A 56388-nucleotide genomic window follows, 5' to 3' on the forward strand; every position below is an offset into this window, starting at 1 on the left:
CGTGAGCCGCCGCCTCGGCTACAAGCTTGGTGGCGACACGATCGTGCGGTGCAAGCAAGGACATCTCTTCTCCACCATCTGGGTGCCAGGTGTGTCCATCAAGTCTCTGCGGCTCGGGTGGTACCGGGTGCAGCGCTGCCCGATCGGCCCCCACTGGAGCCTGGTGAAGCCGGTGAGGGAAGCCGACCTCACCGAGGAGGAGCGCCGGGAAGCCCACGCCCACCGAGACGTCCGGGTCCCGTGAGGCGCTGAGCTCACACACTTCCCTCATCAATCGCTGGCATGCTGCGCCGGTGGCAACCGACGCGGGGACCATCGTGGTCATCGAGGACGATCCCAACATCGCCGACCTGGTCGACGTCTACCTGCGCCGCGACGGGTTCCGGGTGGTGCAAGCCGCCGACGGCGAGCGGGGGTTGAAGGCCATCGACCGGGAGCGTCCCCGTCTGGTGGTGCTCGACATCGGCCTTCCGGGCGGCTTCGACGGCTTCGAGGTGTGCCGCCGGATCCGGGCCGCCGGCACCGTCCCGGTGGTCATGTTGACAGCGCGAGACACCGAGCTGGACCGGGTGCTCGGGCTGGAGCTCGGAGCCGACGACTACGTCATCAAGCCGTTCTCGCCGAGGGAGCTGGCGGCGCGGGTCAAAGCCATCCTCCGGCGCGCCGCGGGGCCGCCGCCCGACCCTCTGGCGGTGATCACGGTGGGGGATGTGGAGGTCGACGTCGCCCGGCGCGAGGTGCGCGTGAGGGGTGAGGTCGTCGCCCTGGCGACTAGGGAGTTCGATCTGCTGCGGTACCTGGCCGACAACGTCGGGCTGGCGCTGTCTCGCCGGCAGCTTCTCGACGGCGTGTGGGGTCCCGGTTGGTACGGCGACGAGCGCACCGTCGACGTGCACGTCCGCCAGCTGCGCAAAAAGCTCGGTGACACCCTCCCCCTGACCACGGTCTGGGGCATCGGTTACCGGCTCGGGTAGGCGATGCGCCGCCGCCTGAGCATCGCGGTGGTCGCGACGGTGACCGCCGCCCTGGCCCTGTCGGGGGTGATCACCCTGGCCGTCACCGTCCGCAGCGCGCAGAACACCACGAGGGTGGAGTTACTGCGCCAGGCCAAGGGTTTCGTGTCCGCGGTGCACGCCGAAGCGGTGCTGGTCAACCGCCGCAACCCGGCCCAGTCGCTTCGCACCGTCCTCGTCGCGCTCCGCTTGTCGCTGCGCCTGGACGGCGAGGCGGTCGTCGCGGTGGACGCCAACGGCGCCCTCTACGACCCGACCACCGCATTGGCGCACGCGGTGACCCTCCCCAACGGCCTGGCGCCGCGAGACATCCACCCGGCGGATCTTCTCGCCGGGCGGGCCGTGTCGGGCCGCAAGGGTCAGCTCGTGTACGCCGCGGTCCCCTACCGCGCCACGGTCCAGGTGGCCGGGACCCGCCGCAACGAGCTGCAGGCGGTGGTGTTGGTCCGGCGGCCTCCGACCGGCCTGGCCAGCGCCGGGCCGGCGTTCCTGATCGCGGCGGTGGCCCTGATCGTGCTCGCCGCGCTGGTAGCGAACCGTCTCGGGCACCGCTTCGTTCGGCCGCTGCACGCCGCGGAGGCCGTCACCGCCCGCATCGCCGCCGGTGACCTCGAGGCGCGCGTACCCGAACCGCCCGGCACCGACCCGGAGCTGGCGTCGCTGGCCGCGTCGATCAACACGATGGCCGAGCGCCTGGCTCACGCCCGGGGCGCGGAGCGCCAGTTCCTGCTGTCGGTGTCCCATGAGCTGCGCACCCCGCTGACGTCGATCCGGGGTTTCGCGGAGGCGATCGAAGACGGCGCGGTCGCCGACACCGGCCGGGCCGCCACCGTTATCGCGGCCGAGGCCCGCCGGCTGGAGCGGCTGGTACGGGACCTGCTCGTCCTGGCCGGGATCGAGGCCCGCCGGTTCTCGCTCGACTTGATGCCGCTGGACGCCGCCGAGGTGGCGGCCGCTGGCGCCGCCGGCTTCGAGCCGATGGCCGACGAGCTGGGGTTGCGGGTCAGCACCGAGGCCTCCCACGAGCCGGTCCGGGCCGTCGCCGACCCCGACCGGCTCGCCCAGGTCGTCGCCAACCTGGTCGAGAACGCCCTCAAGTACGCGTCGGGCCAGGTCCGAGTGGGCGCCGCCTCGCCCGGCGGCGTGCCGGTCGTCTGGGTCGACGACGACGGGCCGGGGATCGCCCCGGAGGACCTGCCGCGGGTGTTCGACCGGTTGTTCGTGTCGCAGCGGAGCGGAGGCCGCCCGGTGGGGACCGGTCTGGGGTTGGCCATCGTCGCCGAGCTGGTCGGGGCGATGGGCGGCTCGGTGAGAGCCGAGTCCCCCCTCGGCCCTTACGGAGGGACCCGTATGGTCGTCACGCTCCGCCCCGCCTGACTCGGCGCCGGTCGCTCAGGTGCTCGGAGGCGCGGCGGCGATGGTGGTAGACGTCGTCGGGGCGACGCCGCCGGACCCGCCGTCAGGCGGGGTGGCGGCGGGGGGCGTGGTGACCGGCGGCGCCGGGTTGACGCACGTGGAGGTCGGCAGCGTGGCCGGGGCGGCTCCGGCCACCGACGCGATCACCGCCGGCGCCGGCGCCGAGGTGCAGGTCAGCACGAATCTGGCGTTACCGTCGGGGCCGGTCACCGCCGGGTTGGCTCCGAGCGTGCTCCAGCCTCCCCCGTCGTCGAGGGTGACGTTCTGGGCTGGCATCGGCACGGGTCGCACCACGCCGTCGGGTCCGACGGTTTGCTGGGTGACCGACACGACGAGGTTGGCGTCGTCGCCCACTTCGACGGTGCCAGGGGCCATCGAGCTGGTGACTTGGACACCCCCGAAGGACTGGAGGGTGAAGGTGACCGACTGGGTGTCGGTCGCGCCGAGGAAGAACACGTCGGGGGTGATCAGCGACAGCATCGGCGGCTGCCAGGCCCGCAGCCGGTAGACCCCCCCGAGCACCTTGGAAATGGTGAAGCTGCCGTCGGCGGCGGTCGTCGCCTGGGTCGCGGCCGACACGCCGTCGACGATCCGTTCGGCTTCGACGGTGGCGCCGGCCACCGGTCCCGACGGTCCGACGATCGTGCCGTCGATGGTCGCCGCCCCCGGGCCGATGGTCGGCAGGGTGGTGGTGGTCACGCCGGGCACGGGGGACTGGCGGACCTGGGAGTAGTCGGCTGGCGGCGCCACCGCGGTCGTCGGCGGCTGGGGGGAGGTGGAAGGCGGGGCGGGGAACGACAGGGACTCCACCCCGCCGCCGCAGCCGCTGAGCGCCACGCCGCTCACCAGCGCGGCGGCGACCGCGACGCGGGACCTCCCCGGCCTGCGTCGGTTCACGCCGACGGCGTCCCGCTCCCGACGAGGGGCAGGGCGTCGACCCGGCCTTCCACGCCGCCGTCCGCGCTCACCGTCATGCCGGGCTCGACGCCTCTGCGGGCGTAGGCCAGCGCCACCCACCCTGACACGGGGCTGCGCGCGACGCTGGTCACCACCGCTGCGTCCGATCCGTCCGGGCGGCGCAACGCGGCGCCCGGCTCGACCCGACCGTCGAGGCGAACTCCCCGCAGCAGGCGGGGCACGTTGGATCCTCGGCTGTCGATGCGGGCCACCAGCTCCTGGCCGGTGTAGCACCCCTTGGTGAAGCTGACGGTCCGATCCACCAGCCCGGTCTCGGCCGGGATCGTCCGTTCGTTCAGCTCGGCGCCCATCACCGGGATCCCGGTCTCGATGCGGGCGGCTTCCCACCCGTCGGCGTCGAGCGCGGCGATCCCGGCCGGGGCGGCGGGGCCAGGACCGATCAGGTCCACGCCCGGAAGCCCCGGCCACGACGCGTCGACCGCCGCGACCACCCCGGGCGTCGCGGACGCCGACTTCAGCCACTCCGGAACACCGTCACCGCGCTGCAGGTCAGGGCCGCGCAGGCCCACCACCGTCCAGTCGTCCATCAGCTCGAGGTCGACCTTGGTCCGCAGCTTGAAACGGTTCAGGCGGGCCAGTACCCGCTCCCCCCAACCCCGGTCGGTGTCGAGCAGCCACGCGTCGCCGTCCAGCCTGGTGGCGCGCACCAGCGCCTCGACCTTGCCGGCCGGCTGCAGCAGCCACGACCACGCCGAAGCGCCGGAGCGCAGCGCGGCCACGTCCTGGCTGAGCTGCCCCTGGAGGAACGCGGTGGCGTCCGGGCCGCTGGCCCGCACCACGTCACGGCGCGGATCCACCGCGACAGCAGCCGAGCGGAGCGCGTCGTAGGCGGCGCGGGGCGCGCCCCCGTCGCCGGCGGCGGTATCAGGCATCGGTCGCCACCCCCCCACCGACCGCGGCGACCGCGCCGGCGGAGGCGGCGACGCCGGCCGCAGCCTCGGCTCGGGCTGCCGCGATGCGCCGGGCGCCGGGGATGGCCGCCAGCAGCGCCGCCGCCTTGTTGGCGCACTCGAGGTCCTCGTCGGCGGGGTCGGAGTCGGCCACGATCCCAGCGCCGGCGCTGACGCTGGCCCGCCCGGCGCCGTCAACGACCATCGTCCGGATGGCGATGGCAGTGTCGAGGTTCCCTGAGAAGTCCAAGTATCCCACCACCCCGGCGTAGGGGCCCCGCCGGGCCGGTTCGAGGCTGTCGATGATCTCCATGGCCCTCACCTTGGGCGCGCCCGACACCGTACCGGCAGGCAACGTGGCCCGCAGCACGTCGACCGGGCCCAGACCGTCACGCAGACGGCCCGACACCTGGGAGGTCAGGTGCATGACGTGGCTGTAGCGCTCCAGGGTCATCAGCTCGTCGACCTCCTCGGTGCCGTAGTCCACGACCCGCCCGACGTCGTTGCGGGCCAAGTCGACGAGCATCACGTGCTCGGCTCGCTCCTTTGGGTGCTCGGTGAGCTCGGCCGCCATCCGCCGGTCGGCGGCGTCGTCGGAGCCCCGCTTGCGGGTGCCGGCGATGGGACGCGACACCACCCGACCGTCCAGGAGCGTGACGAGCGGCTCGGGCGACGACCCGATCAGGCTGCACTCCGGATGGCGCAGGAAGTACATGTACGGGCTGGGGTTGACCTGACGCAGCGACCGGTACAGGTCGAAGGGTCCGGCGTCGAGGTCCACGTCGAAGCGCTGGGCCAGTACCACCTGGAAGATGTCGCCGGCCGCGATGTGCTCGCGGGCTGCGTCCACGCCGGCCCGGTACACCTCCGCCGGCGTCCGGCGGCGGACCTCGGGAGGCTGATCCCCCCGCTCCGGCGGCTCGATGAGCGGCTCGTCGAGGGGCAGCGCCCCCTCCGCGGCCAGGTCCGCGAGCCGCCCCACCGCAGCGTCGTAGGCCGCGTCGAGCTCCGCGGCCGCCACCCCTGGAGGGACGAACACCGAGTCGATGAGGATCACCCGCTGACGCCACGAGTCGTACGCCACGACCTGCCCGACCACCGACACGATGGCGTCGGGGACGCCCAACTCGTCGGGCGGCGGGGCGGGGAGGTCCTCCACCTCGCGGACCACGTCGTAGCCGAGGTAGCCGACCAGCCCGCCGTGCAGCGGCGGCAGCCCTTCGAGCCGGGGCGAGCGGTACGCGTCAAGGAGCGCTTCGACGGCGGCGAGGATGCCGGCGTCGAGCGGCACCGACGGGGGCAGGTCGCCCTCCACCGTGATACGGCCGTGGCGGGCCACCAGGGTGGCTCGCGGGCGGCGGCCGATGAACGACCACCGACTCCAGCGCTCTCCTCCCTCCACCGACTCGAGGAGGAAGGACCGCTCGTCGGGGGCGACCCGGCTGAAAGCGGCGACCGGGGTGGTCAGGTCACCGAGCAGCTCCCGCCACACCGGCACGACGGTGTGGGCCCGGGCCAGGGCCGCGAACTCCTCCCGGGACGGGCGGATCATGCCGGCGGCGCGCCGTCGCGACCAGCGGCGTCGCTGCCAGCAACGGCGGCACCGGCAACGTCGCTGCCAGCAACGGCGGCACCGGCAACGTCGGAACCGGAAACGTCGCTGCCAGCGGCATCGGCGCCGGCACGGCCGCCGGCCGGCCCGAACGCCCGGTGGAAGCAGGAGTGCTCCCCCGTGTGGCACGCCCCGGCCCCTTCCTGCTCGACCACGAACAGCAAGGTGTCGCCGTCGCAGTCGTAGTACGCCTCGCGCACCCACTGGCGCTCACCGGACGTGTCGCCCTTGCGCCACCGCTCCTGGCGGCTGCGGGACCAAAACACCGTCCGCCCGCTCTCCAGGGTCTCCTCCAGGGACCCGGCGTTCATCCACGCCATCATCAACACGGTGCCGGTGCCGTGCTCCTGCACGATGGCGGGGACCAAGCCGTCGGCGTTGTAGGTGACCCGGGCCAGCTGCTCGGGAGTGGCGGCGATTGGAGAGGCGACCGGCATGCCAACCATCGTATTGGGCGGCCGGCAACGACCCGATGCCGGCTACAGGTACAGGCCCGTACCGTTGTCGACGCGCTCCGCGGCGACCGCGTGGATGTCGCGCTCGCGAAGGATCAGGTAGTCCTCGCCTTTGACCTCGACCTCGTAGCGGTCCTCGGGGTTGAACAGAACCTGGTCACCAGTCTTGATCGCCCGCACCTGGGGCCCGACGGCGACGACCTCGGCCCACGCCAGGCGTTTGCCGACCTGCGCGGTAGCCGGGATCAAGATGCCAGCCCGCGACGTGCGCTCCCCCTCACCCCGCGGGATCTGCACCAGCACCCGGTCGTTGAGCATCTGGACGGCCTGCTTGGCGGAATCCCCCGGCTTGGGTGCCGGGCCAGGGTTGTGACTGTCCATACCCTGCACCGTACTCATCCCGCCGCCAAGGAGCCCGGTGCCGGGCGCACCGTCACCCCCGCCGCGGCCAGGTGAGCCTTGGCTTCGGCCACCGTCGCCTCCCCGAAGTGGAAGATCGAGGCGGCCAGAACGGCGTCCGCGCCGCCGATCACCGCGCCCGCGACCAGATCGTCGAGCCCGCCGACGCCACCCGACGCGACGACGGGGATCCCGACCGCGTCGACCACCGCCTTGGTCAGCACCAGATCGAACCCGGAACGGGTCCCGTCCCGGTCCATCGAGTTGAGGACCACCTCGCCGGCGCCGAGCCGTTCGCCTTCGGCCACCCACTCCAGCACGTCGAGCCCGGTCGGGCGCCGACCGCCGTGGGTCACCACCTCCCACCCGCCGCCGCGACGGCTGCGCACGTCGACTCCGAGGACCACGCACTGAGCGCCGAACGTGTCAGCCACCTCGGCGATGAGCTGCGGGCGTTCGACCGCGGAAGAGTTGATGCTGATCTTGTCCGCACCGGTGCGCAGCAGCCGCCGGGCGTCCTCCAGGCTCCGCACGCCGCCTCCGACGGTCAGGGGGATGAACACCTCCTCCGCGGTGCGGGCCACCACGTCGATCATCGTGTCGCGCGCCTCGGCCGAGGCGGTGATGTCGTAGAACACCAGCTCGTCGGCGCCCTCCTCGTCGTAGCGGGCGGCCAACTCCACCGGGTCGCCGGCGTCGCGCAGACCGAGGAAGTTGACGCCTTTGACGACCCGCCCGCCGTCCACGTCCAAGCACGGCACCACCCTGACCGCTCTCACGACGCGGCCGTCGTCGGGGCGCTCACGGCGCTCCCGAGCTGGCCGGGCCGCCCAGGGCGCGCAGCGCGGCGATGGCCTGCTCCACGTTGAACTTGCCCTCGTAGAGAGCCTTGCCGACGATCACGCCGGCCAGTCCGGTCCCCCGGGCGTGGACCGCGGACAGCAGGCGCAGGTCGTCTAGGGACGCCACCCCGCCCGATGCCACGATGGGCGCCCCGGTCGCCTCGAGGAGACCGGCCAGGCCCACCACGTCAGGGCCGGCCAGGCGCCCGTCGCGGCGGATGTCGGTGACGATGACCGCCGCCGCGCCGGCGCCGATCACCTCGGGGATCAAGTCGGTGACCCGCCTTCCGCCGTCGGCCACCCAACCCCGGAGCATGACGTCGCCGTCGCGGTGGTCGAGGCCGACCGCCACCCGCCCAGGCCAGCGGTCGGCGATGTCGGCCACCAGCTCCGGCCGTTCGACCGCGGCGGTGCCGACCACCACCCGCGTCACGCCGGCCCCGAGCAGCGCCGCGGCGTCCTCCATGCTGCGCACGCCGCCGCCGACTTGGACCGGCACGGTCACCGACGCCACGATCTGTTCCACCACCGCCCGGTTGACCGGGTCGCCGGTGCGGGCCGCGTCGAGGTCGACGACGTGGATCCACGGGGCCCCCTGCGCCGCGAAAGCACGCGCGACCGACGGCGGGTCGTCGCCGTAGACCTTCTCCCGGCTGAAGTCTCCTTCCACCAGGCGGACCAGGCGCCCGCCGCGCAGGTCGATGGCGGGGAACAGCTCGAGCGTCCCGGCTGGCGGCGCGCCCCCGGCCCGGGGGGTCTCCGCGCCGCTCACCGCGACGCCCCCGACAGGTCCCCGACGCTCACGCGTTCCGCGAACGCCCGCAGGATGGCGAGGCCCGCCGCGCCGGACTTCTCGGGGTGGAACTGCGTCGCCCACAGCGGGCCGCGCTCCACTGCGGCGGTCACCGGGCCGCCGTAGTCGCAGGTCGCCACCACGTCGGGCCCGGCGGGAGCGGCGTAGGAGTGAACGAAGTAAACCCACTGCTCCCCGGTGCCGTCCTCGGATCTGAGCCAGCGGCCGGCGCCGGGCCGCACGTCGAGACGGTTCCACTGCATTTGCGGGCGTTTGACCCCGGCGGGCAGCAGCCGGATGGTGCCGGGGAGCACTCCGAGGCCCGCCACCCCGGGCGACTCGTCAGAGCCCTCGTAGAGCATCTGCATCCCCACGCAGATCCCGAGGAACGGCTTGCCGGCGTCGAGCGCGCTGAGCGCGACGGCGTCGAGGCCGCTGGCGCGAAGCGCCTCCATGCACCGGCCGAAGCTGCCGACGCCGGGCAGGACGACGCCGTCGGCGGCCGCCGCGACGTCCGGGTCGGCCGTCAATGCGGCGTCGGCGCCCACGTGCTGCAGGGCCTTCTCGGCCGAGCGCAGGTTGCCGATCCCGTAGTCGAGGACCGCGATCATCCTTACAGCGTCCCCTTGGTCGACGGCACGCCGACTCCCTCGACGCGCACCGCGTCCCGCAGGGCCCGCGCCACCGCCTTGAAGGACGCTTCGAGGATGTGGTGGGTGTTCTTGCCTGACACCATCCGCAGGTGGAGGGTGATCGCCGCGGCGTGGGCGAACGCCCGCCAGAACTCCTCGGCCAGCTGCGGGTCGAAGCCGGGCTGGCCGAGCAGGAACGACTCCCCGCCCGGGGACGGGTCGACCGAGTACACGAGGAACGGTCGGCCCGACAGGTCGACGGCGACGTCGATGAGCGTCTCGTCGAGCGGCACGGCGACGGACGCGAACCGCCGCACGCCGGCCTTGTCCCCGAGGGCCTCGCGCAGCGTCTCGCCGAGGAGGATCCCGACGTCCTCCACGGTGTGGTGGGTGTCGACGTGGACGTCGCCCGACGCCTGGACCGACAGGTCGAACCCTCCGTGCTTTCCCAGCTGGGTGACCATGTGGTCGAAGAACGGGATCCCCGTGTCGACGTTGACCTGCCCAGAGCCGTCCAGCTCCAGGTCGATCGTGATGGCGGTCTCTTTGGTCTTGCGGACCCGTTGTGCGCTACGGCTCATTTTCCCGTCTCTTTCAAAACCTCGCGGAGGGCGGCGAGGAACCGGTCGTTCTCCGCCTCGGTGCCCACCGTCACCCGCAGGCAGCCTTCCAGCCCCGGCCACGACGACGTGTCGCGCACCAGCACCGACCGGTCGACCAACCCCTGCCACACGTCGGCGCCGCTGCTCCCCTCCGGGCGGAACAGCACGAAGTTGGCCTGCGACGGCCATGTCTCCACCGGCAGCTCGCCGAGGCCCGCGATCAGGCGCTGGCGCTCCCGCACGAGCAGCCCGACCCGGGCCTCCATCTCCGCCACGTGGGTCACCGCCAGCAGCCCGGCGGCCTGCTTGATCGCGTCGAGGTGATAGGGCAGGGCCACCCGTTCCAGCATGGCGACGACCGGTGCCGGCGCCAGCGCGTACCCGAGCCGGACCGCGGCCATCGACCAGGTTTTGGAAAAGGTCCGGGTGACCACGAGCGGGGCGTCCTCGGCGAGCAGGTCGCGCGCCGACCAGTCGGCGAACTGGCCGTAGGCCTCGTCAACCACTACCAGGCCCGGCGCGGCCTCGACCACCGACGCCACCAGGCCGCGCGGCTCGCTCATCCCGGTCGGGTTGTTGGGCGAGCAGAGGAACGTGATCTCTGGCCCCTCGGCCTTCAACACGTCGAGCACCAGGTCCGCGTCGAGGGTGAAGTCGCTGCGGCGGTTGGCGCTCACCACGCCGGTCCCGGTGAGGTGAGCGATGTGGGAGTGCAGGGCGTAGGTCGGCTCGAAGGTCAGCGCTCGGCGCCCGGCGCCGCCGTAGGCCAGGCACAGCGACTGCAGGACCTCGTTGGATCCGTTGGCGCAGAACACCTGCTCCGGGGCCAGCCCGTGCAGGTCGGCCAGCGCTTCGCGCAGGGCCCACGCCCGCCGGTCGGGGTAGCGGTGGTACTCGATCGCCCCGACCGCAGCCTGGAGATCCGCCAGCCACGCCGGGGGGGGCGGCAGCGGAGACTCGTTGGTGTTGAGGCGGACCTCTACGTCGACTTGGGCCGAGTGGTAGCCCTCCCGCAGGCCGAGGTCGGCGCGGGGCTCGGGCAGGGTCACGGCCGCCGGGAACCGGTCGGCCGGTCGGTCGCGCGCAGCCAAACCGATTCGGCGTGAGCGGCCAGCCCCTCGGCGGTGGCGATCGCGGCCACGTGCGGCGCCAGCGCGTCGAGCGCGGACTGGTCGAGGTCCACCACGTGGATGTGGCGGCAGAAATCGTCGCAGCGCAGCGCGCTGCCGAAGCGGGCGGAGCGGGCGGTGGGCAGCACGTGGCTGGGACCCGCCGCGTAGTCGCCGACGCTCGCCGGGGCGTTGGTGCCGAGGAACACCGCGCCGGCGGCGCGCACCTGGCCTACCAGGGACTCAGGGTCGGAGGTCATGATCTCGAGGTGCTCGGCGGCGATGATGTTGGCCACCTCCATCGCCTGCTCGGGGCCGTCCACCACCACGGCGTATCCCCCCTTGAGCAGGGTCGACTCGATCTCGGCGCGGCGGGGGGAGACCGCGGTCATCCGTTCCACCGCTTCGCTGATCGCGTCGGCGGCCCGGTCGCTCCACGTGACCAGCCATGCCAGCCCGTCGGGGCCGTGCTCGGCTTGGACCACCAAGTCGATGGCGGCGAGATCGACGGGGGTGGTGTCGTCGGCGATGACCGCCACCTCCGAGGGGCCGGCGAACGCGCTGGGCACCCCCACCGCGCCCTGTTGGGCGACGAGTCGCTGGGCGATGGCGACGTACACGTTGCCGGGCCCGACGATCACGTCGACGGGAGCGACGGTCTCGGTCCCGTAGGCCAGGGCGCCGATGGCCTGCGCGCCGCCGACCCGGTACACCTCGTCGACGCCGGCGACGGCCGCCGCGGCGAGCACCGAGTCGGCCACCTTGCCGTCCGGTCCGGGGGGCGAGCACACCGCGATGCCTTTGACGCCCGCCACCCGGGCCGGGATGGCGGTCATCAGCACCGTCGAAGCCAGCGGCGCCCGGCCGCCGGGGACGTAGCAACCGGCTCGCTCCACCGGCTGGCGGACCTCGCGAACCGTCACGCCGTCGCGCTCGTAGCGGCCGTCGGCGTGCAGGGTGCTGCGGTGGTAGGCCTCGATGTTGGCGGCGGCCACCTCCAGGGCGCGTCGCAGCTCACCCGGGACGGCATCGAGGGCCGCCTTGATGTCCGCCGCCGACACCGCCAGGTCGTCGATGCGGACCTTGTCGAAGCGTTCGGTCAGGTCCCGCACCGCCCGGTCGCGCCCGGCGCGGACCTCGGCCAGGATGGCCCGCACCGCCTCGATCGGGCCTTCCTCGCCCAGCTCCGGCGCGGGCAGGAGAGACCGCAGGTCGCCCGTCGCCGACCGGACGTCGATGCGGGTCAGGAGGGGCGCCATCAGCGGGGGGTCACAATGGTCAACATGGAAGCACTGATCGTACCCGCATGGTCGGGACCCCTCCCGGGCGTTGCCCTCCCGGGCGTTGCCCTCCCGGGCGTTGCCCTCCCGGGCGTTGCCCTCCCGGGCGTTGCCCTCCCGGGCGTTGCCCTCCCCGCCGGCGCCCTCCCCGCCGCCTTCGCCACCCGCAGGAGGGTCGGGTGAGCGTCGGACCGGAACTCAGCTCCCTGGCCACCGCCCTCGACGATCTGGCCGGGCGGATCACCAAGATCACCGAGGGGTTGACACCGTCGGAGCGCGAGACCTACGGACCTGACCTCTACGAGGTGGAGCGAACCCTCAACGCAGCCGGCCGGCGGCTGGCCAAGGTGGTGCAAGAAGCCGGCTGATCCGGCTCCTGGGCCAGCGGACGCGGCGAGCACAGCGGCCGATGGTCGATGGGGAGGTGCTTGAAGGGCAGGTGGCGGGCCAGGAACGTCCGTCGGGCCGCCCGGCGCAGGGATTCCAGGTGCCGGGCGGCGCGGGGGCTCAGCACCGACTGGGCGGCTAGAGCGGCGAGCACCGAGGCCGCAACCGCCAGGGCGAGGGGGGCCCGCGGGAGGGCTACAGCCAGCACCCCGACGCCGGCGACCACCGACCCCGACGCGCCGAGCACCCCCTGAAGGAACCGCTCGGTCGCCACCGGTCCGGTCCCGAGGTGGGTGGCCACAGCCAGGATGGCGGTCAGCAGCGGGAACGCCCCGACCAGGCCCGCCGGGCGGGCGCCGAGCGCTCCGGCCGACTCGGCGATGACGAAGGTGAACGCCGCCGCCACGACCATCCGGGCCGGCAGCTCCAAGCGCCACGGGCGGGCAACCTCGGGGGTGCCCGACGCGTCAGGCCACACGGCCAGAGCGAGGAGCACGGCGCCGGCAGAGAGAGCCGTCGCCGGCACGATCGGGATGGCCACCAACCCCGCGGCGACCGCCAGGACCGCGAAGACCGAAGACGCCACGCCGAAACTTGCCATCGGCCGAAGCCGGCGGGCCGCCAGCGCGTACGCAAGGCACCAGCCCGCCTGCGCCACACCGCCGGCCTGGTCGGCTGTCGCCGCGCCGGCCGCGAAATGCGGGCCGTCGACCACGGCCAGCAGCACCAGCAAGGGCACCGCGGTCAGCGGGAGTCCGATGATTCGCCCGCCGACCGCCGGCCCCCACCGGCGTTGCGCCGCGCTCCCCGACGCGACCAGAAGGGGTGCGACGAGCACCTTGATCACGAGAAGCACCATGACGCCCAGTCTCGGAGAAGAACCACCTCGATAGGCTCGGAGTTCTTTCCCAGTATGCGCCCACGGCCACTTTTTTCGTGGCAAGATCAGAGTCTGACCACTTTTCCTGCGACGAGCGTCGCCGGGCGAAGGGATCCTCTTGCCGCTCCTCGATGACACCGACCGCCAGCTGGTCACCCTCCTGCTCGGTGACGGGCGGATGAGCTACCAGGAGCTGGCCCGCGCAGTGCACCTGAGCCCCAACAGCACCGCCGACCGGGTCCGACGGCTGCAGACCTCCGGGGTCATCAGCGGGGTGCACGCCTCCCTCGACCTGGCCCGGCTGGGCCGTCACCTCCTGGCCCTCACCGACCTCAAGCTCAAGGACTCGGTCGACCGCCTCGACTTCGAGCGGGACCTGGCCGGGGTCATCCCCGTCCTGTCCGCCGTGCACACCACCGGCGAGTACGACTACCAGCTGACTGTGGCCACGACCGGCACCGCGGATCTCGAGATCGTCGTTGACGACCTGCGCCGGCTCGGCGCTCGGGAGATCCAGAGCCGGATCGTCCTCGGCCGGGTCCATCTCGACCCCGCCCGGCTGCTGGGGGCGCCGGGCTAGCACCGGCATCGTCGGACCCTCCGGGCCGTGGGCGGCGCCGACCGCCTCGTGGGGCTCCGGGCCGGACTTCGTGGCGCGCTCCGGGGGCGTCTTCGAGAGCAGATGTCGCAAACCCGTGCCACAGCGCGGGTTTGCGACGTCTGCTCTCCCCGCCCCACAAAACCCGCGCCCCGCGCTACGACGTGGGCGCGCCCCGAGGTACCGCCAGCGGCAACGTCTTGGCGCTCCGCTTCTTCGAGGTCGCCCCGGTCGCGCTCAGCGGGCTTTGCACTGACGGGCAGAAGTCGGCCAGCGAGCACTGGTCACATCGGGGCCGGCGAGCGATGCACACCCGCCGGCCGTGAAGGATCAGGCGCAGGCTGGCAGTCCCCCACTCCTTGCGGGGGAGGAGAGCGGTCACCTCGGTCTCGATACGGACCGGGTCGGTCTCGGTGGTCAGCCCGAGCAGGTGGGTCAAGCGAACGACGTGGGTGTCGACGGGGAAGCCCGGCACGCCGAACGCCACGCTGAGCACCACGTTCGCCGTCTTGCGTCCGACGCCGGGCAGGGTGACCAGGTCCGCCATGCGGGGCGGAACCTCGCCGCCGAAGCGCTCCTCGAGCGCCGCGGCGAGGCCCATGATGCTGCGGGCCTTGGCCCGGAAGAACCCCGTCCCGTGGATCAGCGCCTCGACGTCTTCGGGCCTCGCCGCAGCCAGGTCGGCGGGCGTCGGGTAGCGGGCGAAGAGCGCAGGCGTCGCCCCGTTGACCGCCACGTCGGTGGTCTGGGCGGACAGGACCGTCGCCACCAGCAGCTGGTAGGGAGTGGCGAAGTCCAGCTCGCACAGCTCCCTGGTGGTGCCTGGGTACTCCTCTGCGAGGCGGGCGACGGTCAGTCGGGCCCGGCCGGCGGGCGTGCGGGGTCGGGCCACGAGCGGCCAGGTTAGGGCTCGCCCGGCCACACCGAAGCACCGGCCACACCGAAGCACCGGCCACACCGAAGCACCGGCCACCGGAGCATCGGCCAGCGGGAGCCCGACGAACGGGCCAGTAGCCTGCCGGCACGATGGCCCGGATAGAGATCAAGCGGACGCTGGCACCAGACGAGATCGCCGCCGTCGCCCAGTTGGTCGAAGAGGCCACCCTCGCTGACGACCACGCCCCGATGGACGAGCACGCATGGCTGGACCTGGCGCAGGGAGGGCGGGCCGGCTTCGCCGCTCTGATCGCCTGGCAGGACGACCATCCGCACCCGGTCGGCTATGCGCAGGTGACACGCGGCACCGACCGGTCCCACAGCTGGGCGTTGGAGTACGTCGTGGACCCCCACCACCGCCGGCCGGGCAACGACATCGGCACCGGTCTGGTGTCGGCCGCGGCCGGGGTGATCGCCGAGGAGGGTGGCGGCCACGTCCACCTGTGGGTCAACCAGCCCAGGCCCGAGCACGACCGCATCGCCGCGGCCGCCGGCTTGAGCCCGGGGCGTTCGCTGTACCAGATGCGCCGCCCTCTCCCCCTCGAGCGGGAACTGGTGGAGGTCACGGGGACCGTCGCCACCCGGCCGTTCGAGCCGGGACGCGACGAGGCCGCGTGGCTGGAGGTCAACAACCGCGCTTTCGAGTGGCATCCCGAGCAGGGCGGCTGGGACCTGGGCACGATCAAGGCCCGCGAGGCCGAGCCGTGGTTCGACCCGGGCGGGTTCTTGCTGCACGAGGTGGACGGCCGCTTGGTCGGGTTCTGCTGGACCAAGGTCCACGCCGACCACCGGCCCCCGCTCGGGGAGATCTACGTCATCGCCGTCGACCCCGCCACTAGCCACAAGGGCCTCGGCCGGAAGCTCACCGTCGCCGGCCTCGAACACCTCGCCGGAGAGGGCCTCGAGGTCGGCATGCTCTACGTCGACGCCGGCAACGCCCCCGCAGTGAAGCTCTACATCGACCTCGGCTTCGTGGTCAACCACATCGACCGGGCCTACACCGGCGACATCGCCGCCACCTGAGGCCCCGGTCCCGCCCGTCGGCGACGGTACCGTGGCAGCCGTGCCCGGCCCCTACGACGCCACCCGCGACCGGCTCGCCGACTTGATGGCGGACCAGCCCAGCTACCGGGTGGAGCAGGTGTGGCGCAGCCTGCACGTCAACGTCCGCCGGCCCGCCGAGATGACCGAGCTGCCGGCCGCGCTCCGGGAGCGGCTCGACTCGGCCCTCCCCCCCGCGCTCACCCCGGTAGCCGAGTCGGTCTCCGACGGCGGCGAGACGGTCAAGTGGCTTTTCGCCCTGCACGACGGGGCCAGGGTGGAGACCGTGCTCATGCATTACCGCGACCGCACCACGGTGTGCGTGTCGTCGCAGGCGGGTTGCGCCATGAACTGCTCGTTCTGCGCCACCGGTCAGGCCGGCTTCACCCGCCAGCTCACCGCCGGCGAGATCGTCGAGCAGGTGGTGGCCGCCATGCGCCAGGCCCGCGCCCACCCGGAGGGCGAGCGGCGGGTCTCCAACATCGTGTTCATGGGCATGGGCGAGCCGCTCGCCAACTACGACCGCCTGTGGGCGGCGATCACCCGCCTCCACGACGACATCGGCATCTCCGCCCGCCATCTCACCGTGTCCACGGTGGGCGTAGTCCCCGGGATCCGCCGCCTGGCCACCGAGGCCCTACCGGTCAACCTGGCGGTGTCGCTCCACGCGGCCAACGACCGCCTGCGGGAGAAGCTGGTGCCGCTCAACCGGCGCTACCCGCTGTCGGTGCTCACCGAGGCCTGCCGCTCCTACCTCGCCGCGAAGGGCCGGCGCCTGTCGTTCGAGTGGGCGCTCATCGACGGGGTCAACGACTCGTTCAAGGACGCGGCCGAGCTGGCGGACATTGCGGTGCCTCTCGGCGCCCACGTCAACCTCATCCCGCTCAACCCGACGCCGGGGTACGCGGTCATGGGGTCGTCGCCGGGACGGGTACGCCAGTTTCGCGACCGCCTCACCGACCTGGGCGTCAACGCCACCATCCGGCGCAACCGGGGCACCGACATCGACGCCGCCTGCGGCCAGCTGGCAGCCCGAACCTGATCGGCCGGGGAGCCGCCCGACCCCAACGCCTCGCGTGGCCCATACTTGATGCCATGGCCGCCAACAAGTGGCTGGATCGCACCCAGCCCCAGACCCTGTACATCGCCACGATGATCATGTACATCAACGCGGCGTTCGATCTGATCGGCGGCGTGGCGTTCTCGTTGTTCCCGATCGGAGCAGTGCTGACGATCGGGTCGGTGGCCGCCGGCCTCGGCATCGCCAACGAGAAGAAGGCGGGGTACTGGCTGGGCGTGGCCATCGCTCTTCTGCCGCTGGTGCTGATCGCCACCGGCCGGTTCGGCGCGACGATCGTCAGCCTGCTGTTCGAGGTCGCGTTGGTGGCCCTGCTCCTCCATCCGCAGAGCCGCAGCTACCAAAAGACCTGGTTCAAGTAGCCCGGCCAGGGCGGGATGAGGCTGCGCCGGGATGAGGTTGCCCGGGTCGACGCTCTAGCCTGCGGCCCATGACCACCAAGATCGATGGCATCAGCGGCCTGAAGGCGAAGGTCGGGGAGCACCTCGGCTACAGCGAGTGGCGCGAGATCACCCAGGAGCAGGTCAACCTCTTCGCGGACGCCACCGGAGACCACCAGTGGATCCACGTCGACGTGGAGCGGGCCAAGGCCGGACCCTTCGGGGGCCCGATCGCCCACGGCTACCTGACGCTGTCGCTGGTGCCGGTCGTCGGCCAGGAGATCCTCCAGGTCGGTGGAATCTCGATGGGCGTCAACTACGGCATCGACAAGCTGCGCTTTCCCTCCCCTGTACCCGTCGGCTCCAAGCTGCGGGCGGGCGGCGAGCTGCTCGCGGTCGACGACATCCCCGGCGGCGCCCAGGTGAAGATCCGCTACACCTTCGAGGTGGAAGGCGCCACCAAGCCGTCGTGTGTCGCTGAGGTCCTGTTGCGGTACTACGAGTGACGCCTACCGCTCCGCTGCCGGAGGGGGAGGCCAAGGTCCGGGCGGTGCGGTCGATGTTCGACGCCATCGCCCCCCGCTACGACCTGCTCAACACGCTTTTGACCTTCGGGATGGACCGGGGGTGGCGCAAGCAGGCTGTGGCTGCGCTGGAGTTGGGGAAAGGGGCGTCGGTGCTCGACGTGGCGTGCGGCCCCGGAGAGCTGTGCGCGGTGCTGGCCGGCGCCGGTCTGCGCCCGGTCGGCATCGACTTGTCGAAGGGGATGCTGGACCACGCCCGGACTGACGCTCCGCTGGTGCACGGCGACGGCCTTCACCTGCCGTTCGCTGCCGGGTCTCTCGACGGTGCGGTGAGCGGCTTCGCTCTGCGCAACGTCGCCGACCTGCCCACCCTCTGGGCCGAGCTGGGCCGGGTTGTCCGCCCCGGGGGGCGTATCGCGCTGCTCGAGGTGGCCGAACCGGAGATCAAGCTGCTCAAAGCCGGGCACGCCGTGTACTTCGGCAAGGTCGTCCCCCGGGTCGGGGCCCTGCTCTCCGACGGGGCGGCGTACGCGTACCTGCCCCGGTCGGTGGCGTACCTGCCGGCGCCGGAGGAGATGCTCGAGCAGCTGCGGGGCGCCGGCTTCGACGACGTCCGCCGCCGTCTCCTGTCCTTCGGGATCAGCCAGCTGATCACCGCGACGCGGGCCCGATGAGCGCTCCGCTTGTCGCCACCACCGTCGCAGTGGCCGAGACCCCCGACCTGCTGAGCGTCGGCGGCGACCGGGCCGGGCTCTTGTGGCGCAGCGAGACCCGAGCCATCGCCGGCGTCGGGGAGGCGCTGCGCATCGACCTGCCCGGCGGGCTGGCCGACCGCGACGGCGTGCGGCGGGTGGCTGGGATCCTGGAGTCGATCGACACCCGCGACGGGCTGCGCCGACCCGGCACCGGTCCCGTCGCGTTCGCCGCGCTCCCCTTCGACCCGACGGCCGGCGGTCACCTGGTGGTGCCCAGGACGCTTTGGGGAACCGACCTGCAGGGGTCGTGGGTCACGGTGGTAGGACCGGAGGGTTGCCGCCCCGACCTGCCCCCCGACGGGCGCCAGGGTGGCCGCCCACCGGACCGGTTCTCTCTCGTCCCGTCGCTGTCCCACGACGACTGGCAGGCAGTGATCGCCGAGGCGGTCGATCGCATCCGTGCCGGCGCGCTCGACAAGGTCGTCCTGGCCCGGCGCGTCGACGTGGAGGCCAACCGGCCGTTCCTCTCCGCCGACATCCTCGGACGCCTGGCGGCGCTGTACCCGTCGTGCATGGTGTTCGACATCGAAGGCTTCGTCGGGGCCAGCCCCGAGCTGCTCGTCGGTAGGCAGGGAACGACCATCGAGAGCCACCCGCTCGCCGGGACCGTGGCCCGCAGCGGCGACGCCGCGGCTGACGACGCGCTCGTCGCCGGGTTGTTCGCGTCGGCCAAGGAACGGTGGGAACACCACCTGGTGATCGACACTCTCTCCGCCGCCCTCCGTCCGTTCTGCGAGTCGCTGGAAGTCCCCGACCAGCCGGCGGTGCTGGGGCTGCGCAACGTCTCCCATCTGGCCACGTTTATCTCCGGGCGGCTCGCCGCCGATCCGGTGACGGGCCGGGTGCCGACCGCGCTCGACATGGTGGCGGAGGTCCACCCCACACCGGCGGTCGGCGGGACGCCCACCAAGGCGGCGATAGCCCACCTCCAGGCGGTCGAGGGCTTCGACCGGGGCCGTTACGCCGGCCCGGTCGGCTGGGTCGACGCCCGCGGGGACGGCGCGTTCGCGCTCGGCATCCGCTCCGCGGTGCTCGACGGGGCCCGGGCGTCGATGTACGCCGGCGTCGGGGTCGTCGCCGACTCCGACCCGGCCGCGGAGCTGGCCGAGACCCAGCTGAAGCTGCAGGCGCTGCTGGCGGCGATCGTCCGCCCCTAGCCGCGCCGGCGCCCCAAAGGCGCTCAGTGCAGCAAACCGACCTTCCTGGCTTCCATCTCCAGCTCTTCGCGGTGGTCGGGGTGGGCGATGGAGATCAGGGCGCGGGCCCGAGCCGAGATGCTCCGGCCCCGCAGGTGAGCGACGCCGTACTCGGTGACCACATGATCGACGGTGTTTTTCAGCGCGGTGACCGGCGTGCCTCGCCCCAACTCCACCTTGATCCGGCTCACACCGTGGTCGGTCGCGGCGTGGGTCACGAGAAACGCCTTGCCTCCCTTGGAGTACATCGCCCCCCTGCTGAAGTCTGACTGACCACCCGACCCCGACCAGTAACGGCCGGCGATCGTCTCGCTGCCGGCCTGGCCGAGCAGGTCGACCTCGCTGGTGGCGTTGATGGCCACCACGTTGCGTTCCATGGCCACCACCCTCGGGTCGTTCACCCATTCGACGGGCAGCATCAGCACCGACGAGTTGCAGTCCAGCCAGTCGTAGAACCGTGCGCTGCCCGTGGCGAAAGTCGCCACGTGCTTGTTGCGGTCCTGCTGCTTGCGCGCCCCGGTCACCGCGCCGATCTCCACGAGGTCCATCACGCCGTCGGACATGCACTCGGTGTGAACACCCAGGTCGGTGTGGTCCTTCAGCGCAGCCAAAAGGGCGTTGGGGATGCGCCCGACTCCGATTTGCAGGCACGAACCGTCGCTGATGTGCTCGGCGACCAGCTCGGCTATCCGCTGGTCCCGGACGTCGGGCCCGGCCGGCAGCGTCTCGTCGAGGGGGTAGTCAGCCTCGCACCACCCGACGACCTGGGAGATGTGGACCTGATTCTGGCCGAAGGTACGAGGCATCTGGGCGTTGGCCTCGAGGAAGAACGGGGTCTCCCCGATGAACGACGCCGCGTAGTCGGCGTTGGTGCCGAGGCTGAAGTAGCCGTGCCGGTCGGGCCGGCTGGCCGAGGCGACGACCAGGTCGTGGCGGGTGCCTTCCCGCAGCAGTTTCGGTACCTCGCTGAAGTGGGCGGGCACGAGCTCGCAGCCGCCCTCCCAGAACGCGTTGCGGTTCCCGCTGCCCAAGAAGTAGCTGACGTGGTCCAGGTGGCCGCGGTACTTGCCCCGGATGTAGTCGCGTTCTCGGATCGAGTCCATCTGGTGGATGCGCACCCCGTCGAGGCGCTCCGCGTTGGCCTCCAGGGCGTCGATGACGGTATGCGGCTCGCCGTGGTGAAGCGGGACGATCAGGTCCGCGCCGGGGCCGATGTGATCCAGCACGGCCTCCGGTTGATCTGGCTGTTCCAGCCTGCGGGTGTGCCTCGAGGTCATGATGCGATCCCTGATCGGTGGTGGCGTGGGAACGCTCATGCTTGCACGTCGCCGCGCCGCTGTCGGTCGGCGGTGTCCGGGCCGTGACGGTGAGGGCAACCGCAGGCGAACACTGTCCCGTTGCTGACGCCCCGAGGCGGCGGCGGGCTACGGTCACGCCGTGGCCCGCGTGACCGTGGTCTCCGACACCCACCTCTCCCCTGCGGCTCCCGAGGCGCTGCTCAGCTGGGACGCCGTCGTAGACCATGTCGGCTCGTTGCGACCGGACCTGGTCATCCACGCCGGCGACGTGACCCTCGACGGCGCCAACGATCCAAGCGAGCTGGCCGCCGCCCGCGACCAACTCGACCGGCTCGCGGTCCCGTGGCTGGCGGTGCCGGGCAACCACGACACCGGTGACACACCGCCGACTGAGGGCGGCAGGGACGTGCCCATCGACGCCGACCGCCGCGCCCGCTGGGTCGACGCGCTCGGCCCCGACTGGTGGTGTGCGACCACAGGCGGGTGGACGATCGTGGCGCTCGACGGCCAGCTGCTCGGGTCCGGCCTCGACGACGAGCAGCTGCAATGGCGGTGGGTGGAGGAAACCGTGGCCGGCCTCGACCCGACCCGACCTTTGCTGCTGGTCATGCACAAGCCGATGGCGACCACTGCGGAGGAGCGGGCAGAGGGGTCGAGACGGCGCTTCGCGCCTGAACCGGCGACCCGGCGGCTGGACCAGCTGACCGTCGGCCACAACCTGAGGGCGGTGCTCAGCGGTCACGTCCACCAGCATCGGCTGGCGGAGCGGGGCGGCGTCGCTCAGGTGTGGGCGCCCACCACCTGGGCGGTGCTCCCCGACAGCCACCAGCCCCTCTACGGAGAGAAGCGCTGCGGGGTGCTGTCCTTGTCGCTCGAAGCCGACGGCACCTTCGACGTGGCCGCCGTCGAGCCCGACGGGCTGGCCCAGCGGGTGCTCGGCTCAGACCTGGTCGACCCCTACCACCGCTGACCGCCGGACCACGAAGGGGCGGCCGTTCAGCCGACCCGGCGCATCCGGTTGCTGTCGGTGTGAGACACCAGGTCGTCGACCCGGGCGTGCTCGATCGTCGAGGTCTCGTCGTAGGACCACGTACCGTCGTCGTGGACGGTGACGGTCACCTCGTAGGTGCTGGTCCGGGCCTTCTCCGCCAGGAACGGGTTGGACAGGATGCCGAAGATCTCCGACCCGCAGTCGGCGCGCATCACCATCCTGGTCGAGGCGGGGTCGGCCGGCCCCCCGGCCATGACCGCGGACCCGCGGGGGATCATGAACGACCTCATGACCACGCCGTCCGCGGCGTCCCACAGCCAGTACCCGACCTCGGTGTGGAACGGGTTCTCCTCGTCGCCTCTCCACGCCGCGGTGCGGTAGTCGAGGCCGTAGAGGCTCTGGGTGCCGTTCTCCACCGGGCCGAACGGCTTCATCGTCGTCTTCTCGCGGTAGGGCGTCTCGTGGATCGTGCCCCGCTCGTTGGAGAACGACACGTCGAGGCCCTCGTCGCCCTCCCACTCACCGATCAGCGCGGCCAGGGGTCCCCATGCATCGAGTTCGCTCACAGCAGCGACGCTACTTGGCGGCGAACTCCTCGTTCAGCGCTTCGATCACCGCCGCGTTGACCCGATCGTGGATCTCGACGTTGGTCTGCCGGTCGGTGCGGGCCACCACCACCCGAAGCCCGGGGCCCGGCCGGGCGGCCGCCGCTTCGAGCGCGTCGAGATCCCCGACCTCCTCCGCGTCCACCCCGTAGCTGCGGGCCAGCGCCACTAGGTCCAGGCCGTGGGGGGTACCCCAGTAGGCCTCGAAGCGTTCGGGGGCGAGCGCGGCGGCCTGAGGCAAGAACGAGAAGATCCCGCCGCCTTGGTTGTCCACCACGATCAGGGTGCACTCGACGGGGCGCCGAGCGGCCCACAGCAACGCGCCGGCGTCGTAGACGAAAGCCAGATCGCCGAGCAGGCCGACCGTTGGCGCCCCCGACAGGGCCACGCCGATGGCCGTCGACACGACACCGTCGATCCCGTTGGCTCCGCGGTTCGAGTGGACCCGCACGCCGGCGCGGGGCCGGCCGAACCACTCGAGATCCCGGATGGGCATCGACGAGGACGCCACCACCACCGAGCCTTCGGGCACCGCCCGCAGCACCCGGCGGGCGATGCCCGGCTCGCTCAGCGCCGGCCCGGGCAGGGCGCCGTCGATGGCCTTCTGGGCGGCGGCTTCGGCCCTCCCCCATCGGGCCGCCCACCGGCTGGCGACGTGGCCGCCGTCGCCGGCCCGGGCCAGCAGCGCCCGGCACACCCCGACCGGATCGGCGGCGATCACATGGGTTACCCGCTGGTCGGGGTCGGACCATCGACCGGTCGGGTCGACGAGCACGTCGACCAGCTCCGGGCGGGGCCGGGCCAGCCACTGGGCGAGAACCTTGGACGCCCACGGACGGCCCAGGCGAAGCACCGCGGTCGGTTCCCACCCGGCGACCGGGCCGCCTCGGAGCAGGGCGTCGGCGGCGGCCACCACCCGCTGGTGCGGGACGCGCACCCCCGAGCGGGGGTCGGCCAGGACCGGCCAGCCGAGGGCCGAGGCGACGTCGAGGACCAGTTGCGGGTCCCCGGCGCCGGCGCCGGCGACGATGATGCCGCCCTCGGCGCGGCGCATCACGAGCGACCCGAGGACCGCAGCGTCGACGGCGCTGGGCACCGGGCGGGAGCCGACGGTCCAACGGTCGCGGCCGTCTCGTGGTGGGGCCAGCGCCGGGTCGGGCTGGCCGAGGAGCGGTTCCCTGAAAGCCAAGTTGAGGTGCACCGGCCCCGGACCGAGCGGGCCGTCGGTGGCCACCGCGACCGCTCGCACGGCCAGCGCCCTCCACGTGTGGGCGGTGGCTGCGACCGGCACTCCGGGCTCCAGGGTCAAGCGGGGCGCAGCCCCGTACCCGCCGACCTGCTCCACGGTCTGGGGCGCCCCGACGTGGTGCAGCTCCGGCGGTCGGTCCGCGGTGACCGCCAGCAGCGGTACACCCGCGAGGTCAGCCTCGACCACCGCGGGGTGCAGCTCCACGGCCGCGGTCCCGCTGGTCGTCACCACCGGGGCCGGCCGTCCCGTCGCCGCGCCGAGGCCGAGCGCGACGAACCCGGCGCTGCGCTCGTCGAGGACCACGTGTACCCGCACCCGGCTGTCGGCCGCCAAGGCCACGAGCATCGGCGTCGAGCGCGACCCCGGCGCCACCACCGCGTCGGTTACGCCCGCTGCCACCCACTCATCGACCAGCACGGCGGCGAAGCTGGCCTGGACGTCGGCGTCGGTCATGGCAGGATCGTCGCGTGCCCGACACCGGACCGCTGCACATCGAAGAGTGGGGGGCCGGGCCGACCGTCGGGCTGGTACACGGGTTCACGCAGTCGGCGGCCTCGTGGGAGCCTGTCGCCGGCCGGCTCGCCGACCGGTGGCGCCTCGTGGCGGTGGACGCCCCCGGCCACGGGCGTTCCGCCGCAGTCAACACCGACCTCTGGGAAGGCGCCGAGCTCATCGGCGCGACGGTCGGGCCGGCCAGCTATGTCGGCTACTCGATGGGCGGGCGCCTGGCGCTGCACCTGGCGCTGGCCCGACCCGACCTGGTCGACGCCTTGGTGCTCGTCAGCGCCACCGCCGGCATCGACGACCCCGAGGAGCGAGCCGCCCGGCGGGCTGCCGACGAACGGCTGGCGGAGCGGGTCGAGGCCGAGGGCGTCGAGGCGTTCGTGGCGTGGTGGCTGACACGGCCGCTCTTCGCCACCCTGCCCGCCGCGTCGGCGGCCATCGAAAGCCGCCTGGGGGGCAGCGCCGCCGGGCTGGCGTCGAGCCTGCGCCTGGCCGGCACCGGCACCCAGCAGCCGCTGTGGGACCGTCTGGGGGAGCTCGCGATGCCGGTGCTGGTCATCGCCGGCAGCCTGGACGGCGCCTACACCGAGCGGGCGCAGCGGCTGGCGGCGGGAATCGGCCCCGGAGCGACCCTCGAAGTGCTGGCCGGAGCCGGGCACGCCTGCCATCTGGAGCAGCCAGAGGCGTTCGCGTCGACGGTGCGTGAGTGGTTGACCGGCGTGGCGCATCCCGACGCACGGTAGATCCTGGCGGTCACAGCCCGCGAGCCCCGGCGCTAGCGCTCGGGACGCCCCGCCCCTTTCCCCACCTCCAGAGCAGGTCACACGGCCAGGCCGGCAGCGAGGAGCGCTCCGAGCACGAGCACCAACCGGCCGGTCGCGCCGAGCACCTCGATCAGGTCCCGGCCAGCGGCGCCGGCCAGCACCCGCCGGGCCGGCGCGACCGCGACCGGGAGGGAAAGCACGGGGAGCAGGATCCACGCGGAGCCGCCTACCAGGGCGGCCACGACCACAAAGACGTATGCGCCGGCCAGGCACGCCACGTAGAAGAGCCGGGTGGTCGGCGCGCCGAGGCGCACCGCCAAGGTCCGCTTGCCTGACATTTCGTCTCCAGCTACGTCCCGGAGATTGTTGACCACGAGCAGGGCGACAGACAGCAAGCCGACCGGCACTGCGACCACCACGGCCAGAGCCGTGACCCGTTCCAAGGAGACGTAGGCCGACCCGACGGTCGCCACCAACCCGAAGAACACGAACACGAACACCTCGCCGAGCCCGGCATAGCCGTAGGGGCGAGGGCCGCCGGTGTAGAACCACCCGGCCGCGAAGCACGCCGCGCCCACCGCCAGCAGCCACCACCCGGCCGCGGCGGCGAGGGCGACGCCGGCCACGCCGGCCACCGCGAACGCGCCGATCGCGGCCCGCTTCACCGCTCCGGCGCTGGCCATACCGGACGCCACCAGCCGAACCGGCCCGACCCGAGTGTCGTCGGTGCCTCGGATCCCGTCGCTGTAGTCGTTGGCGTAGTTGGTCGCGACCTGGATGGCGAGCGCCACGATCAGCGCTGCGGCGGCCCGCCACCAGATGACGTGACCCGCGGCGGACGCGGCCGCGGTGCCCACGATGACGGGCACGCCAGACGCCGGGAGCGTGCGCGGCCGGGAGCCGAGGACCCATCGGTTGCCCAAAGGGCCGGGCGCCGGCCGCTGCCGGGGGGTGGACACCATGGGCCGGAACCTACCGGGCGGCCGCCGGTACGTGCAGCCTTTGGGCGGCCAGGGATGCGGCCGGCGGCGCCGGTCCGGCACCTCGAGGCGCACCGCGGCCAGGCCGGGCGCGAGCGGCAGACTGGCCCGGTGCCAGACCTCGTCGCGCTCGACCTGCCCGGCGGGGCGGACTTCGTCGCCGCCCTCACCCAGGCGTGGGAGGAGGGAGACGCGGTCCTCCCCGTCGACCAGCGCCTCGCCGGACCGGCGCGCGACGCGCTCTTCGCCAGCCTCCGACCGGCTCGGGTCGTGGGGCGCTCAGGGACCCGTCCGCTACCCGACCCGCTACCCACATCGGAGGGCGACGCGCTGGTGATGGCCACCAGCGGCACGACCGGCGTGCCGAAAGGCGTGGTGCTCACCCACGACGCGGTGGCGGCGTCGGCTCGGGCCACCTCCGACCGCCTGGCCGTCGACCCGACGCGACACCGGTGGTTGGCGTGCCTGCCGCTCAACCACGTAGGCGGGCTGTCGGTGGTGACCCGGGCGTTGGTGACCGGAACCCCGGTGGAGGTGTTGGCCGGGTTCGACGCCGAGGAGGTCATCGCCCGCAGCGGGCCCGAGGTCCTCGTGTCGCTCGTGTCCACGACGCTGGCCCGGGTGGGCGCGGACCGGTGGCGGACGGTGGTCCTCGGCGGTTCGGCCCCTCCCGGCGGTCTGCCGGCCAACGTCGTGACCACCTACGGGATGACTGAGACCGGCAGCGGGGTGGTCTACGACGGGGTGCCCCTCGACGGTGTGGAGGTCCGCGTCGATGACCGCACCGGCGAGATCAGCCTCCGGGGACCGATGCTGCTGCGGGCGTATCGCGGGCCGGCCGGCGAAACCGACCCGCTCGGCGCCGGCGGGTGGCTGGCGACCGGCGACGCCGGGTCGTTCGGTCCCGACGGGCGCCTGCGCGTGGACGGGCGCATCGGCGACATGATCATCACCGGCGGCGAGAACGTGTGGCCGACACCCGTGGAGGACGTGCTGCGAACCCATCCCGGCGTCAGGGAGGTGGCGGTGGCCGGCCGGCCCGACCCCGACTGGGGCCAGCGGGTGGTGGCGTGGGTCGTCCCCGACCCGGGCGGCCCGCCGGCCCTCGACGATCTGCGGGCGCTGGTGCGCGACCAGCTGGCCGGCTTCGCGGCTCCCCGCCAGCTGGTCCTCGTGCAGTCGCTGCCGCGCACCGCGATCGGCAAGGTCCAGCGCGACCGTCTCACGATCCCCGACGACCAAGGACCCGACCCTCTGTAGGTTGGGTCCGGGTTCGCTTGCAACCCCTTCGCACAGATCCCCGCACTACGCATCGCAGAACGGAGCACATCGATGGAGTACCGCCGTCTCGGTCCCGCCGGCCTGAAGGTCAGCTTGTTGTCATTCGGCTCGTGGGTGACCTTCGGGCCCCAGCTGAAAGGCGACTTGGTCCTCGACTGCCTGGCCGCGGCCCGCGACGCGGGAGTCAACTTCTTCGACAATGCCGAGGCCTACGCCGGGGGCGAATCGGAGCGGATCATGGGCCAGGCCTTCGCGGAGATGGGATGGCCCCGCCACAGCTACGTCGTGTCGACCAAGCTGTTCTGGGGCTTGGAGGAGGGCGTGGTCAACATGAAGAACACGCTCAACCGCAAGTACTTGATGCACGCCATTGACGGGTCCCTGGAGCGGTTCGGTCTGGACTTCGTGGACCTGCTGTTTTGCCACCGTCCCGACCCCGAGACGCCGATCGAGGAGACGGTGTGGGCCATGTCCGACATCGTCTCCAGCGGCAAGGCTCTCTACTGGGGGACGTCGGAGTGGTCCGCCGACGAGATCCGGGCCGCGTGGGATGTGGCCGAGCGCCACCACCTTCACAAGCCGGTCATGGAGCAGCCGCAATACAACATGCTGGCCCGCCGGAAGGTCGAGAGGGAGTACGCCCGCCTCTACGACGACATCGGCCTCGGGCTCACCACCTGGAGCCCCCTGGCGTCGGGGCTGCTGTCAGGCAAGTACATCGACGGCATCCCCGAGGGATCGAGGGGCGCCCTGCCCGGCTACGAGTGGCTGCGCAAGAGCCTGACCAACCCCGAGAGTACCTCGGCGATGAAGGACCTGAAGGCCGTCGCCGACGGCCTGGACTGCACGATGTCGCAGCTGGCGCTGGCCTGGTGCGCCCGCAACCCGCGGGTGTCGACGGTCATCACCGGCGCCAGCCGGGTGGAGCAGGTCCGCGAGAACATGGAGGCCCTCGACGTGCTGGCGCTGCTGAGCGATGATGTCGTCGCTCGTATCGACGAGATCACCAAGCCGCTGGCCCACTGAGCGCGGCTCGCTGCGCGGGGCGCACCGGACCGGGCGTCACTACGGCGTCCCTGATCACGACTCCGCCGTGGCGCCCAAAGCCTCCCGGCTCGGTCCCTCCCGGCTCGCCCTCCGGCTCGGTCCCTCTGCGCGTCAGGCCAGTGACGAAAGGAACCCGACCAGCAGCTCGTTGACCTCCGCAGGCCGCTCCTGCTGCACCCAGTGACCGCAGCCGGCGAGGACGTGGCTGCCTCGAAGCCCCGGCAGGGTCTGGGGGTAGCGGTCGATGGCCCGCTGACCCCACCGGGTGGGGCCGTCGAGCTCGCCGCCGATGAACAGCGACGGCTGGGTAATCGGCGCCCGGTACCACGCCGACAGGTCCTCCCAGTCCCGGTCGACGTTGCGGTAACGGTTGAGCGCGCCGGCGAACCCGGAGTACTCGAACTCCGCGGTGTACACGTCGAGGTCGGCGTCGCTCAGCCACGACGGCATCACCTCGGGATACACGAAGCGGTCCTTGAGCTGGCCGCCCGGGCGGACGGTGGTGATCGTCCCGCCGTCGGGGGCCCGCACCGCTTCACCTGAGGCCGCCACGTAGAACCCGAGCAGCCATGACCTGATGTCCGGCTCGATCTCGGCTTCTGCCCGACCCGGCTGCTGGAAGTACATGATGTAGAACTCTTCGTCGCCTCCCATGGAGGTGAACGACGCCGTCGGGAGGCCGTCGCCCCTGGGGGCGTAGGGGACGCTGAGGAGGGCCACGGCCGGGAACCGGTCGGGGCGCAGCAGGGCGGTGTTGGCCGCGATCGGCGACCCCCAGTCGTGGCCGACGACGACGGCGGTGTCGACGCCCAGCGCGTCGAGGACTGCGACGTTGTCGCCCACGTGCTGGGTCATCCGGTAGGCGTCGACTGCTGCCGGAGTCGACGAGCGGCCGTAGCCGCGCACGTCGATGGCGATGGCCCGGTACCCGGCAGCGGCCAGGGCCGGCAGTTGATGGCGCCACGAGTACCAGGATTCGGGGAAGCCGTGGACCAGCAGCACCGCCGGTCCGGCCCCCTCCTCCACGAGATGTATCCGGATGCCGTTGGCTGTGACGACACGGTGGTTGGGGGTCGGCATGCCCGTCAGTGTTGCACCCAAGTCCCATGGAGTTCCCAGGATCGCCCCCGGCGCCTCAGAGCTTCGACCCCCACGATGGCGCCATGACCGTCACCCGGGATTCCTCCGCTTCCGTCGCCGCGTGGCCGCCCGGGGCGGCACTGGCACACCCCGGCCCGCATGCCGATGACGGCGGGGACGGCGGCGAGCTGCGCGGCGCCTCGCCGGGCGCGCCGCGCTGGGTCAGGCCGGCATTGGCGATCCTGCTGGTGTTGACCGCCGCCGGCTATCTGTGGGATCTGAGCGCGTCGGGATACGCCAACAGCTTTTACGCGGCGGCGGTCCAAGCGGGCACCAGGAGCTGGAAGGCCACGTTCTTCGGCTCGCTCGACTCGTCGAACTTCATCACCGTCGACAAGCCGCCGGCGGCGCTTTGGGTAATGGACGCTTTCGGGCGGGTGTTCGGGTTCAACAGCTGGAGCATGCTGGTGCCTGAGGCCCTCGCTGGCGTCGGGTCGGTGGCGTTGCTCTACGCCACCGTGAAGCGCTGGTTCGGTGCCCCCGCCGGCCTGGTGAGCGCCGCGGCGCTGGCCGCCACCCCAGTGGCCGCGTTGATGTTCCGGTTCAACAATCCCGACGCGCTTCTCACCCTGCTCCTCGTGGCCGGCGCTTATACGCTCGTGCGGGCCGTTGACGCAGGATCCACCCGCTGGTTGGTCGCGACCGGGACGCTGCTCGGCTTCGCCTTCCTGGCCAAGATGCTGCAAGGTTTCATGGTCATCCCGGCGTTCGCGCTGGTGTACCTGCTGGCCGCGCCCGGCGCCCTGCGGCGTCGCGTCGCGCAGCTGCTGCTCGGCGGTGTGGCCATCGTCGTGTCCGCGGGCTGGTGGGTGGCGGCTGTCGCGTTGTGGCCTGCCGGGTCCCGGCCGATGATCGACGGCTCGCCGACCAACAGCATCGTCAACTTGATCTTCGGCTACAACGGTTTCGGTCGGCTCTCGGGAAGCGGCGGCGGGGCCGGCGGCAACGGCGGCGGTTTCAGCGGCGCGACCGGCGTGTTCCGTCTGTTCAACACCTTGATGGGCGGGCAGGCGTCGTGGTTGCTGCCCGCGGCGTTGCTGACCCTGGTCGCGGGCCTGGCGTGGAGGGGCCGGGCGCCTCGGGCCGACCAGACCCGCGCCGGCCTGCTGCTCTGGGGGACGTGGCTGCTCGTGACCGCTGCGGTGTTCAGCTTCGGCAAGGGCGTCATTCACACCTACTACACGGTGGCCCTGGCCCCGGCCATCGCCGCGTTGTTCGGCATCGGCGTTTCGCTGGTGTGGCAGGCCCGCCACCGCCTGGCAGCCCGGCTGCTAGGAGCGGCCGCGCTGGCGGGCACGGCGGTATGGGCGGCGGTGCTCCTCGACCGGTCACCCACCTACCATCCCTGGCTGCGCAGCGCGATCCTGGTCGCCGGCGTCGCGGCCGGCGCTGCGCTGATCTCCGCCCCCTACATGGGCCGCCTCGCCAGCCGGGCTATGTCGGTGGCCGTCGGCGTCGGCCTCGTGGCCAGCCTCGCCGCGCCGGCCGCGTACGCGGCCACCACCATCCTCACCCCCCACACCGGCAGCGTCCCCTCCGCCGGGCCGGCCACCGCCGGCGGCGGGTTCGCCGGCGGCGGGTTCGCCGGCGGCGGGTTCGCCGGGCGCCCGCCCTCGGGCGGTAGGCCCGCCGGTGGCTCGCGAAGCTCCGGGGGCCCGGGCGGAGCGGGAGCTCCCTTGGGCATCCTCGGCGGCGCTCAGGGCGCCACGCCGCCGGTGGACTTCCAGCGCGGCGGCGCTGGCGCCCTCAACACTGGCGGCGGGGCCGGGCCGGGCGTCGGCGGGAGCTCCACGGTCAGCTCGGCGCTCACCGCCGCCCTGCGCAGCGGCGCCTCGTCTTACCGCTGGGCCGCCGCCACCCTCGGCTCGCAGTCCGCTGCCACCCTCGAGTTGGCCTCGGGCGAGCCGGTCATGGCGATCGGCGGGTTCAGCGGCGAGGGCGGCAACCTCTCCCTAACGACCTTCCAGTCGTACGTCGCCAAGCACCAGATCCACTACTTCGTCGCCTCCGGCGGCGGGCCGAGGGGTGGCGGCTCCTCCGGCGCCATCAGCACATGGGTGGCCGCCCACTACAAGACCACCACCATCGCCGGCCAGACGGTGTACGACCTGACCTCCGCCAAGTAGGCGCGAGCCGGCGGAGCAGCCGGCGGAGCAGGCGTTGTCGCTCCAACGCCGTCGAGCAGAGGATTGCCTGGTCGGCTGCGCGATCGCGCGGTGACCGATGTTGATGTGGCAGGTAACACGCCTGCTGGATCAACACCCGACCCGGGCACCCTGACACGGATCCGGTGACCCGGCGGCGCACCCGACGCGGCCACCGGTCGTGTGCAGCCGCGCGCCTCGAAGGCGCGCGGCTGCTCACCGGGGCGTATGAAAGCGCCGGTCAGGCGCGGGCAGCTCGCAACGCAGCCAGCTGCTCGGCCACGACCGCCTCGTGGGCCTCGGCGTCGGCCTTGGCCTTCTTGGGGCTCCAGCGACCCTTCATCAGCAAGGTGGCGGGGACGAAGATGACCGCCCCCGCGAAGCACACCCAGTACCAGTCCTGCCACTGGTGCGGGGCGTCCTTGGACGCCTTCTGCACCGACGCGGCGTGCGCCTGGAGGTACGACAGGTCCGACACCGGTACGGCACCGAGAGCCTTGAGCTGCGCAGCCGCGGACTGCACCGCAGCACCGGAAGTGGCCAGGGCCACCAGCGTGCTTTGCGGCACCTTGCTCAAGGCGATCAGGCGCTGAGTCGCCTCGGGCACCCCGATGTTGAACTTCTTGGCGATCTGCGCCACGGCGGACGCCTGGGCCGCCGTGTTGCCGGCCTGAGCCTGCAGCAGGGTGGCCTGGTCGACAGCCCCGAGGGTGGCCACTTGCTGGGCGTAGACCGTCGAGGCGGTGACCACCGCGGCGACCTGGGCCACCGACTTACCGGAGATCTCGCTCAGGGCCTTGACCTGCGTGGCAGGGTCGGTCGGGTTGGCGGCCAGGGCCGCGGAGGTGGACTTGTCCAGCTTGGCCGCGGTCGCCAACTGGGCGGCGTACTTGGTGGCCAGTGCCTGGACCCGGGGGCCCTGGTCGACCAGCGGGCTGGTCGAGGTCACGATGGCGGGCAGCACGAGGAACGCCGCGAAGACCACGATGCGCAGAGTCAGGCCCCAGATGGCCAGACCGGTGGCGGTCAGAGCCGGGTTGCGGGCTTCGACGGTCTCGGTGAAGCTGGCCATCCACGGGGCGAACGCGCAGCCGAGCGCCACCGCGAGGAGGCTGACGATCAGCGCCACGGTGTGGTAGCTCGGGTGGTGGGTCGCCTTAAGCAGGTAGATGACGATCATCACCGCGGCGCCCACCCCTCCGATGACCATGAACGGCTTGCGCACCCGCAGCCGGTCCGACACGAGGCCGACGACGAGCAGGGCCGCGGCGTCGACCGCCCAGTTCCAGTTGCCGATCCCGTTGGCCTGGTTGGCGCTGAAACCGAACACCGTCTCGAGGAACACGGCCCCGAAAGCCACGGCGGTGTAATAAATGAGCAACAGGAGCGAGATGCCGAGCGCCGACACCAAGACGTCAGCGTGGACCATCTGGCGGAACGGGTGCTGCAGCGACGCTTCCACGTCGATGCCCTTCGCCCGCGCCTCGATCAGCTCGCGCTCTTTCAGGTCGACCATGAGCTGGTCGCGCAGCTGCGGCGACAGCTCCCTCAAGAAGATGAAGGCCAGCACGAAGGCAGCCAGGCCTACCGCTCCGCAGACCTGGAACTGTCCCTGCCAGTCGGGGTTGACCGTGGGCAGCGTCTGGGTGGCGACGACACTGACCGCCAGGCTGCCGAGCACCGGGCCCATGGTCCAAAAACCCATGGCGGTGGCGCGCCCCACCTGGGGTGAGAAGTCCCGGACCAGCGCCGGCGTGGCGACTAGCACCATGCCCTCGACCAAGCCGATGATGATGCTCAGGGTGACGAAGACCAGCTTGCTGTGCGAGTTGGGCAGGCCGAAGGCCATGATCACCCCGGTCACTGCAACTCCGTAGACGACCAGGTTGGTGCGCCCGAGACGGTCAGCCAGGCCGGCGGCCACTGAGGCCAACGCGCCCACGCCGTTGGCGATGGCCAGCGACACGACGTAGTAGGTGAAGGACATGTGCAAGTTGGCCAGCAGCTGCGGTGCAACGCCGCTGCCCACGTAGTTTTCGTAGTACAAGACGACCGTCACGACCACGACCAGGGCCAGCTGGAAGTACCGCATCCCCGATTCGGGGTAGTGCTCCAGTTGGCGCCGGCCGATGCTGGACATGAACGAAGGGCGCGGCCGGGCGCCGGACCCGTCCTGGACGGTGGTGGTGCTCAAAGGGTTCCCCCTGGGTGCGTGCTGCGGTGGGAGGCTCCATCTGTCGCTGCGAGACGGGCGGCGCTCTGGCTCGGCCGCCGGGCGCGCCTCCCGCGAAGGAGGGCTGCTCCGCCGGCCGGACCGCCCGCAGCCCGGTTGGCAACTCTGCTGGAATCCTCGCCTGGTACCTTCCTGTGCCAAGCGGCACAGAAAGTAGCACTACCCGTGCAACAAGGCGCAAGGTCAGGCCGGCATGCCATCCCGGCAGGCCAGCTGGGCCGCCCCCGTGGAGGAGAGGATCCCCTCCACCGTCCGCTGCAACACCGCCGACGCGGCCTCGACGGTCAAGCCGTGCTCCTCGCGCAGCGTGTACCAAGCTGCGAAGCTCCCAGCGAGGAGGAGCGCGTCTACGGTTACCCGCCGCTCGTCGCCGTCGAGGCGACCCAGTTCGGCGGCGAAGCTGCACTCGATCTGGGTCAAGAAGAGCTGTCTGACTGCGTCGCGGTTCGCTCTCAGCTGGGCGGAGAACGGCTCCCGCAACCGGGCGGCCGACGCCACAGGCGCCACCACCTCTAAGGCGCCGACGCGCCGGGACACCACCACTGCGACCCGATCGGCCAGCGGGAGAAGCGGATCGGCGGGGGCCAGCATCGGCTCGATCGCGCCGAGGGTCCGGGTGCCCGCCTCGCAGTAGAGCGCCTCGACGTCGTCGAAGTGACTGAAGACGCTACGCAGCGACAGCCCGGCTCGCGCCGCGATGTCGCGAGCCCTCGGTTGAAGATCGCCCTCCTCGATGAGCGCCAGGAGCGCGGTGACCACCGCCTCCTTGTTGCGCTGCCCGCGCCGGACCCTCCCATCAGCTTCATCGACCCCCGTCATGCAGCGGGAAGATAGCTCTCGGAGGCAGCCTCGGCACGGTCGAGGCCGCATCGCCGGCGGTTAGTGTGACGCGATGAGCAGGCTCCACAAGGCCAGCGTCACCCCGACCAAAGCGGAGCTCATCGGGACGTGGTCCCCGACGCAGTCGTGGGGACCGGCCGCCTCCGATCCCATCGAGATGATCGGGTCCTACCGCTTCGACGACCCCGACGGCAGCGTGGGCATGGAAACCCTGCTCTTCAGCGCAGGCGGGGCGGTGTACCAGGCTCCCCTCACCTACCGGGACCAGCCTCTGGAGGGCGCGGCCGAAGCGCTCGTCGGGCAGATGCAGCACTCTGTCCTCGGCGCCCGCTGGGTGTACGACGGTCTCCGCGATCCCCGTTTCACCAGCATGCTTGCCGCCGTGACCATGACCGGTCAGGGCGAGGCACTCGGCATGATCCTCTACGACGACCGCTGGCACGTCGCGCCGAGCAATGTCCGCATCCGAGGCGGGGGATGGAGTCAAGAGCGGGTGCCAGTCGACGGCTTCGAGATCGTCGTTGACGGGCCAAGCGGAGCCACGCTTAGAAACGACCGGTTGGAGCTGACCCTGTACCGCCGGCCGGCCCCCGGGCCCGCCCCGGCGATCGGACTCACCGGGACGTGGTCGGGCCAAGACGACGGCGTGGTCCTCACCGAAATTCGAGAACGGTAGAAAGAGCAGAGAGAGAGCTCCGCCCGCGGGGCAGGGGTCACACCGGCGTCCTCACCCCCCGGACGAAAGTCACTCCCAACTGGGAGTGCTCCGCAGTGCTCCAGGCGGTCAAGAACACCGGAGCGCCGCTCGGCAGCGCCGTCCCCGGCAGCGCCCTCCTCGGCAGCGCCGTCCTCGGCAGCACCCTGCTCGCCGCCTAAGCAGACCACCTCCGCCTGGGCGGCTTGCCGGCTCCGGCCCCGGCCGCGGTTCGCCAAGGCGTGTTCCAGGGGGTAGCAGGGGCCCGGCGCATCCGCTCGGGCACGCTCCTCGCCGAGGCGCGGCGCGCCTTCGTCCACGGGATGGGCTGGTGTTTTTGCCAGGACGACCCGGCTCGAGCGATCCCGGGAGTCCGGCCAGCCCGGGCGGTCGCCTCGGTAGGTTGGGACGGTGACGACGACCAACCGGCTAGCGCAAGAATCCAGTCCCTACCTGCGCCAGCACGCCGACAACCCGGTCGACTGGTACCCGTGGGGTGAGGAGGCGTTCACCGAGGCCCGCAGGGCCAACAAGCCGATCCTCCTGTCGGTGGGCTACTCGGCCTGCCACTGGTGCCATGTCATGGCCCACGAGAGCTTCGAGGACGACGCCACCGCCGCGGTGATCAACCAGCTGACGGTGCCGGTGAAGGTCGACCGGGAGGAGCGCCCGGACGTCGACGCGGTGTACATGGAAGCGGTGCAGGCCATCGCCGGCGGCGGCGGCTGGCCGATGACGGTGTTCCTGCTTCCCGACGGGCGCCCCTTCTTCGGGGGCACGTACTACCCCCGCGACCGGTTCGTGGACCTGCTGCGCCGGGTGGATGAGGCCTTCCGCACCAACCGGGAGGGTTTGGAAGGTGACGCCGCTCAGCTGGCGGAGATGGTGGAGAAAGGAACCGGGTTGCCGAGCCTGGGATGGGCGGCCGACGGCGACGCGGCCGCCGGGTCCGGCACCGCGGTGGTCGCCGAGGCCGCGAAGGGTCTGGTCGCCCGGCTCGACCGGGAATGGGGCGGGTTCGGCGGCGCGCCCAAGTTCCCCCAGCCCGGGATGCTCGAGTTGCTGCTGCAGGCGTGGTCCGCGCAGCCAGCCGACGACGTGCTCGAGGCCGTGACCGTGACCCTCGACGCGATGGCGTCGGGCGGGATCTACGACCACCTCGGCGGCGGGTTCGCCCGTTACTCCACCGACCGCCGCTGGCTGGTCCCCCACTTCGAGAAGATGCTCTACGACAACGCCCTGCTGACCCGGGTGTATCTCCATGCCTGGCAGGTCACCGGCGCAGACCGCTACCGGCAGGTCGTCACCGAGACTGTGGAGTACCTGCTCTCGGCGCCGATGCGCCAGCCCGGCGCCGCGTTCAGCTCGGCCGAGGACGCCGACAGCGAGGGGGTCGAGGGCCGGTACTACGTGTGGTCCCTCGACGAGGTGGTCTCAGCGGCCGGCACCGAGGTGGCCGACTGGTACGGCGTTACCGCAGGCGGCAACTGGGAGGGGACCAACATCTTGTGGCGGCCGGTCCGGGGTGACCTGGCCCGCCCGGCGGTGATCGAAGCCGGGAGGCGGGCGCTGCTGGGGCGTCGAGACGAGCGGGTCCGTCCCGGTCTCGACGACAAGATCCTTACCGAGTGGAACGCCATGGCCGTCGCCGCGCTGGCCGAGGCCGGCGCCGTCCTCGAACGCCCGGACTGGGTGGCGGCGGCGGTCCAGGTGGCGGAGTTCTTGCTCGGGTCCCTCCGCCGGCCCGACGGTCGGTGGCTGCGGTCCTGGCAGGCCGGGTCAGGGGCCCGCCACCTGGCCTACGGCGCAGACCACGCATGGCTCGTCGAGGCGTTCACCAGGCTGGCCGAAGCGACCGGCGAGGCCCGCTGGATAGCCGAGGCCCGCGGCGCGGCCGACGCGCTCCTCGCTTTGTTCTGGGACGACGCCGAGGGCGGCTTCCACATCACCGGCAACGACGCCGAGGCGCTCATCGCCCGGCCCAAGGACACCTACGACGGCGCCACGCCGTCCACCAATTCGGTGGCCACCAACGCCTTGCTTCGACTGGCCGCCCTGACCGGTTCGGACCGCTACCGGCAGAGAGCCGACCGGGTGCTGGAGGTCATGGCCCCGGCGTTGGCCAAGGCGCCGATGGCCTTCACCGGGATGGCCGCGGCGGCCGGTCTGGCCGCCGGCACCGTCGAGGTGGCCGTCACCGGCGACCGCCCTGATCTGCTCGCCGCGGCCCGCGCCCCCTACCGGCCGGAGCGGGTCCTGGCGTGGGGGGAGCCCTACGACTCGCCGTTGTGGGAGGGGCGCACCGGGCCGGAGCACGCCGGCTTGGCCTTCGTCTGCCGCAACTACACCTGTGCCGCCCCGACCGGCGACGCCGCGGTCGTCGCATCCGCCCTCGGCGGTCCCCGCTAGGGCGCCGCGGCCTCCCCGCCGCCGGTCGATCGGCTAAGTTTTGGCCCCGACAGCGCGGGGTATCCACCAGCGCCGGTCACCGAATAGCCACTATGAGCATCGTGCCCGCAACCACCGCGCCGGACTTCCAGGGTCTCGGCAAAGTCGTCCCCCGGCTCCACGCCGCGCCAGGGACGACCCTCGAGCTTCTCGTGCTGGCCGCCGACGGCGGTCAATGCGCCGGCGTAGACCTCGACTCCGGGGCGCTGGTCCGGGCGTGGTCGGCGCAGGCGTCCACGGTGCCGCTCCAGGCCTACGACGTCGTGGCAGTGACCCTGGCCGCGGACATCGACGCCGTCCCCGACCCGTCCGAGCCCGAAGCCCTGGTCTGCGACGGGCCGCCCGAGCCGGTCGGCCGGATCACCGGGCGGCGGGCCGAGCGCCTCCTTCGCCCCCTGATCCACCCGAGCGGTCGTCCCCTCCTCGGGTTGCACGCCCCTGCGGTGCCTTTCTGGGAGCGGCGAGCCGACCACCCCTCGATCGCGCTGGTGGACCCCGAAGGACCGATCCAGCTGCGCCGAGACGGCGGCTACCTGGCCTGCCGGTTCTCCTGGCAGGGGACGCTGCGGGAGCTGGCCTGCCTCGACCGGCGCCTCGCCGCGGCGATGGACCGGGCCGGGCAGACCCGACGGGCCGGGGCCAAGGGTGACCGTCTGGTCGTCGCCCTGACCCCGCCGATCGACGGGCACTGCCACAAGGTCGTCGAGGCGGTCCTCCCCCGCCCCTAGGGGTCCCGAAGGGAAACCGGGTGCCCGCCCTCAGTCGGCGGTCCGGTACCGGCTGGCTGGGTCCGGTAGCGGCTGGCTAGGAGCCGTAGCGCTCGGCGAGGTCCTCGGCCATGCCCCACCCGAAGGCGATGAGCACGTCTCGCCGGTCGGTGTCGAGGGGGGCGAACAGCGCCGCCACGTCCTCGGGGACGGTCTCGGGCTTGGCCGAAGCGAAGTCGAACACCCCGGCAGCAGAGCCGTCGCCGGTCACCACGAAGGTCCGGTCATCGATGCGCCCCTCGGCGCCGAAGCGCTTGGCCAGCCGACGGCTCCAGGCCCGCTCCTCGCCCGAGGGCTTGTGGCCGGGGCGGGGGCAGACATCTTCGAGACCCTTGAAGGCGGCGAAGGCGCCCGGGTCGACGAAACGGGTGCCTACCAGCACATCCTCGTCGGGGAAGGCCAGTACCGCCCGGCGGAACTGGTCCGCGGCGAGGGCCTTGAGGACCTGGTCGCGCTTCGCGTTGCGCTTGACCGAGGCCAGGCCCCACAGGAGGCAAGGGGTACCCCCGATGCGCTCGAGGGTGCAGAACGAGAAGCCGACCAGCTTGCCGCCGTCTCGGACCTGGGTGATGAGCACCCACGCCTCCGCCTGCTTGGACAGCAGGCCGATGTCGAACCCGGCGGGCCCGTCGGCGACGATGTCCGCCATGTCGGCCAGCTCTGTGTCCGCCAGCGCAGTGCAGTCCTTGGTGTCGACCTCGAACGTCATACCGCTGTAACTCTCCTCACCACGTCGAGACTGATCTCTAAGATTAGGCGACCCCGGGCTCTCTGTTCCAAAGGCACCCCGGCCCGAGGAGCACCCGCAGCTCTGCGAGCAGGCCGGTGGAGGTGGTGACGTTGAACGCCGGGGCCAGTTTGATGACCTTGCTGCCCACATGCAGGTACACCGCCGAGGTCCCCTGATGGTCGCTCAGGAGATGTTTGAGCTGCTCCACCCGCTCGTCGGAGAGGGCGTGGATGGGGACGTTGATGTGGAGCGGCTCGGCCCCGTCGAGGGTCAGCTCTGGTCGCTTGAGCTCCATGCAGATCAGCTTGGGCTGGTCGTCGCGGGTGTCGATGCGTCCCTTTACGCAGACCACCGCGTCGTCCGCCAGCAGGTGACCGACGTCGAGCATGGTGCGGGGGAACACCCACACCTCGATGGCGGACTGCAGGTCCTCCAGGGTGAAGGTGGCCATCATCTCGCCCTTCTTGGTGTACTTGCGCACCAGTCCGGTGATCACCCCTCCCACCCAGCGCAGGTTGGCGCCGCCGCCAAAGCCGCTGTCACCCGACGAGGCCCCCGACTCCCGCAGGTCGGAGATCGTGATGTCGGCGTGGCGGGCCAGGGCCGCCTCTGCTCCGAGCAGCGGGTGGTCGCTGATGTAGAGCCCGAGCATCTCCTTCTCGAACGCCAGGCGAGCGGTCTTGTCGAACTCCTGATCTGGGATCGGCACCCTGGCGTCGTCGAACATCGCCGGCTCGTCCCCGCCGAAGCTGTCGCCGAAGAGGCTCATGACGCCCTGCTCGCGCTCGCGCCGGCGCGCCAGCGTCCGGTCCACGATCTGCTCGAACACCAGGCACAGCCCCTGGCGGGGGTGGCCCATCGCGTCGAAACCGCCGCCCTTGATGAGCGACTCGACGGTCCGCTTGTTGAGCACGACGGGATCGACCCGGCCGCAGAAGTCGTAGAAGTCCTCGAAGGGGCCGTTTGCGTCGCGCTCCGCGACGATGCGGTCGACCAGTCCCTCGCCGACGTTGCGGATGGCCGACAGCCCGAAGGTGATGGCCGCGCCTCCCTCTGCGTTCTTGGTGGCGGCGAACTCCGACAGCGAAACGTTGACGTCGGGGACCTGGACCTCGATGCCCATGGCCCGGCACTCGGCCAGGTACACCGCGGTCTTGTCCTTGTCGTCCTTGACGCTGGTCAGGAGGGCGGCGAGGTACTCGGCGGGGTAATGGGCCTTCAGCCACGCGGTCTGGTAGCTGACGAAGCCGTACCCGAAGGAGTGGGATTTGTTGAACGCGTAGTCCGCGAAGGGTTCGATCAGGTCGAAGAGCATCGTGCCGACGCCCTCCCCGTAGCCGGTGGCGACGCAGCCTTGAACGAACTTGGTCCGCTCCTTGGCCATGATCTCGCGGACCTTCTTGCCGGCCGCCTTGCGCAGGTTGTCGGCTTCCTCCAGCGAGTACCCGGCGAACTTCTGGGCCAGGCGCATCATCTCCTCTTGGTAGATGCACAGCCCGTAGGTGTCGCCGAGGACCTCCGCCATGTCGGGATGCTGGTACTCGACTGGCTTGCGACCGTTCTTCCGGTCGGCGTAGTCGTAGTGCATGTTGGCGGCCATGGGTCCCGGCCGGTAGAGCGCCACCAGGGCGGCGACGTCCTCGAAGCTGGTCGGCGCCAAGGACCGCATCAGCGCCCGCATGTTGGTGCCCTCGAGCTGGAACACCCCGATCGAGTCGCCCCGCTGCAACAGCGAGAAGGTGGCTTCGTCGTCGAGCGGGACTCGGTCGATGTCGGGCCTGGTGCCGGTGCCGGCCTCGATCAGATCCAGGGCCCGCTCGATGACCGAGAGGTTGCGCAGGCCGAGGAAGTCCATCTTGAGCAGGCCGAGCTCCTCCACCCCGTGCATTTCGTACTGGGTGACGATCGGGGCGTCCTCGACGCGCCCGCCGGCTTCGGGCTTGCGCTGGATGGGCAGGTACTCGGTGAGCGGATCGGCCGAGATCACCACCGCCGCGGCGTGGATGCCGTCCTGGCGGCGCAGCCCCTCGAGGCCCTTCGCCACGTCGACGACCTTGGCCACGTCGGGGTCGGCGTTGTACATGTCGCGCAGCTCGGCCGCGGTCTTGTACCCGTCGGCGTGCTTGGGGTGCTCCTCGAAGCACGCCCAAAGCGGGGTGTCGCGGCCCATCACCAGCGGCGGCATGGCCTTGGCGACGCGGTCCCCGAGGCTGTAGGGGTAGCCGAGCACCCGGGCTGCGTCGCGGACCGCAGCCCGGGCTTTGATGGTCGAGAAGGTGACGATCTGGGCGACGTGGTCCCAGCCGTAGCGCTCTGCCGCGTAGCGGATCATCTCCGAGCGGTACCGCTCGTCGAAGTCCATGTCGATGTCGGGCATCTGCTTGCGGCCCGGGTTGAGGAACCGCTCGAAGAGCAGGTCGTACTGGATGGGGTCGAGATCGACGATGCGCAGGCAGTAGGCCACGCAGCACCCCGCCGCGCTCCCCCGGCCGGGACCGACCCGGATGCCTTTGTCCCGGGCGTGGCGGATTAGGTCCCACACCACGAGGAAGTAGTCGGAGAAGCCCATCGACGAGATGACGCCCAGCTCGTAGTCGAGCCGCTCCACCACGACCGGCGGCAGCCCGTCCCGGCCTGACCCGGTGGTGCCGTAGCGCTCCCTGGCCCCCTCCGTCGCCAGGTGGCGCAGGTAGGCGTCGGCGTCGTCGAACCCCGCCGGCCGGGGGAACGAGGGCAGCTTGGGCTTGCCGAAGTCGATGGTGACATCGGCGCGCTCCGCGATCCAAAGCGTGTTGTCGCACGCCTCGGGGTAGTCGCGAAACAGGTGGCGCATCTCCGCCGCGGTCTTCAGGTAGTGCTCGTCGCCCTCGAACTTGAAGCGCTTGGGGTCGTCCATGGCCGAGCCGGTCTGCACGCAGAGGAGGGCGTCGTGGGCGACGGCGTCCTCCCGGGCGGTGTAGTGGCTGTCGTTGGTCGCCAGCAGCGGGGCCTTGATCCGCCGGGCCAGCTCGATGAGCTGCGGGTTGGTCTTGCGCTGCGCCTCCAGCCCGTGGTCCTGCAGCTCCACGAAAAGCGAGTCCCGGCCGAAGATGTCCTGCAGGCGGGCGGCCAGCGCGGTGGCCTTCTCCTGATCCCCCTGCAGAAGGGCTTGGAGGACCACACCGCCGAGGCAGCCCGTCGTGGCGATCACCCCCTCGTGGTACTGGGCCAGCATGTCCCAGTCGCAGCGAGGCTTCATGTAGTAGCCCTCGAGGTACGCGTCGCTCGAGAGCTTGAGCAGGTTCTTGTAACCGGGGTTGGTCTCGGCCAGCAGCGTGAGGTGGTAGTAGAGCTTCTGGCCGCCGTCGCCTTCCCCGCCGCCGTCGTCGACCCGTCCGCGGCGGGTCGGTCGCTCGTGGCGGGACTCCCCCGCCATGTACGCCTCGGTGCCGATGATCGGCTTGACGCCCCGGTCCCGGGCGGCCTTGTAGAAGTCCAAGACGCCGTACATGTTGCCGTGGTCGGTGATGCCAACCGCAGGCTGGCCGTCCGCCGCGGCCCGGGCGATGACGTCACCGACCCGGGCTGCGCCGTCGAGCATGGAGAACTCGGTGTGGGTGTGGAGATGGGTGAACGACGCCCCCACGAGGCCGCCTCCTGCCTTGACGCTGCGTGTTGACCGTGACCGGCGGGTCGTCCACAGGCACCTGTGGATGACTTACACCGCTGTCATTTCCGAAGGCCCCAGGCTACCCCACCGGAGCGGCCGGAGGATCCTCGTCTTCCAGCTCGAGTCGGACCTCTCCGGGCTCGCTGAGGGTCACGCCGACCCCGTCGGCGGGGCTGTCGGCGGGGGGTGAGTGTTCGGCTGTCGCCGCGACCTCCAGCTGCGCGGCGATAATTCGGTCCACCCGCCGCACGAGATACAGCGACGCCAGGGCGGCGGGGATTTCCGCGAAGGTCGCCAGGATCACCGCCTGCCAGAGGTCGGCGGTGGTCGGCGAGGTGGTGACGTCGAACCATGCATCGACCAGTAGCAGGGTCGCGGTGACCACCGCGGTCAGCTCGGCCTGCGGGCGGCGGCGATAGCCGAGGTACGCAGTGCGGGCCAGGGCCAGCGCCAAGAAGCAGTCGAAACCCACCCAGGCCAGCCGGTAGTGGGCCGCCGTGGCCCGTCTCGGCAACGCCACCGCCAGGTACACGACCCACGGCACCAGGCCGACGGCCACGGCCAGGTAGGCCTTGGGCGCCCAGCGCAAGAGGGTGGCGTCGGAGATCCCTCGGCTGCGGCCGCGCCGCGCGTCACCCGGCGGGTTCACGGCGGGAGGACTACAGATACTGCCCGGCGCCGGCGCCGCGGGGGTCGTCGCCCGGCGGCAGGCTCCGGCGCCGCATCTCCTCCAGCTGACCCCGTGCGGCCATCTGCTGGGCGAAGAGGGTTGCCTGTATCCCATGGAACAGGCCCTCCAGCCAGCCCACCAGCTGAGCCTGGGCGACCCGCAGCTCGCCTTCGCTCGGGATGGCGTCGGGCGCGAACGGTGAGGTCATCCGCGCCAGCTCGTCGCGTAGGTCCGGGGAGAGCCCCTCGGCCAGCTCGGTCACCGAGGTCTCGTAGATCTCCCGCAGCCGGGACCGGGAGGCCTCGTCCAGGGGGGCCTGGCGGACCTCGTCGAGGAGCTGCTTGATCATCGAGCCTATGCGCATGACCTTCGCCGGCTGCTCGACCGACTCGCGGGCTTCTTCCTTGTCGCCCGAGCCGTCGTTCTGCTCCACGATCACCAGGTTGGACGGGGTGGGACCTTCGCTAGCCATGCCCCCAGTGTGCCCGCGACGGGCAGGCAACGAGGCCACTACGTTCACCCAGCCGAGCGCCGCCGGCCCGGCGCGGCGAGGAGCGGCACGAGGACCTCGTCGTCGGTGAGGGAACCGTGGCGGCACACCAGGCGGTGGTCACCGTCGGCTGGCTCCAGGTAGCCCACCGGTTCCCAGGGCACGAGGGCCACGTCCCCGATCCGGGCGCGGGCTCGCTTGTCGAGGGGCCCGCCGAACCATCCGTCCCCGATGACCTGCTCCACCGGCAGCACCCACGCCTGGTGCCCGTAGAGCCGCCGGGTCGTCGCCAGCAGATCCTCGGCCTGCCCTGGGCGGGCGTGCAGCCACCGGAAACGAGCTTCGCCGCTGACCATCTCCGCGGCGTCGAGGAGCTCCTCGGCCATCACCTGGGCCCCGTCGCCGACCTCCACCTGGCCGTGGTCTGCGGTGACGAGCAGCGTCGCCTCCGGCGGCAAGACGGCGAGGATGTCGGCCACGATCCGGTCCACCGCCACCAGCTCCGCGTCGTACTCCTCGCCCAGCCCCCTCATGTGGGCGATCTTGTCGATGCCCTCGTAGTAGGCGTATGTGAGCGCCTCGCCGGCGGCCACCTGGCGCCCCACCTCGACCGCGATGCTCGACGCGACTCCCCACCCGACCAGGCGAGATCCTCGCAGATGGGCGACGCTGAACCCGCTGCCACCGAAATCGGCCTTGCTGACGACCGGCACCGGACGGCCGTTGAACGCCTCCTCGGTCTGGAACTCGAGGGGCGGCACGAAGCTCCGGGCGTCACCAGAGACGGTCCGCCAGCGGAGGACGTTCATTACCTCCTTGCCGGTCGGGCCGTCCACGACCAGCCGGTAGCCAACCATCCCGTGGGCGGCAGGCGGCACCCCTAGAGCAATCGAAGCGAGCGCGGTGGCGGTCGTGGTGGGGGCGACGGAGGTGACCGGGGCGCCGACCATCGAAGCCAGGGTCGGAGCCAGGTGCCGGCGGGTCTGCAGCTGGTTCCATCCGAGGCCGTCGACCACGAACAGCACGGTCTGCGCGGCGCGGCCCGCCGGCGCCGGCACCCACCCCGGGCGACCGCCCGGGGGCGCAAGGAGGGCCGGGACGATGCCCGACAGGCACGGTCCCCCGTACGCCGGGAGGGTGGGGGGCGGAGCGCCGTTTCGTGCCGTTGCCATCGCTGCGCCGACCCTAAGCGCGCCGGCGGTGCTTCGCGCCACGACCCCAGCCCCACGCAAGGGCCCACCGGGGCCTACCATTGGGGCGTGAAGGTATCGACCCGGGGTGACTACGCCAGCCGAGCGCTGCTGTCGCTGGCGCTCCACGGCGGACTCACGCAACCGACCTCGGTGCGCGACATCGCCGAGCGGACCGGCCTGCCGCAGCCCTACCTCGAGCAGATCCTGCTGGCCCTCAAGGGTGCCGGCCTGGTCCGGTCCAAGCGCGGTGTCGGCGGCGGGTACGTCCTGGCCCGCCCGCCGGAGCAGATCAGCTTGAGCCAGATCGTGAGCGCCGTCGAGGGCCCGATCCAGGCCGGCGACTTCGGCGAGCCTCACACCAACGGAGCGTGCGACCACGAAGGTCAGTGCGTGCTGCTGGCCGTTTGGGCCGATGTAGGCGACACCATGCGGGCCTACCTGGAGTCCTTCACCCTCTCCGACATCGTCGCCAGAGCTCAGGGCACAGTTTCCTCGGCCCCCGACCTCACCGCGACCCCAGTCGCGTAGCCGGTCGCCCGGTCAGTGAGCGAGCCCCCGGGCTACCCCGCGCAGTGGGAGGCGGACGTGGTCCTCTCCGACGGCTCGACCATGCACGTCAGGCCGATTCGACCCGACGACGCGCCGCGGATCGAGGCGCTCCACGCCAGCCTGTCCCCCGAGACGATCTACTTCAGGTTCTTCACCCCCGTGGCCCGGCTCTCGCCGAAGATGCTGGAGCGGTTCACCGTCGTCGACTACACCGACCGCCTGGCATTGGTCGGGGTGCTCGGCGGGAAGCTGATCGCGGTGGCCCGCTACGAGACCCTCCCCGCCCCCTTCGACGGCGGCAAAGAGGCCGAGGTGGCGTTCCTCGTCTCTGACGAGCACCAGGGGCGGGGCATCGCCTCGCTTCTCCTCGAGCACCTGGCCGCCGCTGGAAGGGTCAACGGGATCACCCGTTTCGTCGCCGACACCCTCCCGGAGAACAGCCGGATGCTGAGGGTGTTCCACGACGCCGGCTTCGACGACGTGCGGACCTTCGCTGACGGAGTGGTCCGGGTGGCGTTCCCGATCGAGCCGACCGAGACGTCGCTGGCCGCCGCCTCCGCCCGGGGGCAGCGAGCCGCGTCACGCTCGGTCGCCCGGCTTCTTTCCCCGACCTCTGTCGCGGTTATCGGGGCCAGCACCAAAGCGGGCACTCTCGGCCACGTCCTGCTCCGCTCGGTTCTCGCCGCCGACTTCAACGGCCCGGTGTACGCGGTCCACCCGACCGCCACCCACGTCGCCGCCGTCCCCGCCTACCGGTCGGTGCTCGACGTCCCGGATCGCATCGACCTGGCGGTCATCATCGCTCCCGCCGAGGCGGTACCTCAGATCGCGGCTGAGTGCGTCCGCAAGCACGTCGCCGGCTTGGTCGTCATCTCGTCGGGGTTCGCGGAGAGCGACGCGGTGGGCGCCGAGGCCCAGCGTCTGCTGGTGTCGGAAGTGCGAGGCAACGGCCTGCGCCTGATCGGCCCGAACTGCATGGGCGCCCTCAACACCGACCCGGCGGTGCGGCTCAACGCCACGTTCTCCCCCATGCCGCCGGCCGGCCAGATCGGCTTCGTCGCCGGTTCCGGCGCCCTCGGCGTGGTCATCCTCGACGAGGTCCGCCGGCGGGGGCTGGGCGTGTCGAGCTTCGTGTCGATCGGCAACCGGGCCGATGTCAGCGGCAACGACCTGCTTCAGTACTGGGACGACGACCCCCGGACCGAGGTCGTGTGCATGTACCTGGAGACGTTCGGCAACCCTCGCTCCTTCGCCCGGGTCGCCCGCCGGCTCTCGGCCCGAAAACCGATCGTGGCGGTGAAGAGCGGCCGGTCCCCAGCCGGGGTCCGCGCCGCGGGCTCCCACCGCCGGGCGGAGGGCGACCTCCAAGTCGACGCCCTGTTCCGCCAGTCGGGCGTCATCCGCACCGACACTCTCGAGGAGCTCTTCGACGTCACCCAGGTGCTGTCGTCCCAGCCCCTTCCCGCCGGCAACCGGGTGGCGATCGTCGGCAACAACGGCGGTCCGGGGGTGGTGGCAGCCGACGCTTGCGACGCCGCCGGGCTCGACGTCGTAGCGCTGGCGTCGTCCACCCTCGAGCGCCTGCGCGCCCTCCTGCCGTCGCGCTCCCCGGTCGGCAACCCGCTCGGGCTCCCGCCTGACGCCCAACCGCACGACTTCGAGGCGGCGATCACCGCAGTGCTCACCGATCCTGGTATCGATTCGGTGATCGCCCTGTACACATCTCCCCTGGCGGCGCCCCTCGAGGACGTCAACCGGGCGATCGGTACCGCCTCGGCCACCGCGCCGGACAAGCCGGTCCTGGCCTGCGTTCTCGGCCGGCGGGGCCTGCTCGAGACCGCGCCGGGCGGCCGGCGGGTCCCTTCGTTCGCTTTCCCGGAGGCCGCGGCGCGAGCCCTCGGCGCGGTGGCGGCGTACTCGACGTGGAGAATCGCCGGGCAGGGCGAGGTACCGGAGCTGGACGGCGTCGACGCGGAGCGGGGCCGGGCCGTCGTCGAGGCGGCGTTGGCGAGCGCCGACGGGTCCGGCGCCTCCCCGACCGGCGCCTGGCTGGACCACGGGCCCACCCGCTCCCTCCTCGACGCGTACGGAATTGCTCGCCTCGACAGCCGGGTCGCCGGCGACGTCGACGCTGCGGTGGCCGCCGCGGTCGGGCTGGGGTTCCCCGTCGTGGTGCGCGCCGACCCTCACCCCGACGCCCCCGCCGGCGAACGGACCCACCTGCGCGTCGGCCTGTCGGACCCCGACGCAGTGCGCGCCGCGTGGGATGCCATCGGGGACCCGTCGCGTCACGTCACCGTGCAGCGCATGGCCCGACCCGGACTCGATGTTGTGGTCGGCGTGGCCCAAGACCCCACCTTCGGCTCCCTTGTAACCCTCGCCCGTTCTGCCGGCACCGGGGTACCGCCCCGCCGGCGAGCCGCCCGAAGCGTCCCCCTGACCGACATCGACATCGCCGGCCTGGTCGACGAGGTCGCCGACGGCTGGAGCGACCTCGAGCGAACCCTTATCGGTCTCGTGCTGGCCCGCGTCGCCCGCATGGCCGAGGACCTCCCCGAGATCGTCGAGCTGGACATCAACCCGCTGATTGTCGGCCCCTCGGGGGCGCTGGCCGCCGGCGGCCAGGTACGGGTGGCGCCGTGGGTCCCCAGGCCGGAGCTGGCCCTGCGGCGGCTGGTCTAGGGCAGCCTTTCTGGCCGGCGCGGGCGGGGGCGACCGGCGCCTGTGCGGCTGTGCGGCTGTGCGGCCGTGCGGCTGTGCGGCTGTGCGGCTGTGCGGCTGTGGCGCGATAGCGGCGGGCAGCGGGGCGGCCGGCGCGCTCCGTCTTGCTGGCGGGACGACGCGGCCGGCGGGACGACGCGGCCGGCGGGACGACGCGGCCGGCGGACGACGCGGCCGGCGGACGACGCGGCCAGGAGATGAAAGCCGCGACATACCTCGGCCAAAACAGCGAGGTCTGTCGCGGCTCGCGCCGGGATCTACCGCTCTAGCCGCGACACACGGCGGGTTTCTGCGGAAGGTGTGTCGCGGCTTTCATCGGCCGCCCCCGCCCCCGGCGACACCTCGCACCCCGCACCTCGCACCCCGCACCCCGCACCCCGCACCCGGCGACAGCCCCACCCGCCCCGCACCACTCACCCCCACCACCCGCCGGCTACAGCCCCGCGCCAACCCCACCGGCGCCACAGCCGCCGGCGCCGCCCCCAGAACCACAGCGGGCCGAGCGGCTACGTGCGAGCCGGTACCCGCCCGTAGAGCGTGGTGCGCTGCTGGGCCGGCCGGCCGAGCGGCTCGGTAATCGCAGCGAAATCCGAGGGTTCCATCAGCTGCCCGTGGGACGCGCCGGCGGCCCGGGAGATGTTCTCGTCCATGAGCGTGCCCCCCAGGTCGTTGCAGCCGGCGGAAAGCAGCTGCGGGATGGCCTCACGCCCGAGTTTGACCCACGACGCCTGGATGTTGTCGATCCAGCCGTCGTAGGCGATGCGCCCGACGGCGTGCATGAGCACCGCCTCGCGAAACGTCGGGCCCCGCCGGCTGCGGTGGGTGAGGTACAGCGGCGTGGCCATGTGGACATACGGCAGCGGCACGAACTCGGTGAACCCGCCGGTCTCCTTCTGCAGGTCCCTGGTCCGCACCAGGTGGCGGGCCCAGTGGACCGGCTGCTCGACCGCGCCGAACATGATCGTCACGTTGGAACGAAGCCCGACGCGGTGAGCGCTGCGGTGGGCCTCCAGCCACTCCTCGGTGTTGATCTTGTCGGGGCAGAGCACGGCGCGGATCTCGTCGTCGAGGATCTCGGCGGCGGTCCCCGGAAGGGTCTTCAGCCCGGCGTCCATCAGCCGGCGCAGGTAGTGCTCGAGGGGCTCCCCGAGCCGCTTGGCTCCCTCGGTAACCTCGAGGGCGGTGAAGCCGTGGATGTGGATCGTGGGGGAAGCCTCCCTCACTGCCTTGATCACCTCGAGGTAGTAGTCGCCGTCGAAGTCGGGGTGGATCCCGCCCTGCAGGCACACTTCGGTGGCACCGAGAGCCTCCGCCTCGGCGACGCGCCGGGTGATCTCCTCGACCCCGAGGAGATAGGGGGCGCCGCGCAGGTTGAGCGACAGCGGTCCCTTGCTGAACGCGCAGAACCGGCATTTGAAGGTGCAGACGTTGGTGTAGTTGATGTTGCGGTTGACCACGTAGGTGACCGTGTCACCGACCCGGCGTCGCCGTAGGTCGTCGGCCAGCCCCGCCACCGCCTCCACTTCCGGTCCTCGGGCGGAGAAAAGGGCCGTGAGCTCCGCCACGCCCGGCTCCTGGCCGGCCGTCACGCCGGCCAGGACCTCCGCCACTCGGCCGCCGATCCGGGAGCGGAGGCGGGGCCGGGCCTGCTCGGCCTCATGGCCGGTCGGGATCAAAATAGGGGGCGCCCCCTCCCCTCCGGAGTACCACGCCTCCCGGTCTCGTCCGAGGCCCTCGGCGTCGCTGCGCTCGAGGACCGGGGCCCGCATGGCCTGATCCAGCCACCGGGCCGGGTCCAGGGCGTACTCCGGGTAGATGGTGAGGCGGGGCGCCAACGCGTGGCCCCATGCTTCGGTCACCGCTCGAAGGCGTTCGAGGGCTGGCCACGGCCGTTCGGGGTTGACGTGGTCGATGGTCACCGGCGACACGCCGCCCCAGTCGTCGATGCCGGCATCGAGCAGGTCGCCGAACTCGTCGCTCAGGTTGGGGGGAGCCTGCAGGTGGATGCCGTCGGGGAGGACCAGCCGGGCCGCGGCGACGGTCCAGAGGTACTCGTCGCGGTCACACGCCGGCACCTGGTGCATCGCCGTGCCCGCCTTCGGCAGGAAGTTCTGAACGATCACCTCTTGCACGTGCCCGTACCGCAGGTGGGCGCCGGCGATGGCGTCGAGGGCGAGCAGCCGGTCGGCGCGGGTCTCGCCGATGCCGACCAGGATTCCGGTGGTGAACGGCACCGACAGCCGTCCGGCCGCCTCGAGGGTCTCCAGGCGCCGCTCGGGGGTCTTGTCGGGAGACCCCCGATGGGCGTCGAGGGCCGGGTTGAGCGACTCGAGCATCATGCCTTGCGACGCCACGACCGGTCGCAGAGCAGCCATCTCGTCCTCGGCGAGAGCCCCGGCGTTGGCGTGCGGCAGCAGGCCGGTCTCGTCTCGCACCGCGGTGGCCGCCGCGATTAGGTAGTCCACCGTCGAGCTGTAGCCGTTCGCCGCCAGCCAGTCCGCCGCGGCGGGATAGCGCAGCTCAGGGCGCTCACCGAGAGTGAACAGCGCCTCGTGGCAGCCGGCGTCGGCACCGGCCCGGGCCACCGCCAGCACCTCCTCGATGGTCATGTACGGGGCTGCGACACGCGCCGGTGGCTGAGCGAAGGTGCAGTACCCGCACCGGTCGCGACACAGCTGGGTGAGGGGGATGAACACCTTCGGCGAGTACGTGGTGCGCGTCCCGTGCGCGTCGTCCCGCCGGCGCCGGGCCGCTGCCAGGAGCTCCTGCAGGGGGGCGTTCTCGAGCCAGTGCTGATCTGCCACCGACCGAACCTAGCGCCGGGGAGCCGCCTCCCGGTACGAGCGGGCCCGACGGAGGGGTACAACGATGCGGTGAGCACCTTCTTGATAACCGGAGCGACCCGCGGCATCGGACGGGCGGTGGCCGAGCAGCTCCGCGACGCCCGGCTCCTGCTCGCAGCGCGGCCTTCTGCCGCCCTCGACGCGCTGGCCGCCGAACTGCCCGATGCCGTAGCGGTCCCGCTCGATCTCAGCGACCCGGACGGTCTGGCCGCGTCCATCGAGGCGGCCGGGGGTGTGCCGGAACGAGTCGACGGCGTGGTCCACTCGGCAGGAATCCTGGTCCGGGGCCGGATCGCCGACATGACACCGGCTGGATGGCGGGAGCAGCTCCTCGTCAACGTGGTGGCTGTGGCCGAGCTGACCCGCCTGGCCCTGCCGGGGTTGCGGGCAGCGCAAGGCACCGTGGTGATGGTCAACTCCGGAGCCGGACGCCGGCCGCCCGGCCCGGGCGGCGTGGCGTACGCGTTGAGCAAGCACGCGCTGGCCGCGCTGGCCGACGGTTTGCGCGAGGAGGAGCCGGCACTGCGGGTGACCACGATCTTCCCCGGCCGGACCGCCACCGACATGCAGCGCGAGCTGCGAGCCGACGAGGGGGGCGACTACGACGAGGCGCAGTACCTGACGCCCGACGCGGTCGCGGATCTCATCGTGCAGGTGCTTCGCCTCCAGCCGGGCGCGACCATCCCCGACGTGGCCATCATGCCCAAGCCGTCTTGAGCGCCCCGCCCGCGGCCCGCTCGTCGGCTGTCGCCGGGTCCGGCCAGCTCAGCTAGAGAGCTTCTTGAGCAGGCCGAGGAGCGCCTCGGCCTCCGCCTCGCTCAGCGCCGCGAACGACGGCGGGGGCAGGTCAAAGCCGGCCCGGACCCGGGCCGCGACCAGCGCGCCCTGATCGGTCAACTCGACGACCTTGATCCGGCGGTCGGTGGGGTGGGGCGTGCGCTTGGCCATTCCCTGCTCCTCCAACCCGTCGACTACCGACGTCACGTAGCTGTTGTCGCAACGCAACGCGCCGGCCAGATCCCGCATCGGCGTCGGACGGCCCGACGAGAGGTGCAGCAGCGCCTTGGCGATGGTCGGTGTGACACCGATCTCCTCGGCCAGGTCGTGTGAGCGCCGCAAGACATCGGGATGGTGGCTGAGGTCGCGCATCTGACGCCACGCCTCCACCGCAACCGGGCTGAATTGGGCGGTCGAGCTGGATGGCACGTCTGAATCATACAAGTAGTCATGAAGTTGAGCAACAACATGGTTGACAGATTCAGCGATTGGTGTCACCGTAGAGCGTCGCCCGCCCCGGGCCGGACCGAACCACCCATCCCGCACCCACCCCGCAGGAGCACCCCGTCTATGCCACAGAGGACCATCAACCAGAAAGTCGCTGTCAGCGTCGTGTACGTCGCGGCGATGTTCATGGCGATCATGGACACCACGATCGTCAACGTGGCGCTGCCAACCATCACCAAGGATCTGCACTCCTCCCCTGCCAGCGTGGCCGCCACCGTCATCGCCTTCCTGGTCAGCTTGGCGGTTTTCATCCCCGCATCCTCGTGGCTCGGTGACCGCCTAGGCGCCCGGCGGGTCCTGCTCGGCGCGATCGTCATCTTCACCGCCGCGTCGGCGCTTTGCGGGTTGGCGTCGAGCCTGGGAGAGCTGGTCGTGTTTCGGGTCCTCCAGGGCGTCGGCGGAGGCCTGATGACCCCCGTCGGCCTGGCCATGTTGTTCCGGGTCTTCCCGCCCGCCGAGCGGGTGAAGGCCTCCGCCCTCCTGATCCTCCCGACCGCCCTGGCCCCGGCCCTCGGACCGGTCCTCGGCGGCCTCTTCGTCACCGACCTGTCGTGGCGGTGGGTGTTCTACGTCAACGTCCCGATCGGCACCGTGGCGGTGATCTTCGGGCTGGTGTTCTTGGCGGAGCAGCGGCCGCCGTCGGTCGGGCGCTTCGACCTGCCCGGCTTCGTCACCTCCGGGCTGGGCCTGGGGCTGCTCATGTACGGCGTGTCGGAGGGGCCCAATATCGGGTGGCGGACCGGCCGGGTCGTCGTGTCGATCATCGTCGGGACGGTGTTGCTGCTCGGGATGGTCGTCGTGGAGCTGCGCACCGAACGGCCGATGCTGGATCTGCGCCTCTACACCGACCGGTTGTTCCGTTCGACGGCGCTGGTGATGACCCTCGGCTCCACCTCGTTCCTCGGCGTGCTGTACCTGCTGGCGCTGTTCTTCCAAGAGGCGCTGCACATGACCGCGCTCCAAGCCGGCCTCAGCATCTTCCCGGAGGCCCTAGGGGTCATGATGGGATCGCAGCTGGTCAGCCGCATCCTCTACCCGAGCTTCGGGCCCCGCCGGATCATGGCTGCCGGTTTGGTCGTCGTGGCCGGCGTCATGCTGCTTTTGTCGCAGGTCACGACCGGTACCGACCTGTGGCTGGTCCGGGTCGTGGTGTTCTTTCTCGGCGCCGGCATGTCCGGGGTCTTCCTCCCGTCCCAGGCCGCGGCGTTCGCCAGCCTGCCCCGGGAGAAGACCGGTGACGCGTCGACGGTGTTCAACGCCCAGCGTCAGCTGGGCGGGGCCATCGGCGTGGCGGTGTTGACCACGGTGATCACCACCCTCCACCCGCTCCACCTGGTCGCCGGCCGCGCCGTCGCCAACCTTCACGCCTACCACGTGGGTTTCGTGGTGGCCGCCGGCATAGCGCTCCTCGCCGGCGTCGCCGCGTTGACCGTCAGCGACGCGGACGCCGCGTCGACCATCGTCCCCCGCAAACGCAAGGCCGAGGCTGCGACGTCTACGAGCGAGCCGGTCGCCGCCGCCTGACCGGCGGCGCATCGCGACGGCAGGAGCGTTTGTCACCAACCCGGACCACGGCGCGGGTTGGTGACGGATGCTCAGGGCTTCGTTAGGCGCTGGCCCCGAGATCGCCGCCCAGGTACGCGGCGCGCACCGAGTCGTCGGCGAGGAGGTCAGCGGCGGGCGCGGACCGCACGATCTTGCCGATCTCCAACACGTACGCCCGGTGGGCCAGGGTCAGGGCTTGAACTGCGTTCTGCTCGACGAGCAGCACGGTGGTGCCCTGTGCGTTGATCTGGCGGATGATGCTGAAGATCTGGCTCACCAGCTTCGGCGCCAGACCCATCGACGGCTCGTCGAGGAGCAGCACCTCGGGGCGAGCCATCAGCGCCCGGCCGATGGCCAGCATCTGCTGCTCGCCGCCTGACATGGTCCCGCCGACCTGCTTGCGGCGCTCCGCCAGCCGGGGGAACAGGTCGTAGACCCGGTCGAAGTCCTCGGTGAGCGACCCCTTGCGGTTGAAAGCGCCCATCTCGAGGTTCTCCACGACGGTCATTCCCGGGAAGATCCCGCGTCCCTCGGGGGCTTGGCAAAGACCGAGGTCCACCCGCTTGTGACCGGGCATGTGGGTGATGTCCTGCCCGTCGAAGCGGACCTTGCCGGTCTTGACCGGGCGGACGCCGGAGATCATCTTGAGGGTGGTGGTCTTGCCGGCCCCGTTGGCGCCGATCAAGGCGACGATCTCGCCCTTGGCGACTTGCAGCGAGATGCCCTTGAGGGCCTCGACCGCTCCGTAGAACACGTGGACGTCGTCAACCTCGAGCAGCATCGCCGCCCCCTTCCGGTTCGCCCGGCGCACCGGCCGAGCCGGCCAGCGAGTCGCGCAGGCCTGCGGCCGCGGTGTCGGTCTCGTCGTCGGCCACGCCAAGGTAGGCGTCGATGACCTTCGGGTCCTTCTGGATGTCGGCTGGTAGCCCCTCGGCGATCTTGCGGCCGAAGTCGAGGACCGCGACCCGGTCGCTGATGCCCATGACCAGGCTCATGTCGTGCTCGATCAACAAGACGGTGATCCCCCGATCCCGGATGCGGCGGATCAGGTCCTGGAGGCTGCGCTTCTCGGCCGGGTTCATGCCGGCGGCCGGCTCGTCGAGGAGGAGCAGCCGGGGCCCGGTGGCCATGGCCCGGGCGATCTCCAGGCGTCGCTGGTCGCCGTAAGGCAGGTTGCGGGCGGCCTCGCCGGCGTTGGACCCGATCCCGACGAAGTCGAGGAGGGCCATCCCCTGCTCGCGACCCTCCCGCTCCTCCCGGCGATGACGGGGAAGGCCGAGCAGCGCTCCGGTGATCCCGGTCCGGTGCCGGTTGTCGGCGCCTACCATCACGTTTTCCAGGGCCGACATCTCGGGGAACAGCCGGATGTTCTGGAAGGTGCGGGCCACCCCCATGTGGGTGATCCGGTGAGGCTTGAGTCCGTTGAGACGCTCACCGGCGAAGCGGATCTCTCCCTCGGTCGGTGCGTACACCCCGGTGACGATGTTGAACGTCGACGTCTTGCCCGCACCGTTGGGCCCGATGAGAGCGAAGATCTGGCCCTGGGGGATGGTGAGGGTGAGCTCGGCGATGGCCACGACTCCTCCGAATCGGACCGTGACGCGGTCCAGTTCGAGCAGCGGCGACCCGGCCGGGTCGGTGACCGACGGGTCGGTCACTGGTCCACCTCGAGGGAGGCGGGGATGAGCGCGGCGCCCATTCCGCCGCCGCCGGCCCCGTCGGCCATCTCGGCCTTCTTGCGCCGGGACGGGAGCAGCCCCTCGGGCCGGAAGATCATGAGGGCCACCAGCGCGATACCGAAGAACAGGATCTTGTACTTGTCGAAGCCGCGGAAGCGTTCCGGCAACCAGGCGACGACGAACGCGCCGAGGATGACGCCGGGCATGTTGCCCGAACCGCCGAGCACCACGCAGACGAGGATCAGCACCGAGAT

At 71.8% G+C, this 56388-nt stretch carries 53 protein-coding genes (2 of these 53 only partly in view); 23 read left to right on the plus strand and 30 right to left on the minus strand.

Going from position 1 to position 56388, the window contains the following annotated elements; all coding sequences use genetic code 11:
- The 3 genes in view from K6U06_RS04520 to K6U06_RS04530 are tightly spaced (at most 49 nt apart) and all read left to right on the plus strand, a layout consistent with a single transcriptional unit that may run on beyond the window.
- Positions 1-244 carry the 3' portion of a hypothetical protein gene (locus K6U06_RS04520; RefSeq protein ID WP_262320709.1) on the plus strand. Its footprint begins 59 nt before the window's first position, so the window shows 244 of its 303 coding nt (coding positions 60-303); its start codon lies beyond the left edge, outside the window; it ends in the stop codon at positions 242-244.
- A 49-nt stretch (positions 245-293) separates the two neighbouring features.
- A complete protein-coding gene (locus K6U06_RS04525; protein ID WP_262320710.1) occupies positions 294-974 on the plus strand; it encodes a response regulator transcription factor in 681 nt (226 codons plus the stop codon).
- A 3-nt stretch (positions 975-977) separates the two neighbouring features.
- On the plus strand, positions 978-2390 hold the full coding sequence (locus tag K6U06_RS04530; RefSeq protein WP_262320711.1) for a sensor histidine kinase: 1413 nt from the start codon (positions 978-980) through the stop codon (positions 2388-2390).
- A 15-nt stretch (positions 2391-2405) separates the two neighbouring features.
- Here K6U06_RS04530 and K6U06_RS04535 read toward each other — a convergent pair whose 3' ends face one another.
- Genes K6U06_RS04535 through hisD form a run of 11 tightly spaced genes read right to left on the minus strand, consistent with a single transcriptional unit; the run spans position 2406 to position 12000 of the window.
- Positions 2406-3326, minus strand: a complete 921-nt coding sequence (locus K6U06_RS04535) for a carboxypeptidase-like regulatory domain-containing protein (protein ID WP_262320712.1) — start codon at positions 3324-3326, stop codon at positions 2406-2408.
- On the minus strand, positions 3323-4279 hold the full coding sequence (locus K6U06_RS04540; protein ID WP_262320713.1) for a YgfZ/GcvT domain-containing protein: 957 nt from the start codon (positions 4277-4279) through the stop codon (positions 3323-3325). Before K6U06_RS04540 ends, K6U06_RS04535 begins: the two co-directional genes overlap by 4 nt.
- Positions 4272-5849 (minus strand): anthranilate synthase component I family protein, encoded by a 1578-nt coding sequence (locus K6U06_RS04545; protein WP_262320714.1) that lies wholly within the window; start codon positions 5847-5849, stop codon positions 4272-4274. The genes K6U06_RS04540 and K6U06_RS04545 overlap by 8 nt, the downstream gene beginning before the upstream one ends.
- On the minus strand, positions 5846-6346 hold the full coding sequence (hisI, locus tag K6U06_RS04550) for a phosphoribosyl-AMP cyclohydrolase (protein ID WP_262320715.1): 501 nt from the start codon (positions 6344-6346) through the stop codon (positions 5846-5848). The genes K6U06_RS04545 and hisI overlap by 4 nt, the downstream gene beginning before the upstream one ends.
- Positions 6347-6388: 42 nt before the next feature.
- A complete protein-coding gene (locus K6U06_RS04555; RefSeq protein ID WP_262320716.1) occupies positions 6389-6745 on the minus strand; it encodes a GroES family chaperonin in 357 nt (118 codons plus the stop codon).
- Positions 6746-6759: 14 nt separating this feature from the next.
- Entirely contained in the window at positions 6760-7542 is a 783-nt protein-coding gene (gene hisF / locus K6U06_RS04560; protein WP_262320717.1) for an imidazole glycerol phosphate synthase subunit HisF, read from the minus strand.
- Positions 7543-7564: 22 nt separating this feature from the next.
- On the minus strand, positions 7565-8377 hold the full coding sequence (hisA, locus tag K6U06_RS04565; protein WP_262320718.1) for a 1-(5-phosphoribosyl)-5-[(5-phosphoribosylamino)methylideneamino]imidazole-4-carboxamide isomerase: 813 nt from the start codon (positions 8375-8377) through the stop codon (positions 7565-7567).
- Positions 8374-9009, minus strand: a complete 636-nt coding sequence (hisH, locus tag K6U06_RS04570; protein ID WP_262320719.1) for an imidazole glycerol phosphate synthase subunit HisH — start codon at positions 9007-9009, stop codon at positions 8374-8376. Before hisH ends, hisA begins: the two co-directional genes overlap by 4 nt.
- Positions 9010-9011: 2 nt before the next feature.
- Positions 9012-9611: an imidazoleglycerol-phosphate dehydratase HisB gene (gene hisB, locus K6U06_RS04575; RefSeq protein ID WP_262320720.1), complete on the minus strand. Its 600-nt coding sequence runs from the start codon at positions 9609-9611 to the stop codon at positions 9012-9014.
- Positions 9608-10681, minus strand: a complete 1074-nt coding sequence (hisC, locus tag K6U06_RS04580; RefSeq protein WP_262320721.1) for a histidinol-phosphate transaminase — start codon at positions 10679-10681, stop codon at positions 9608-9610. The genes hisB and hisC overlap by 4 nt, the downstream gene beginning before the upstream one ends.
- Positions 10678-12000, minus strand: coding sequence for a histidinol dehydrogenase (gene hisD, locus K6U06_RS04585; protein ID WP_262320722.1), 1323 nt, complete (start codon positions 11998-12000; stop codon positions 10678-10680). Before hisD ends, hisC begins: the two co-directional genes overlap by 4 nt.
- A gap of 200 nt (positions 12001-12200) precedes the next feature.
- Here hisD and K6U06_RS04590 point away from each other — a divergent pair, with 200 nt between their 5' ends.
- Positions 12201-12389, plus strand: coding sequence for a hypothetical protein (locus tag K6U06_RS04590; protein WP_262320723.1), 189 nt, complete (start codon positions 12201-12203; stop codon positions 12387-12389).
- Here K6U06_RS04590 and K6U06_RS04595 read toward each other — a convergent pair.
- Positions 12320-13267: a hypothetical protein gene (locus tag K6U06_RS04595; RefSeq protein ID WP_262320724.1), complete on the minus strand. Its 948-nt coding sequence runs from the start codon at positions 13265-13267 to the stop codon at positions 12320-12322. The genes K6U06_RS04590 and K6U06_RS04595 overlap by 70 nt on opposite strands.
- A 139-nt stretch (positions 13268-13406) precedes the next feature.
- On the opposite strand from K6U06_RS04595, the gene K6U06_RS04600 reads away from it, so the two are divergent.
- Positions 13407-13868, plus strand: coding sequence for an Lrp/AsnC family transcriptional regulator (locus K6U06_RS04600; protein ID WP_262320725.1), 462 nt, complete (start codon positions 13407-13409; stop codon positions 13866-13868).
- 175 nt (positions 13869-14043) lie between these two features.
- Here the strand turns inward: K6U06_RS04600 and nth are convergent, their stop codons facing one another.
- A complete protein-coding gene (nth, locus tag K6U06_RS04605) occupies positions 14044-14778 on the minus strand; it encodes an endonuclease III (RefSeq protein WP_262320726.1) in 735 nt (244 codons plus the stop codon).
- 134 nt (positions 14779-14912) lie between these two features.
- Between nth and mshD the strand changes: the two genes are divergently transcribed.
- The 6 genes from mshD (at position 14913) to K6U06_RS04635 (ending at position 19757) form a co-directional block, all read left to right on the plus strand.
- Entirely contained in the window at positions 14913-15845 is a 933-nt protein-coding gene (gene mshD, locus K6U06_RS04610; RefSeq protein ID WP_262320727.1) for a mycothiol synthase, read from the plus strand.
- 31 nt (positions 15846-15876) lie between these two features.
- Positions 15877-16905 carry a 23S rRNA (adenine(2503)-C(2))-methyltransferase RlmN gene (gene rlmN, locus K6U06_RS04615; RefSeq protein ID WP_410050979.1) on the plus strand — a complete coding sequence of 343 codons (1029 nt, stop codon included), beginning with the start codon at positions 15877-15879 and terminating at the stop codon, positions 16903-16905.
- A 53-nt stretch (positions 16906-16958) separates the two neighbouring features.
- Positions 16959-17303 carry a hypothetical protein gene (locus K6U06_RS04620; protein ID WP_262320729.1) on the plus strand — a complete coding sequence of 115 codons (345 nt, stop codon included), beginning with the start codon at positions 16959-16961 and terminating at the stop codon, positions 17301-17303.
- A 68-nt stretch (positions 17304-17371) separates the two neighbouring features.
- On the plus strand, positions 17372-17827 hold the full coding sequence (locus K6U06_RS04625; protein ID WP_262320730.1) for a MaoC family dehydratase: 456 nt from the start codon (positions 17372-17374) through the stop codon (positions 17825-17827).
- Positions 17824-18519 (plus strand): ubiquinone/menaquinone biosynthesis methyltransferase, encoded by a 696-nt coding sequence (locus tag K6U06_RS04630; RefSeq protein ID WP_262320731.1) that lies wholly within the window; start codon positions 17824-17826, stop codon positions 18517-18519. The genes K6U06_RS04625 and K6U06_RS04630 overlap by 4 nt, the downstream gene beginning before the upstream one ends.
- Entirely contained in the window at positions 18516-19757 is a 1242-nt protein-coding gene (locus K6U06_RS04635) for an isochorismate synthase MenF (protein ID WP_262320732.1), read from the plus strand. The genes K6U06_RS04630 and K6U06_RS04635 overlap by 4 nt, the downstream gene beginning before the upstream one ends.
- 23 nt (positions 19758-19780) lie before the next feature.
- On the opposite strand, the gene K6U06_RS04640 is transcribed toward K6U06_RS04635, so the two are convergent.
- Positions 19781-21073: an acetyl-CoA hydrolase/transferase family protein gene (locus K6U06_RS04640; protein ID WP_262320733.1), complete on the minus strand. Its 1293-nt coding sequence runs from the start codon at positions 21071-21073 to the stop codon at positions 19781-19783.
- Positions 21074-21233: 160 nt separating this feature from the next.
- On the opposite strand from K6U06_RS04640, the gene K6U06_RS04645 reads away from it, so the two are divergent.
- A complete protein-coding gene (locus K6U06_RS04645) occupies positions 21234-22064 on the plus strand; it encodes a metallophosphoesterase family protein (RefSeq protein WP_262320734.1) in 831 nt (276 codons plus the stop codon).
- 26 nt (positions 22065-22090) lie between these two features.
- On the opposite strand, the gene K6U06_RS04650 is transcribed toward K6U06_RS04645, so the two are convergent.
- Both K6U06_RS04650 and menD read right to left on the minus strand, forming a co-directional pair.
- Positions 22091-22651, minus strand: coding sequence for a heme-binding beta-barrel domain-containing protein (locus K6U06_RS04650; RefSeq protein WP_262320735.1), 561 nt, complete (start codon positions 22649-22651; stop codon positions 22091-22093).
- Between the two features lie 10 nt (positions 22652-22661).
- Positions 22662-24392, minus strand: a complete 1731-nt coding sequence (gene menD / locus K6U06_RS04655) for a 2-succinyl-5-enolpyruvyl-6-hydroxy-3-cyclohexene-1-carboxylic-acid synthase (RefSeq protein WP_262320736.1) — start codon at positions 24390-24392, stop codon at positions 22662-22664.
- A 14-nt stretch (positions 24393-24406) separates the two neighbouring features.
- Here menD and K6U06_RS04660 point away from each other — a divergent pair, with 14 nt between their 5' ends.
- Positions 24407-25186 carry an alpha/beta fold hydrolase gene (locus K6U06_RS04660; protein ID WP_262320737.1) on the plus strand — a complete coding sequence of 260 codons (780 nt, stop codon included), beginning with the start codon at positions 24407-24409 and terminating at the stop codon, positions 25184-25186.
- Positions 25187-25263: 77 nt separating this feature from the next.
- Here the strand turns inward: K6U06_RS04660 and K6U06_RS04665 are convergent, their stop codons facing one another.
- A complete protein-coding gene (locus tag K6U06_RS04665) occupies positions 25264-26169 on the minus strand; it encodes a 1,4-dihydroxy-2-naphthoate polyprenyltransferase (protein WP_262320738.1) in 906 nt (301 codons plus the stop codon).
- Positions 26170-26298: 129 nt separating this feature from the next.
- On the opposite strand from K6U06_RS04665, the gene K6U06_RS04670 reads away from it, so the two are divergent.
- Both K6U06_RS04670 and K6U06_RS04675 read left to right on the plus strand, forming a co-directional pair.
- On the plus strand, positions 26299-27447 hold the full coding sequence (locus K6U06_RS04670; protein ID WP_262320739.1) for a class I adenylate-forming enzyme family protein: 1149 nt from the start codon (positions 26299-26301) through the stop codon (positions 27445-27447).
- Between the two features lie 72 nt (positions 27448-27519).
- Entirely contained in the window at positions 27520-28494 is a 975-nt protein-coding gene (locus K6U06_RS04675) for a potassium channel beta subunit family protein (RefSeq protein ID WP_262320740.1), read from the plus strand.
- Positions 28495-28626: 132 nt separating this feature from the next.
- Here K6U06_RS04675 and K6U06_RS04680 read toward each other — a convergent pair whose 3' ends face one another.
- Entirely contained in the window at positions 28627-29595 is a 969-nt protein-coding gene (locus K6U06_RS04680; RefSeq protein ID WP_262320741.1) for an alpha/beta fold hydrolase, read from the minus strand.
- An 83-nt stretch (positions 29596-29678) separates the two neighbouring features.
- Here K6U06_RS04680 and K6U06_RS04685 point away from each other — a divergent pair, with 83 nt between their 5' ends.
- Positions 29679-31781, plus strand: coding sequence for an ArnT family glycosyltransferase (locus tag K6U06_RS04685; RefSeq protein WP_262320742.1), 2103 nt, complete (start codon positions 29679-29681; stop codon positions 31779-31781).
- 259 nt (positions 31782-32040) lie between these two features.
- Here K6U06_RS04685 and K6U06_RS04690 read toward each other — a convergent pair whose 3' ends face one another.
- Complete coding sequence (locus K6U06_RS04690) at positions 32041-33993, minus strand: MFS transporter (RefSeq protein ID WP_262320743.1); 1953 nt, start codon at positions 33991-33993, stop codon at positions 32041-32043.
- A 222-nt stretch (positions 33994-34215) separates the two neighbouring features.
- Positions 34216-34851, minus strand: coding sequence for a TetR/AcrR family transcriptional regulator (locus tag K6U06_RS04695; RefSeq protein WP_262320744.1), 636 nt, complete (start codon positions 34849-34851; stop codon positions 34216-34218).
- 73 nt (positions 34852-34924) lie between these two features.
- Between K6U06_RS04695 and K6U06_RS04700 the strand changes: the two genes are divergently transcribed.
- The 3 genes from K6U06_RS04700 (at position 34925) to K6U06_RS04710 (ending at position 38742) form a co-directional block, all read left to right on the plus strand.
- A complete protein-coding gene (locus tag K6U06_RS04700; protein WP_262320745.1) occupies positions 34925-35548 on the plus strand; it encodes a maltokinase N-terminal cap-like domain-containing protein in 624 nt (207 codons plus the stop codon).
- A 429-nt stretch (positions 35549-35977) separates the two neighbouring features.
- Positions 35978-37975, plus strand: coding sequence for a thioredoxin domain-containing protein (locus K6U06_RS04705; RefSeq protein WP_262320746.1), 1998 nt, complete (start codon positions 35978-35980; stop codon positions 37973-37975).
- A 101-nt stretch (positions 37976-38076) separates the two neighbouring features.
- On the plus strand, positions 38077-38742 hold the full coding sequence (locus K6U06_RS04710) for a hypothetical protein (RefSeq protein WP_262320747.1): 666 nt from the start codon (positions 38077-38079) through the stop codon (positions 38740-38742).
- Between the two features lie 76 nt (positions 38743-38818).
- On the opposite strand, the gene K6U06_RS04715 is transcribed toward K6U06_RS04710, so the two are convergent.
- The 5 genes from K6U06_RS04715 to K6U06_RS04735 all read right to left on the minus strand — a co-directional run bounded on the left by K6U06_RS04715 (position 38819) and on the right by K6U06_RS04735 (position 45492).
- The gene (locus K6U06_RS04715; protein ID WP_262320748.1) at positions 38819-39490 is read right to left on the minus strand and encodes a hypothetical protein; all 672 of its coding nucleotides are present in this window, start codon (positions 39488-39490) and stop codon (positions 38819-38821) included.
- A 43-nt stretch (positions 39491-39533) separates the two neighbouring features.
- Complete coding sequence (gene dnaE / locus K6U06_RS04720; RefSeq protein WP_262320749.1) at positions 39534-43136, minus strand: DNA polymerase III subunit alpha; 3603 nt, start codon at positions 43134-43136, stop codon at positions 39534-39536.
- Positions 43137-43239: 103 nt separating this feature from the next.
- Positions 43240-43809 carry a hypothetical protein gene (locus tag K6U06_RS04725; RefSeq protein WP_262320750.1) on the minus strand — a complete coding sequence of 190 codons (570 nt, stop codon included), beginning with the start codon at positions 43807-43809 and terminating at the stop codon, positions 43240-43242.
- A gap of 10 nt (positions 43810-43819) precedes the next feature.
- Positions 43820-44302: a bacterial proteasome activator family protein gene (locus K6U06_RS04730; protein WP_262320751.1), complete on the minus strand. Its 483-nt coding sequence runs from the start codon at positions 44300-44302 to the stop codon at positions 43820-43822.
- 44 nt (positions 44303-44346) lie between these two features.
- Positions 44347-45492 carry an alkaline phosphatase family protein gene (locus K6U06_RS04735; protein WP_262320752.1) on the minus strand — a complete coding sequence of 382 codons (1146 nt, stop codon included), beginning with the start codon at positions 45490-45492 and terminating at the stop codon, positions 44347-44349.
- 87 nt (positions 45493-45579) lie between these two features.
- Here K6U06_RS04735 and K6U06_RS04740 point away from each other — a divergent pair, with 87 nt between their 5' ends.
- Together K6U06_RS04740 and K6U06_RS04745 are read left to right on the plus strand one after the other, a co-directional pair.
- On the plus strand, positions 45580-46041 hold the full coding sequence (locus K6U06_RS04740) for an RrF2 family transcriptional regulator (protein WP_262320753.1): 462 nt from the start codon (positions 45580-45582) through the stop codon (positions 46039-46041).
- 15 nt (positions 46042-46056) lie between these two features.
- Complete coding sequence (locus K6U06_RS04745; protein WP_262320754.1) at positions 46057-48744, plus strand: bifunctional GNAT family N-acetyltransferase/acetate--CoA ligase family protein; 2688 nt, start codon at positions 46057-46059, stop codon at positions 48742-48744.
- A gap of 545 nt (positions 48745-49289) precedes the next feature.
- Here K6U06_RS04745 and cofH read toward each other — a convergent pair.
- On the minus strand, positions 49290-51587 hold the full coding sequence (cofH, locus tag K6U06_RS04750; protein ID WP_262320755.1) for a 5-amino-6-(D-ribitylamino)uracil--L-tyrosine 4-hydroxyphenyl transferase CofH: 2298 nt from the start codon (positions 51585-51587) through the stop codon (positions 49290-49292).
- Positions 51588-51656: 69 nt separating this feature from the next.
- Here cofH and K6U06_RS04755 point away from each other — a divergent pair, with 69 nt between their 5' ends.
- Positions 51657-52343, plus strand: a complete 687-nt coding sequence (locus K6U06_RS04755; protein WP_262320756.1) for an SDR family oxidoreductase — start codon at positions 51657-51659, stop codon at positions 52341-52343.
- Positions 52344-52391: 48 nt separating this feature from the next.
- Here the strand turns inward: K6U06_RS04755 and K6U06_RS04760 are convergent, their stop codons facing one another.
- Positions 52392-52832, minus strand: a complete 441-nt coding sequence (locus K6U06_RS04760; protein WP_262320757.1) for a MarR family winged helix-turn-helix transcriptional regulator — start codon at positions 52830-52832, stop codon at positions 52392-52394.
- Positions 52833-52973: 141 nt separating this feature from the next.
- On the opposite strand from K6U06_RS04760, the gene K6U06_RS04765 reads away from it, so the two are divergent.
- Positions 52974-54434, plus strand: a complete 1461-nt coding sequence (locus K6U06_RS04765; protein WP_262320758.1) for an MDR family MFS transporter — start codon at positions 52974-52976, stop codon at positions 54432-54434.
- An 82-nt stretch (positions 54435-54516) separates the two neighbouring features.
- On the opposite strand, the gene K6U06_RS04770 is transcribed toward K6U06_RS04765, so the two are convergent.
- The 3 genes in view from K6U06_RS04770 to K6U06_RS04780 are tightly spaced (each overlapping or abutting the next) and all read right to left on the minus strand, a layout consistent with a single transcriptional unit that may run on beyond the window.
- The gene (locus K6U06_RS04770) at positions 54517-55236 is read right to left on the minus strand and encodes an ABC transporter ATP-binding protein (protein WP_262320759.1); all 720 of its coding nucleotides are present in this window, start codon (positions 55234-55236) and stop codon (positions 54517-54519) included.
- Positions 55220-56113 carry an ABC transporter ATP-binding protein gene (locus K6U06_RS04775; RefSeq protein ID WP_262320760.1) on the minus strand — a complete coding sequence of 298 codons (894 nt, stop codon included), beginning with the start codon at positions 56111-56113 and terminating at the stop codon, positions 55220-55222. The genes K6U06_RS04770 and K6U06_RS04775 overlap by 17 nt, the downstream gene beginning before the upstream one ends.
- Positions 56110-56388: the 3' portion of a branched-chain amino acid ABC transporter permease gene (locus K6U06_RS04780; RefSeq protein WP_262320761.1), read on the minus strand. 831 nt of this gene lie beyond the right edge of the window; 279 of the gene's 1110 nt are visible here — the last part of the coding sequence; its start codon lies off the right edge, out of view; its stop codon occupies positions 56110-56112. Before K6U06_RS04780 ends, K6U06_RS04775 begins: the two co-directional genes overlap by 4 nt.

Source organism: Acidiferrimicrobium sp. IK (genome assembly GCF_025499425.1).
Taxonomy (GTDB): Bacteria; Actinomycetota; Acidimicrobiia; order Acidimicrobiales; family Palsa-688; genus Acidiferrimicrobium.

What these genes read in the sequence shown, in the direction of transcription:
- mshD (WP_262320727.1), top strand. Translation starts at nt 14,913, where the DNA reads ATGGCCCGGATAGAGATCAAGCGGACGCTGGCACCAGACGAGATCGCC.
- K6U06_RS04715 (WP_262320748.1), bottom strand. Translation starts at nt 39,490, where the DNA reads ATGACGTTCGAGGTCGACACCAAGGACTGCACTGCGCTGGCGGACACA.
- hisH (WP_262320719.1), bottom strand. Translation starts at nt 9,009, where the DNA reads ATGATCGCGGTCCTCGACTACGGGATCGGCAACCTGCGCTCGGCCGAG.
- K6U06_RS04625 (WP_262320730.1), top strand. Translation starts at nt 17,372, where the DNA reads ATGACCACCAAGATCGATGGCATCAGCGGCCTGAAGGCGAAGGTCGGG.
- K6U06_RS04640 (WP_262320733.1), bottom strand. Translation starts at nt 21,073, where the DNA reads ATGACCTCGAGGCACACCCGCAGGCTGGAACAGCCAGATCAACCGGAG.
- hisB (WP_262320720.1), bottom strand. Translation starts at nt 9,611, where the DNA reads ATGAGCCGTAGCGCACAACGGGTCCGCAAGACCAAAGAGACCGCCATC.
- menD (WP_262320736.1), bottom strand. Translation starts at nt 24,392, where the DNA reads ATGACCGACGCCGACGTCCAGGCCAGCTTCGCCGCCGTGCTGGTCGAT.
- K6U06_RS04700 (WP_262320745.1), top strand. Translation starts at nt 34,925, where the DNA reads ATGAGCAGGCTCCACAAGGCCAGCGTCACCCCGACCAAAGCGGAGCTC.
- K6U06_RS04665 (WP_262320738.1), bottom strand. Translation starts at nt 26,169, where the DNA reads ATGGTGTCCACCCCCCGGCAGCGGCCGGCGCCCGGCCCTTTGGGCAAC.
- K6U06_RS04540 (WP_262320713.1), bottom strand. Translation starts at nt 4,279, where the DNA reads ATGCCTGATACCGCCGCCGGCGACGGGGGCGCGCCCCGCGCCGCCTAC.
- K6U06_RS04675 (WP_262320740.1), top strand. Translation starts at nt 27,520, where the DNA reads ATGGAGTACCGCCGTCTCGGTCCCGCCGGCCTGAAGGTCAGCTTGTTG.
- K6U06_RS04765 (WP_262320758.1), top strand. Translation starts at nt 52,974, where the DNA reads ATGCCACAGAGGACCATCAACCAGAAAGTCGCTGTCAGCGTCGTGTAC.
- K6U06_RS04530 (WP_262320711.1), top strand. Translation starts at nt 978, where the DNA reads ATGCGCCGCCGCCTGAGCATCGCGGTGGTCGCGACGGTGACCGCCGCC.
- hisD (WP_262320722.1), bottom strand. Translation starts at nt 12,000, where the DNA reads ATGGCGCCCCTCCTGACCCGCATCGACGTCCGGTCGGCGACGGGCGAC.
- K6U06_RS04545 (WP_262320714.1), bottom strand. Translation starts at nt 5,849, where the DNA reads ATGATCCGCCCGTCCCGGGAGGAGTTCGCGGCCCTGGCCCGGGCCCAC.
- K6U06_RS04620 (WP_262320729.1), top strand. Translation starts at nt 16,959, where the DNA reads ATGGCCGCCAACAAGTGGCTGGATCGCACCCAGCCCCAGACCCTGTAC.
- K6U06_RS04730 (WP_262320751.1), bottom strand. Translation starts at nt 44,302, where the DNA reads ATGGCTAGCGAAGGTCCCACCCCGTCCAACCTGGTGATCGTGGAGCAG.
- K6U06_RS04595 (WP_262320724.1), bottom strand. Translation starts at nt 13,267, where the DNA reads ATGGTGCTTCTCGTGATCAAGGTGCTCGTCGCACCCCTTCTGGTCGCG.
- K6U06_RS04555 (WP_262320716.1), bottom strand. Translation starts at nt 6,745, where the DNA reads ATGGACAGTCACAACCCTGGCCCGGCACCCAAGCCGGGGGATTCCGCC.
- K6U06_RS04635 (WP_262320732.1), top strand. Translation starts at nt 18,516, where the DNA reads ATGAGCGCTCCGCTTGTCGCCACCACCGTCGCAGTGGCCGAGACCCCC.
- K6U06_RS04680 (WP_262320741.1), bottom strand. Translation starts at nt 29,595, where the DNA reads ATGCCGACCCCCAACCACCGTGTCGTCACAGCCAACGGCATCCGGATA.
- hisI (WP_262320715.1), bottom strand. Translation starts at nt 6,346, where the DNA reads ATGCCGGTCGCCTCTCCAATCGCCGCCACTCCCGAGCAGCTGGCCCGG.
- K6U06_RS04695 (WP_262320744.1), bottom strand. Translation starts at nt 34,851, where the DNA reads ATGACGGGGGTCGATGAAGCTGATGGGAGGGTCCGGCGCGGGCAGCGC.
- K6U06_RS04685 (WP_262320742.1), top strand. Translation starts at nt 29,679, where the DNA reads ATGACCGTCACCCGGGATTCCTCCGCTTCCGTCGCCGCGTGGCCGCCC.
- K6U06_RS04770 (WP_262320759.1), bottom strand. Translation starts at nt 55,236, where the DNA reads ATGCTGCTCGAGGTTGACGACGTCCACGTGTTCTACGGAGCGGTCGAG.
- K6U06_RS04735 (WP_262320752.1), bottom strand. Translation starts at nt 45,492, where the DNA reads ATGGCAACGGCACGAAACGGCGCTCCGCCCCCCACCCTCCCGGCGTAC.